The following is a 57,671-nucleotide window of genomic DNA, read 5'->3' as shown; positions in this document are numbered from 1 at the left end:
GGACAGGCCGCCGCAATTGAGGGCGATGAAGGCGCCCTCGCAATGGGGGCCGGCCTCGTGCATCGCGTTGGCAAACAGCTCCTTACCGACGCCGGTCTCGCCCTGCAGCAAAATGGGGATGGGCGCTTTGGCCAGGCGTTGCGCCTGCTGTACGGTTTTGAGAAACAGCGGGCTCTGGCCGATCAAGCGAGAAAAGCCAGCATGACGGGGCGTCTCCTGGGTGCGTTTGTCGTCCTTCTCCACGCGCGTAGTGCGCGGTCTGGGAAAGGGGATCACCGCGAAGTAACCGATCGTTTCTCCACGGTGGCGGACCGGCTCGATCCATTCTCGCGCTAACCGCGGCAGAATCAGTTCCACCCGTGGCGCCAGACGCCCCTCCCCGTTCAGGGAGAGGACGGGACTATAGGGGGTAAGGTCCAGCTTGATGCCGTGCGCCGCCAGCACACGCTCCGCGTGCCCATTGCCGCGCACCAGTCGCCCCTCCAGATCCATCAGCAACAGGCCGTCATTGCCAGGGGACGTGAAGCGCCCCAGGGTTTCGCCCAACAGCAGTTCGCGCTTGGACAGCAGCAGGTGAGCCAGTTGCCCTTCGATACGGTGGGCACCGGAGACGGCCAGCGCCAGACAGTAATCGTGCTGGGTGTTCTTGAGCCCGGAGATATTGACTGCGCCGAGCACCTTGTTTTCGAAGGGATCCCTGATGACGGCGGCGGAGCAGGTCCAGTTGCTGATGTTTGCACAGAAATGTTCGTAGGCGTGTACCTGCACCGGAGAGCCGATACGCAGCGCCGTACCTATGGCATTGGTCCCCGCAACACTCTCGGCCCAGTTGGCGCCGGGCACGAGCCGGAATTGATTGGCCAGTTCCAGCGTCTTCGGATCGCCGTGGCTGCGCAGGATCACGCCGGAAGGGGCCACCAGGTGCATGATGGTGCCGGATTGGGCCAAGAGATCGTGGGCATCACGCATGATGGTTTCCGAGGCACAGATCAGCTCCTGGTGAGCGGCCCGGATCTTCTCCAATTGCGCACTCTTGAGGTCGATGGCCTGTTTGGCCACCAGGGGGTTCACCTCTTTAGAGACACAACGTTGCCACGAGGCTTTGATCACCGAGCGGACGGTTTCGTCGGGAAGGGTGCCGATGCTCAGTAACCGTTCCCGCGCATCGGCGATGCGCCCGGGTTGCTCAACAGCCACCGATCTGCGTAATGGCGGGTTCTGCTTCATGATAGTCACCCCTTTAATTCTATTTATTATTAGAGAAGCTGTTCTTAGCTTGACCCCACCTTGACCTATTTACAATTGTTGGTTCAGGCCAAATCTGCGCCGATGATGCACTCCTTCTTTCTCATCCCAACGCTACTACCTGGAAGAGTTCGATTAGCGGTCGATAGGCGACCGATTTTCGAACGCAATACCATCCACTAAAGTTGGTTTTTTTAAAAAAACGAATGTTTTCTATTGTTTTTGTTGGCTTATTTTTTGTTGGCACAACCGCTGCTATGTATTCAAGCAGTTGTCCAGGCCGGTGGGTTTGGATGACCTCATGTGCCGCTCCTGATCGGGAACGGGCAAACAGCGTCAGCAATCCGCAATAAGAATAATTAGAGGATATAACTTTGAATCAATTAGCGAATCCAGTAGAAGTCCTCGGTATTGATGCCGGTGGCACTATGACTGATACCTTTTTTGTGCGGGCCGACGGGACGTTTGTCGTCGGCAAAGCGCAGAGTAACGCCAACGAATCCCAGGCGGTGCTGGAGTCCAGCAAGGACGCCCTGGCCCATTGGGATAGAACGGTGGAGGATGTTTTCCCCGAAATGGTGACCTGCGTCTTCTCGGGAACCGCCATGCTCAACCGCGTCGTGGGACGCAAGGGGCTGCGTACCGGGCTGATCGTCAGCAAGGGATTTGAAGATTTTCACCGTATGGGGCGCGCCGTCCAGAGCTATCTGGGTTACGCCTTCGAGGATCGCATTCACCTCAATACCCATCGCTATGACGATCCCCTGGTGAGCATCAAGGACACCCGCGGCGTCACCGAACGGATCGACTCCAAGGGCAATGTGGTGATTCCGCTGCGCCTCCACGAGGCCCGGGAGGCCGCGCGGGAACTGATCGAGCAGGGCTGCAAGACGATCGTCATTAGTCTACTGAGCTCCTACCTGAACGGGCATCACGAAAAGGCCGTCCGCGATGTCTGCAAGGAAGTCGCCCGGGAGATGGGGGTCGAGATCCCGGTGTTCGCCTCCGTGGACTACTACCCGATGCGCAAGGAAAGCCATCGCACCAACACCACCATCCTGGAGGCTTACGCGGCCGAACCATCCCGCGCCACCCTGGGGACCATCAGCAACAGCATGAAGGATGTCGGCGGCCAGTTCGACCTGCGGGTCATGGCCAGCCATGGCGGCACCATCAGCTGGAAAGCCAAAGAGCTGGCACGATCCTTAGTATCGGGACCGATCGGCGGCGTGATCGGGGCCAAATTTCTGGGTGAAAAACTTGGCTACGAGAATATCGCCTGTTCCGACATCGGCGGGACCAGCTTCGACATGGCGCTGATCACCAAGAACAATTTCGCCATCCATAAAGACGGGGATATGGCGCGCCTGGTGCTTTCTCTGCCGCTGGTGGCGATGGACTCCATCGGTGCCGGCGCCGGGAGCTTCGTGCGCATCGACCCCCATGCCAATGCCATCAAGCTAGGGCCGGACAGTGCGGGCTATAAGGTCGGTACCTGCTGGCCGGAAGGGGGGCTCGATACCGTCTCCGTGACCGACTGCCACATCATCCTCGGCTATCTGAATCCCGAGAACTTCCTCGGCGGGATCCTGAAACTGGATGTCGAGCGGGCGCGGCGCGAGATTAAGCGTCAGATCGCCGCCCCCTGGGGCTCTCGGTGGAGGACGCTGCCGCCGGGGTCATCGAGCTGCTGGATCTCTCCCTGCGCCAGCATCTGCGCGCCATGATCACCGGCAAGGGCTACAGCCCCTCCGACTTCGTCTGCTTCTCTTACGGCGGCGGCGGTCCCGTGCATGCCTATGGCTATACCAAGGGGCTGGGCTTCAAGGAGACCATCGTGCCCGCTTGGGCGGCCGGCTTCTCCGCCTTCGGCTGTGCGACCGCCGATTTCGAGTATCGCTACGACAAAAGTGTCGATATCGGTATCAACGAGAAGTCCACCACCGAGGATATCACCGCGGCAACTACCACCCTGCAGTCAGCCTGGAACGAACTGCGCATCAAGGTTCTGGAAGAATTCCGGATCAACGGTTTCAAGGACGAGGAGGTCACTCTGACCCCCGGTTACTCCATGCAATACCTGGGGCAGTTGAACGATCTGGAAATCGATTCGCCGGTGGCGGAACTGTCCGGTGCCGAGGACTGGGACGACCTGGTGCAGTCGTTCAACGATACCTACGCGCGGGTTTACGCCGACGCCGCGCGATCGCCGGAATTGGGTTACGGGATCACCGGCGCCATCATGCGTGGCTCCGTGGAAACCAAGAAACCGAATATTCCGGAGGAGCCGGAAGCCGGCCCTACTCCACCTCCTGAATCACGCTTGGGTACCCGGCCCTTCTATTACGAAAAAGAGTGGGTCGACGCCGCTATTTATCATATGGAAAAGCTCAAGCCCGGTAACGAAATAAAAGGTCCTGCGGTCATCGAATCCGATGCCACTACTTACGTTATACCGCCGGGATTCCAGACTTTCCTGGATGTGAACCGTCTGTTCCATCTGATCGAATGCTAACTACCCAATTATAAATATAACAAGTAGAGGACCTCTCATGACTATTCAAGAAACCTATGTCCAGGCGGGAAAACTGCTGGATAGCGGACTAACGCTCAATGATTATCGCAATCTGATTCTGCAACGCACGGAAAAAACCGGGTACTACAACGGCTTGGAACGGCTGGAATTTAAAGAGTCGGACCCCATCGGTTATGAACGGATCTTTTCCAAGCTCCGTGCGGGGTTGGTCAATTCCCGTGAAGTGGCCAAGAAGATTGCGGCATCGCCCATCGTCGAGCAGGAGGGGGAGCTGTGCTTTACCCTCTATAACGTGGCGGGGGACTGTATCGCCACCTCCACGGGAATCATTATTCATGTGGGGACCATGGGCGCCGCCATCAAATACATGATTCAGAATAACTGGGAATCTAACCCCGGAATTAACCCAGGTGACATGTTCACCAACAACGATTGCCAGATCGGCAACGTTCACCCTTGCGATATCGCCACCATCGTACCGATTTTCCATGAAGGTCAGTTGATCGGCTGGGTTGGCGGCGTGACCCACGTCATCGATGTGGGCGCGGTGGGCCCGGGCTCCATGTCCAACGGCCAGGTCCAGCGCTTCGGTGACGGAGTGCAGATCACCTGTCGTAAGACTGGCATCAATGACACACCGCTGCGGGATTGGCTCCACGAGAGCCAGCGCAATGTGCGCACCCCCAAGTATTGGATCCTGGACGAGAAGACCCGTATCGCCGGCTGCCATATGATCCGCGATCTGGTCGAGGAGACGGTCCGTGAAGAGGGTCTCGCCGCCTATACAAAATTTGCCACGGAAGTGATCGAGGATGGCCGGCGCGGGCTCATCAGCCGGATCAAGGCAATGACCATTCCCGGCAAGATCCGCACCGTCGCCTTTGTGGACGTGCCCTATATGCACGAAGATGTGGTCGTTCCGCCCTTCGCCAAGATCGATACAATCATGCATGCCCCTTGCGAAATCACGGTAAAACCCGACGCCACCTGGCGCCTCGATTTCGAGGGCTGCAGCCGCTGGGGCTGGCACACCTACAATGCCAACCCGGTGGCCTTCACCAGCGGCATCTGGGTCATGATGACCCAGTCCCTGGTGCCCACCGAGCGGATCAATGACGGTGCCCGTTACGCCACCGAATTCCGGATGCCCAAAGGCACCTGGACCAATCCGGATGACCGCCGTACCGCCCACGCCGATGCCTGGCACTTCCTGGTCTCTTCCTGGAGTTCCCTGTGGCGCGGCGTGAGCCGGACCTATTTCGGCCGCGGCTATCTGGAGGAGGTCAACGCGGGCAACTCCAACCCCTGCAACTGGCTCCAGGGTGGCGGTATCAACCAGGAAGGCGAGATCCATGCCGTCAACAGCTTCGAAACCGCGGCCTGCGGCACGGGCGCCTGCGCCGTCAAGGATGGCCTGAATCACGCCGCGGCAATCTGGAATCCCGAAGGGGACATGGGCGATATCGAGATTTGGGAACTGGCCGAACCCCTGCTCTATATGGGACGGACCATCAAGACCAATACCGGCGGTTACGGTAAATACCGCGGCGGTCTCGGATTCGAAACCCTGCGCATGGTCTGGGGTTCCGCCGATTGGACCATGTTCTTTATGGGCAACGGCTATATGAACAGCGACTGGGGGCTGATGGGCGGTTATCCGGCCGCGACCGGTTACCGCTTCGAAGCCCATAACACCGGTCTTTTGGATCGCATCAAGGCGGGCAAGTCGCTGCCCCTGGGTAAAGATCGTGACCCCGGCGCCTGCGAATTCGAGAAACACCTCGACGCCGGTGCGCGGGTTAAGCGCGATAAGCAGTGCATCACCACCGAAACGATCTTCGAAAATGGCGATCTCTACCTCAACTACCTGCGTGGCGGTCCGGGCTTCGGTGATCCCTTGGATCGCGATCCGGCGGCGGTCGCCGAAGACCTCAACCAGAACTTCGTGCTGCCGGAATTTGCCCAAAAGGTTTACGGCGTAGTGATCTCCCAGAACAAAGCCGGCGACTGGATAGTAGATGAAAAGAAAACGGCGGCACGCCGGCAGGCGATCCGCCAGGAGCGGATCGCCCGGGGCCAACTGACCCATCAATGGATGGAGCAGGAGCGTCAGAAAATTCTGGATAAGAAGGCATCGGTCCAGGTCCAGCAGATGTTCGCCTCCAGCTTTTATCTGTCAGAGAAGTTCCTCGCCGAATTCAAAACGTTTTGGGATCTGCCGGCCAGCTGGGAATTGAAAGAGGAAGAACTCGATATACCCATGTTTGGCGCCAAACACCATATGGATCTGAGCGAATTACCCGATGTTCACCCCGTGATCATGACCGAACAGTGATTGTCTACGAAGGGGATGCCTGAGCGTCCTCTTCAATGGCATCTCACAATTCAAAAAATAAAAGAGAGACTGATTATGTCAACTTATACCAAAAAACAAGTGTCCGATTTGGTCAAAGGGGATTTGGACTGGGATACTCTGCACCGCATGTTATCTTTGCCCAAGGACAAAGAGCGCTATGCCAATTACGTTGCCGTGTTGCAGGAGCAGGTATCCTGGAATGATAAGATCATCATGCCCTTTGGTCCTCACCTGTTTCTGGCAGAAACCCAGCAAGATAAAAAACTTGTCACCAAATGCTCCTGTGGTCATGAGTATGGCGATTACCAAAAAAACTGGAAGCTCAATGCGCTGATCTACGTGCGTGACAGCAAAGAGAAGATGCAGGAAGTTTATCCCACGCTGATGGCCCCAGACACCAATTGGCAGGTCTATCGTGAATACTATTGCCCAAGTTGTGGAGTGATGCACGATATCGAGGCCCCCACGCCCTGGTATCCGGTCATTCACGACTTCCAGCCGGATCTGAAAGCCTTGTTTGATTGGCTGGATCTGCCCGCCCCCGTGAACGCTTAATCGGCGTCCGCCCTAAGTGATACCCCGGCCGGACTCCGGCCGGAGTATTCCCAAGATTCCTCCCGTTGCAAGCCTGTTTAATAAACTAAAATGCATTATGAGGTGTGACATGTTGGATAAAAATAAAAATACCCACAGCGCCGAACAACCGTTCTTCGCATTACAAAAAATCTATATTAAAAGTTCATCCTTCGAAGCGCCGAATGCGGCGAAGGTTTTCAAGCAGAACTGGAAACCTGAGATCAGCCTGGATTTGAATGTCAGCCACGAATCGATCGGTGATAGCATCTATGAAGTGGTGCTGTCCATATCGGTCACCGCAAAAAACGACGGTATTCTCGCCTTCTTGGTCGAGGTCGACCAGGCCGCACTGTTTGTGATCAAAGGTTTCCCCGAGCAAAAACTGGATGAAGCCCTCAACTCCGCCTGCCCTCTGGTCATGTTTCCTTATATTCGTGAAACCCTCGACACCCTCATGCTGAAGGGGTGTTTCCCGCCGCTGATGCTGGCCCCCGTCAACTTCGATGCGCTCTATACGGAAAAAAATAGAGCCTGTGCTTAGAACGGGAACCAGGTTCGCGGGCTGAGGCCGATACTGAATTCGCCATACGCTTACAGCAATCATGCAGGGTCAGCCGTTCAGCGCACATGAAACCCGCCTGTTCTAGATGTGGCGAATTTCACAGCTGGGTCGCCGGCGGCTGGTCGCGATCGGCGAAGGTTGGGAAAGTGACTCAGAGCCAAATCCTGGTGGTGGTCAGTGGTGATACGCCACTCCCACTGCCGGCTGACGTCCGCGATATTCATCTGCGTTTCGATGACAATATCCGCAAGCGTTGTTCCGTTCAGCCCTCGATGATCTGTTGAGCTGAGGAGACTGATTTATGAATCTACCGCCTGAACGGCTTCCAATTTATAGAGAGAATACAAACTCGACAGTCAATTATAGTTGACGACTTGCGATTTGGTTCAACCGGGGCGAGTTCCCCGCATTAGTCTTCCTGCTTCAATCGATCCGGCTTTTCGGATTACGGCCAGTGTGAAATGTATGTGATGGCAATACTGCCATGAGTACACGGATGTTCATGACCACGCGTTTTTAACGTTATTAACGCTGGTTCACAGGAAGGTTGACACGCTGGATCGCCAACAGTTGGAAGCATTTGCCTGCGTCATAGAACATAAGAGCTCTGAGCGTGCTGCATCGGCCCTTAATATTACCGGCGGCGCTATTTCGCAACGGATCAAGTCGCTGGAAAACTCTCTTTCAACCATTTTAATTATTCGAGAACGGCCCATTCACCCCACGTCGGCAGGCCAGGCTTTACTACAGCACGCCTCGGCCTTGCGTTCGCTTGAACATGATGTTCTTAAGTTGCTCTCGCACAAAAGCAGTATGAGCTCAAAAGTTGCCATTGGCGTACATCCCGACTCACTCAATACATGGTTCGCGCCGTTACTGATCGAACTGATGCGCGCTGAGCAGGTTTGCGTAGAAATCATCTCGGATGATCGATGCTCTAGTTTGAATATCCTCAAACGCGGTGACGTGCAAGGATGTGTATCGGTCGTTGCCGATGCGCTTGATGGCTTTGAAGTTCATCCACTGGCCATAGCGCATGCCTTCGTGAGCTGCTCGGGGTCTCGATCGCGCGATTTCCTTGTCACTATGTGCCGTCATTACCCATGGTTCAGGATGCTGTACTGGCCAGCCTCGGCTACACACTGATGCCTGCGGACATCGCTGCGCCGTTTCTGGAGGACGGACAACTGGTCAATCTGATGCCGCAAAGCAGTTCTACATGCTTACTACGCACAACTCGTCAGGGAATAATCACGACTCAGATTGCGCTTCGTGCCCTTCCCCGTCGGCTGCTGGCACTTGACTGCAATGAAACCAGTATCAAGGAAACGCGCGCGCAGCTCTCCAGCGCGGGGGTCAACGACGCACAGGTTCGTCAATGCAATCGCTATGACGACGCCCTGACCGAACCAGGGCAATACGACTTCAGCTATGCGCGGATGGTATTCCAGCATTTATCCGACCCATTGAGTGCGTTGCGCAACATCCACCGGAGTCTCGCTATCGGTGGACGACTCTGTATTTGCGACATCGACGACCGCTGGTTCGGCGCAGCGCCTCAACCTCCCGAGCTGCAATCTTTCCTGGCCCGTGTTGCACGGGCTCAGGCCGCTCGCGGCGGTGATCGCCATGTGGGCAGCAAGCTGGCAAATTACCTTGAGGAAACCGGCTACAGTGACATCCGCTGCAGCATGTTACTGGTGTCCACGTCGCTGATTGGTGCAACGGCATTTTGTGACCTGGTCTTTGGTTACAAGATGGAAGTGATCCCGCAAGCCGAACTCGAACAGGCTCAGCGTGAAATGGCTGCGATCAAGGAAAGTATCGAGAGCCCAGGCGGCTGGGCGGGGATCGGGGTATTGTTCGTTTCTGGAGAAAAACAGTAACTGAATGGAATCACGGGAGCATTGTATGCCTGACAAAGCCAAACCGAACTCCGCTGTACGCCAGCAAATCGCCGCCACGGCGCGGATTGCATCGAGCGCTATCCTGGAAGGCAATATCTCTATCGGAGCGGGTACCGTTGTAGGTCATGGCGCGGTCCTCGTTGCAGAAGGGGGTACGCTGATGATCGGAGAGAACTGCATCATCATGGAAAATGCGGTAATTCGCAGTACGGCCCATGATGATTGCCATATCGGTAACCATGTGATGGTAGGGCCACACAGTCATTTGAGCGGCTGCAGGATCGACGATGAAGTGTTTGTCGCGACCGGCGCCTCGGTCTTTAACGGTGCTTGCATCGGCAAAGGCGCGGAGGTTCGCATCAATGCTGTGGTGCATATCAGAACCAGGGTAGAAGCCGGCGCGACACTGCCGATTGGCTGGGTCGCCGTGGGCGATCCGGCGCAATACTTTTCCCCTGACCAGCACGAGCAGATCTGGAACGTACAGAAAGAACTGGATTTCCCCCGCTACGTTTTTGGCGTCGACCGCAACAGTGATGGTGTTGTCAGGCAAATGATGGAACGTTACGCACGCTTCCTGCGCAAGCAGCAGGGGGACGATGAATGACGAGTCTGAGCGCAGCAGCGGACTAACAATTATCGATGGCCATAGTCACATTGCTTCGACGCACTTCACTCCCATGAGTTTCCTTGAAGGCGTGGCAGACAATATCGAGGTGAGACTTCGGCCGGCCGACGCCTTAATCGTGTTACTGAACTGACTGCGCTTACAGCGCTCTCAACTGGCCCCCAGCTGTTGTCTAATCCTGGCCGTAGCATCAAAGCTGAAGTTGCTGCAACTCAGTACCCCTTTGACCGTAGACCTCACCAAAACCAATACGGCAAAAACTTGGGTGTCGGCTCATTGGCCAACTCCAGGTGGTAAGTAACCGAGTTAAAGAAAAACATGTCCAATATAAGGAAGGCGACAGCACCAAAAGAGAAAATCACAAATTCACGATGTGGATGCACGCTGAAACGTGTCACCATCCAGGGCCTAACGGCAACAAGGGCAATCAACCCCATGGACGCACCGAGATAGTTCGGCTGAAGTGGAGTCGCCGCATACAGACCATGAATAAACGCGAGCAGTAACACTCCCAGGCCAACCACTGGCAGGTTTAAGCAAAACCTCAGCAGTTTGTCTCGGGTACTTGCAAAGAGAGCGCTGCGATCCACGAAGATGTAGGCAGCCAACAAGGAAATAGCGGGTGTAATTGAAAGTATGTAACGCGCCTTCTTGGAGCTTGGAATCGTGAACAGTACGATCACCACAAGGAGCCAGCCCGAGAGATACAAGAGCATGTTCGTGGCCGGATCAGGTGAGCGTTCAAAAAAGCACTTCCCCTTCTTGACGATAACGTTCAAAGCGATAAGAGCTGTTACGCCATAGGTCAGCAAGCCGGCAGAGAAATAGAAGTAATAACGGGACGAGTGATCACTGCCAAACCGCCCCAACCCTTGCATGATCAATACCTCTTGTAGAAACGCGTCTCCACCTTGTACGTAGGCAGCCCATGTCAGCACCGCAATGCCTGTGGCCAGGACCAAGCCCGCCAGCAAGCAAAACACAACCAGCATGCGCCATTGCTTGCTCAAAAAATAATAAGCGGCGACCACACTGGCAGGGCCGATCAGACCAATAGGGCCACGAAATGCAAAGCCCAGCGCAAGGCCCGCGAGCACAAGCAGCAAGCGAAAACGCTGTTTGTATACCTCTCCCGTGTAGGCCAGATAAAAACACACCACTGTAAAAAGCGCGGGGTATATATCCAGTGCCAAGGAGTTCACGCCGTCCAGAAATGACCAGGTGAACAGGGCAAACACAACACCATATGCGCCCCATTTTTTCTCATGCAATGCACCGAGCTTGTAAACAAACACCAGCATCAAGGCCGCGGCAACACAGAAAGGAAGGCCCATTGAAAGAATCGATACACGACCAAACGGCAAAGAAACCAGATAAACAAGGAGCGTATTGATCACCGTGTAATCGGGATATGGCCGCAGATCATCCGCAATTGGAAACAGCGTCACCCCATGCGCGAGCATATATTGAGCAAAATCGACAAAGCGCGTTGTGTAATTGAGCACAGCAGGCTTGTATTGCAACACTGCGAATATGAGAAATGTCAATATAAAAATAAATGAGCATGGCTTTTTTACAGCCATTTCCTTTAGCACTTTCATGTGGACCTGCTATCCCAAAAAACTCGCAGGCTAGCATTTTGCTTTTTGCGCCATCCAGACAAAAACAGTGAAAAGTTGTTAAACAACATGCGACCTATTGACTCAACTAATCAACTAGCATGCGAGTTCTGAACATCAGCTGAACACACTCTAAAAATATGCAAACAGCCCGACACCGGTATTGACTCTCTCACCAATAAACTCTATGGATTCGCCAATTTCGAACTATCGAGCACGGACTAGCACGTACATCGGCGTCATGTTGCATCCAGGGAAATCCCCCGCCGTCGGGTGATATTCGTCATTGCCCGTGTTGTAACCCACCGCACGGTCTATGGCAGCGCCGACCACCGTGGGCTCCAGATCATCAAGATAGAACGGGCCCTCCAGGCCAATGCATCACCAGTTCACAATCATCGGCAACCCGGGACGGAAATCGTGTGCCTGGCCGCTGGCGCCATGATCGATTTCCAGTAAGAGCAGGTGTTCATCACCCTGAACAATTTCAAATCCTTTCAGCTGGTTTGCGCAGGTGGCAGCGGTCGAAAACGCGTGGTGGTCGGGCATGATAACGCGCAACGATGTCATCTCGCGAAAGCCGTTGGGATGTTCAAACGGCTGCGCTCGCTCAGCAGGCGCCTCATCTGGCCTCTTGGCAAACGAAAGAAAAAACCACATCGGTATTAATTCCCTTTAATCCCAGGCGTTGATTGCCCAACCATGCGGCCACAGGTTAACAACCTCACTCGCCCGGCCTAGGATCAACTCATGTCCAGTTCGAGCAATTGACTGGCCATGTGCAGGAAGTTGGCAAGCGTCGGTGTCGTATCGTCGCGGCGGTAAACCAGGCCTGTTTCCAGATGCGGCGCATTATCTTCCAAAGCGAGATAGCGCACCCCCGAGCGAGCGAGATGGCGCAATGACGCCGGCACCAGCGCGATGCCCATGCCTGCCGATACCAAGCTAATGATCGTCTGCATCTGAATAGCGTGCTGGGCAATATGCAGGCTACCGCCGCACGCGGCGTAGTAGCCGGTGACCAGGTCATAGAACGCCGGTGCCGCACGCCTGGGAAAGACCACCAGCGGGCAAGATATCATCGCGTCCGAAGATAACCGGCCCTCCACATCGACCAGGCGCCCGTCCGCCATCCACGCTTGCGGCACAGCGGCAATCAGTGGCTCGACGACCAAAGACCGGTAGGCCAATTGATCGGGGATCGTGGCCCACGGGTTGGCAATGACAATGCCTGCGTGCCCCTTGCCCTCGAGCAGCGCAGCGATCTGAAGATCACTGGTAGCCTCCATCAACGAAAGTTCCACCGCCGGGTACAGGCTGCGGAACCGTTGGACCAGCACGGGAAGAATGCTGTAGTCAGCGGTACTGACAAACGACAGCTCCAACCCGCCGGCATCGCCGCGAAGGATGGCTTGCGCTGTATGACCCAGCGCATCGATAGCCCCCAGCGCGGCCCGCACCTGAGGTAGCCATTGCTCGGCGAACGGGGTCAGCGCCACGCTGCGCTTGGTCCGTACAAACAGCGAGGCGCCGACTTCGCGCTCCAGCGCCATGATCGACTGGCTCAACGGCGGCTGGGTCATGCACAGGCGTTGCGCTGCCAGGCTGAAATGCAACGTCTGGGCGACAGCGACAAAATGCCTGAGCTGGCGAACATCCATTCCTTATACCTCCAGAGACTTAATAAGCATTAAATAATATATTTCACAGCCATCCAACCGATCTTTAGCCTGAGTCCATACCGTCAGCCCAGGAGGACTCAATGCCCGCTTATCGTTCGAGAACCACTACCCATGGCCGCAACATGGCCGGTGCCCGCAGCCTGTGGCGCGCCACAGGCATGACCGATGACGACTTCGGCAAACCCATCATTGCCATCGCCAACAGCTTTACGCAGTTTGTTCCAGGCCACGTACACCTCAAGGACCTCGGCCAACTGGTTGCCGGCGAAGTGGCGGCGGCCGGTGGCGTGGCGAAGGAGTTCAACACCATCGCCGTCGACGACGGTATCGCCATGGGCCATGACGGCATGCTCTATTCACTGCCCTCGCGGGAACTGATCGCCGATGCCGTTGAATACATGGTCAACGCGCATTGCGCCGATGCGCTGGTGTGCATCTCCAACTGCGACAAAATCACCCCCGGCATGTTGATGGCTGCCACGCGCCTAAACATTCCGACCGTGTTCGTTTCTGGCGGGGCGATGGAGGCGGGGAAAGCGGTAATCAACGGCACGCGCCAGTCTCTGGACTTGATCGACGCGATGGTGATCGCCGCCGATGACGCCTATAGCGACGAGGAAGTCGCCGCGGTCGAACGCGCCGCCTGCCCCACCTGCGGCTCATGCTCCGGCATGTTCACCGCCAACTCAATGAACTGCCTGACGGAAGCGCTTGGCCTGGCATTGCCCGGCAATGGCACGGTGCTGGCGACTCATGTTGAGCGTGAGGGCTTGTTTCGCCAGAGCGGGCGGCTGATCGTCGAGTTAGCCAAACGTTGGTATGAACAGGACGACGCACGTGCGTTGCCGCGCAACATTGCCAACCGCGCGGCGTTTGCAAACGCCATGAGCCTGGACATCGCCATGGGCGGCTCGACCAACACGGTCCTTCACCTGTTGGCAGCTGCGCGCGAAGGCGGCGTGGCGTTCAACATGGCCGACATTGACCGGCTGTCTCGCCAAGTCCCGTGGCTGTGCAAAGTCGCGCCCGCCTGCAGCGATGTACACATCGAGAACGTGCATCGCGCCGGTGGCATCATGGCGATCCTTGGCGAGTTGGACCGCGCAGGCTTGATCGACACAAGCCTTCCGACAATCCACGCGCCCACCTTGAAAGATGCGCTGGATCGCTGGGACATCGCCCGTAGCCCAGACCAGCAAGTACAGACATTTTTCCGCGCCGCGCCGGGCAATGCCCTCACCCAGCGAGCCTTCAGTCAGTCAGCGCGCTGGGATGACCTGGACACAGACCGGTCAACGGGCGCGATCCGATGCGCTGAACAGGCTTTCAGCAAGGACGGCGGCCTCGCGGTGCTGTTTGGCAACCTGGCGCCGGAGGGCTGTATCGTCAAAACAGCCAGCGTCGCCCCCTCCATGTTGGTGTTCGAAGGCAAAGCCGTGGTTTTCGAAAGTCAGGAGGCGGCGGTGGCTGGCATCCTTGGCGACCAGGTGGTGCCTGGCGATGTGGTGGTCATCCGCTACGAAGGCCCCAAGGGCGGCCCTGGTATGCAGGAAATGCTCTACCCCACCAGCTATCTCAAATCCAAAGCGCTGGCCAAGTCCTGCGCGCTTTTGACCGACGGGCGATTTTCGGGCGGCAGCTCGGGCCTGTCCATCGGCCATGTCTCACCGGAAGCGGCGGAAGGTGGACTGATAGGCCTGGTGGAAACAGGGGACGTGATCAAGATCGATATTCCCAACCGTTCCGTTGAACTGAGGGTCGATGAGGCAACGTTGAACCAGCGTTACCACTCGATGGATGCCAAGGAAGGGCAAGCCTGGCAGCCCGCCGCACGGGCGCGAAAAGTGTCGGCGGCACTTCAGGCCTACGCGGCACTGACATCGAACGCGGCTCGCGGTGCGGTCAGGGATGTGACGCAGGTTCAGCATCGAGCTGGCGGCAGGCGAGCATCCCCCCCTGCCCCACCGCGAATCGCAACACTACCGCCAACCGTTTTTCTCGACAGGGACTGAAACAACCGACGGTTCGACCGGGGGACGAATAAGCGTACAGGTGTACGCTTTCTGGCGGGCGCCTATCGTTAGTCAGCGAGATGTCCGTATCCGGCTGCACGGGTGAAGTCGGCCAAATGCCAGATCTCACCGTTCGCCCCCCACGTTCCGTCGACAACCTCCTCGATCTGTATCGAGCTCAGCAACCGGCGCTGATCCCCCGCCGCCAGGTTCGATTGTAGGGCGCCATGCAGTTCACTCACGTAGCGCTGGCGCATCGGTGCATCAAGGACGCCGGCGGGCACCTTGACGATGACCATGCACGGGACAACCTGGGCATGAGGAGCAACGCCTCCGCACAGCCATTGATCGGCCTGCACTTCCTCAATCAACACCCAGCACAACATACGTTGCTGAGGGGCATCGCCCATGTGTTCATTAATCATCGCCACGTCGCTCACGCTTCGAAGCAACTGGTGGCGCTGTGGCAGGTTGAAAGCGCCGGTAGGCACCTTGATCAGGATGTTTGGCATGGCGAAACCTCGCGGTTAACTGGAGGCGCCATTGGGCCAGTTATCCCTTCCCTCGATAAGTGACCGATTCGTCTTCTTTCGGGCATAATCGGACAATGTACGATTTCACTGTCCTCGTCTTTCCCGGGGCGTTCGCCTCGAGCGTCGCAGCCACCCTGGACATCCTCGACACCGCCGCAATACTTGCGCAGCGGCGCGGCCTTGCCGTGCCGCGCTGGCGCGTGTGTGGGCCGCAGCCAGGGTTGATTACGCTGGGCCAAGGCATGCTGCTGCAGGTTGACGCGCTGACCACAGATGTCGAGGACAACTCCTGCTGGGTCATTCCGGGCCTTGGCATCAGCGACTTCGACGTGCTGCGGCAGCGGCTTGAGGAAGACGTGGTCCTTCGGGCCCTGCCAGCACTGAAGGCACATGTGAATCAAGGCAAGGAGATTGCCGCCTCATGCTCGGCGGTCTTTCTCCTGCATGCCGCCGGGTTGCTCACGGGGCGACGGGTGACGACTTCCTGGTGGCTCGCCCCTTGGCTGTCGAGCATGGCGCCTGACTGCATTGTCGACCCCAACGTCATGGTGCTCCGCGATCCGCCGCTGACGACCGCCGGTGCAGCCTTCGCACAAACCGACTTGATGCTGCACCTGCTGCGCAGACGTCTGTCGCCGGAACTCGCCGACGCGGTGGGCAAGGCTCTGCTGCTCGATGGCCGGCAATTGCAGTCCCCCTTCATCAATCCGGCAATCATGGCCCAGGGCAATACGCTGGTCGCCAACCTCACCGCCTACATCGAAGCACGCCTGCCCCATCCGCCCAGTGTGCCAAGCCTTGCGGCATACGTCGGCATGTCTGAGCGAACGCTGTCGCGGCACCTTCGAAAAGCAACCGGTCTTTCAACTCGCAATCTGATCCAACGCGTGCAATTGAACAGAGCCCGCGTGCTGCTGGAAACCAGCAGGTACTCCGTTGAATCTATCGCCGTGCAGGTGGGATACCAAGATGCCACGGCCCTGCGGCGACTCATGCGCCGCCTGTTGAACACCTCGCCAAAACAACTGCGCCAGTGAGTTCTAACCGCTGGCAGCCCTTGAGTGCCGCACTCATCCGCTGCACGGCGCCTCACTCAATCCGGTCAGCCACGCACCCGAACCGCTGACGCATGCCCGCGCTGGCCGCGGGTCCGGCCTGCACGCTGCACTGGTCCAGGGGCACAAGACGGCCATCGGCGACATCCGCCATCATCGGCAGCACCGGCCGCCCCGTCTCCCGCTCGACAATCTGCACGCTTTCCCCTTCTGGCGCGTAATGGCGATTGCCCCAGGCCACGAAGGCCATGAGCACCACGCGGAAATCTTCGCCCTTGGCCGTCGGCACGTACTGGTAACGCAGCGGGCGCTGACTGTAAGGCTGACGCTCGAGCAGGCCCGCCTCCACCAGCGAGTTCAAGCGTCTGGTGAGCATGTTCGGGGCGATATCCAGGCTGCGGGAAAACTCCTCGAAGCGTCGCAGGCCATGCAGGGCGTCGCGCATGATCAAAATGCTCCACCACTCGCCAACCCGTTCCAGGCTACGGGCGATCGGGCATTCGGCATGAATGAGGGTCTTGCGTTGCATGACAGTTCCTTACGGGGTTCGAACATTTGGTGGCCAGGCATGTTACTTTCATAATGATAGTGACGTCCATATGTCGCTACCCCTCCCTTAAGCACAAAGAACTGGATCATCATGAACAAACGCATCGTCGTTACAGGCATGGGCGCGCTGACCCCACTTGGCTGCGGAGTCGAGCAAATATGGCAACGCCTGCTGGCAGGGCAGTCGGGGATCCGCCGGTTGCCACCGGAGCTGATCGGCGATCTGTCGATCAGCATCGGTGGCCAGGTTCCCGACCGCATCCAAGACCCGGAGGCCGGCTTCGATCCGGATCTACTGCTGGCCCCCAAAGAACAGCGCAAGATGGACCGCTTCATTCTGTTCGCCCTGGCAGCGGCCCATGAAGCGTTGACACAGGCCGGCTGGGCGCCGCAAACCCCAGAGGCGCAGGAGCGCACCGCCACCATCATCGCTTCGGGCGTGGGCGGGTTTCCGGCGATTGCCGAAGCCGTGCGGACGACTGATAGCAAGGGGCCACGGCGCCTGTCACCCTTCACCATCCCGTCATTTCTCAGCAATATGGCCGCCGGGCATGTCTCCATCCGCCATGGTCTCAAGGGGCCACTGGGGGCTCCGGTGACCGCATGTGCGGCGGGCGTCCAGGCCATCGGCGACGCTGCACGGATGATTCGCGCGGGGGAAATCGACGTAGCGCTCTGCGGCGGGACGGAGGCGGCCATTCACCGGGTCAGCCTGGCTGGCTTCGCTGCCGCACGCGCCCTCTCGAGCGATTACAACGACACCCCGGAGCGCGCCTCGCGCCCCTTCGATCAGGCCCGCGATGGTTTCGTCATGGGTGAAGGCGCCGGCCTGCTGGTCATCGAAGAGTTGCAACATGCCTTGGCACGCGGCGCCACACCCATCGCCGAGCTGGTGGGCTATGGCACCAGCGCCGACGCGTACCACATGACCGCCGGGCCCGAAGATGGCGACGGCGCCCGCCGCGCCATGCAACAGGCATTGCGCCAAGCCGGCGTGGACGCATCCCAGGTTCAGCACCTGAATGCCCACGCCACCTCGACCCCGGTGGGCGACAAAGGCGAACTCGCGGCAATCAAAGCCCTGTTCGGCACAGACAGCGGCCTTGCGATCAGTTCGACCAAGTCCGCCACTGGCCACCTGCTGGGCGCTGCGGGGGGGATCGAGGCGATCTTCACCGTACTTGCGCTGCGCGATCAGGTAGTTCCGGCGACACTCAATCTGCAAACTCCGGATGCCGCTGCCGAAGGCCTGAACCTGATTCGCGGCCAGGCCCAGCACCTGCCCATGGAATATGCGCTGTCCAATGGCTTCGGTTTCGGCGGGGTCAACGCCAGCGTGCTGTTCCGACGCTGGATCTAAAACCGGATATTGCGTCCGGCTTCAGTGTGGTTGGGGTCTCGGCACCGAGAGGTCGAGACCTCAACATCGGGTGCCGCCAAGCTCCCCGCTGAGCGCTGGATGGCTATGCCGCAATGGTGAACGAAGCTCAGCTCGTGCGAAACTTCACCGACTCACGAATCACGAACGGTGTTGAAATGGTGCGTTTGCTTGCTGTCTCGGGAAGTCTGCGTCAGGCCTCTTCCAACTCAATTTTGCTACGCGCAGTTGAGCATCTATGCCCCGAAGAGGTACAGGTCGCACATTACGAAGGCATCGCTGAATTGCCTCACTTCAACCCGGACCTGCTCGAGAATCCCCCCGAGTCAGTCTTGGCGTTGCGCGCAATTATCGGGCAGGCGGATGGGCTGTTGGTTTCGTGCCCCGAGTACGCTCGAGGTATTCCCGGCGCATTCAAGAACATGCTCGATTGGCTGGTGAGCAGTGAAGAGTTTCCGGGCAAGCCTGTCGCGCTGTTCAACGCATCGCCCAGAGCCAGCCACGCGCAAGCGGCATTGCGGCTGGTCCTGGAAACGATGTCGGCGAGCATCATCGAGCAAGCGTCAATCACGGTTAACCTCCTGTCCAGCCAGTCGAGCGCCGAGGGCATTGCCGCCGACCCGGTGATGGGCCCGTTGATCAGTACTGCGCTCGACGCGTTTAAACGGCGTCTCGAAACTCAAGAGCCTTGATGCTCCAACATCGCTTGTCGAGTGGTTGCCCGCACGCGTTGATTGCCAACGCTGGCCGCCAGTGCATTCACTGGCTGGCTCTGGCGTGAACCCACGCGTTTATCGTTTCAAGGGCGCCTGGAGCGTAGGCAAGACGACCTTCCATGAGGAACCTCATCGTGGTGAACCAGGACCACTCGCTGGTGAGTTGCGTGTTGTAAGCCGCCGCCTTGAGCAGCCCATGGGTTGCATCCGGTATGACTTCAATCCGGTTGGCGGGATGGTTGCCGCCGAGCGCCTTTCGGTAGAGGGCTGCGCTGGCTTCGGGATCGACATTCAGATCGTCCGCGCCCCACAGCGCAAGCAGCGGAATGTCGAGTTTTTCCAAGGCACCGGTTGCGTCTTCGTGAAGATTGCGCCGCACAAACGCCCAGCGTTCTGCGCTCATGCCGTCCAGAAGGGCAACCGGCGGCACCTGCGCAGAGGCAAACAAACGCTCATCGGCGGCGGCGATCCGAGCCATCGTTGCGTCGATGTCGGGCTCGGACATCCCCGTGCGTTGCAACCGCGTCCGCGTGTAATAGTCACCTTGTCTTTGCCAGGATACCGCGCCCCCGACAAGCACCAGAAAGTCCGCATCCCCCGACGCCAGGCGGGGCAGTACCCAGCCGGCTTGTGAAAACCCAAGCGCACCGACAAGGATTGCTGGCAACTTACTGCGCAGGGCAGACAACGCGCTGCGCACGTCCACGTAGCGGTCCGTCATCGACTGGCTGAGCCAATTCCCCGGCGAATCCCCAACGCCCGGTTTATCCCACGAAACAACCGCAATGCCGGCATCGAGAAGCGCGTTGATGAGTGGATCGTAACCCTGCTGCGACGTGCGATCCTGGGGGCCATCCCCGTGAACCAGAACCACTGCCGCTGTTGCCGCACGGTCGGGCAGCCAGAGCGTGCCGGCCAGGCGCAGCCCATTTGCGTCGAAAGCAAACGGTTCGCTGGCTCTGCGATCCAGACCATAAGTGTCAAGCCGCGCGAGAACAAGCAACGCGATAGCCACGATGAGACAAACGACGGCAATCAACTTTACGCGGTAACGTTTCATCCAGATTTCTTTATGCATAGTCACTCCTTTTTTCCCTTCAAGAGTTCCGGCTGACAGGCCCGAATCTCAGTGCCAATCCCTGACGCAGTGCATGCATTTCGCAACGCCCCCGTAGCGCCCTAGCGGCGCTGCTGGCTTCTCGGACGATTAACTGAACTGGCTCGCAAGCATTTCCCTGACGGCCCCGACCAAGGGCGATTCGCCAGGACGAGGGGGCAACAGGCTGAACTCAACATCCGGCAATCCCGGTAAATGGTGCGCCGACTGGCAGACCTGCGCGCCCATCGGTACTGCGGACGCATTCAGACAAGCGACGCCCAAACCTGCCAATAACGCTGATTGCAGCCCCGCGACGCCGGACGCCGAATGCGCAACCACATAAGGCACCTCGTGAGCCTCCAAGGTCTCTCTGGCGAGGCGCTGCAGGCTGCACCCCTGCGGCAGTACCAAAAGTGGCAACGGGGTGTTTTCCTCCCGCTCAGCCTCGAACCCCGCGACCGACACCCAACGCAACGCCTCCCGTCGCACCGGCAAGCCCTCGGGCAGGCTACGCCCGTCGAGAATTCGCATGGAAAGGCCGATATCGAAGTCGCCTGAATCTGCCCCGCTCTCGATTTGCATGCTCTTGCGTACCGACACATGCAGGCGAAGGTGCGGATAGCGCACTCGCAGTTTCTTCAACAGGTCGGCGATCGAGCTGGGCAGAAAGTAGTCGGTGATAGCCAGCCGCAACTCGCCGACAAAGGTCACGCCACGCACGCTTTCAAGGGCACGCTCACTCAAGGCGAGCATGTCGCGTGTGTGGACCAATAAGCGTTCGCCAGCCGGTGTCGGCCTGACGCCTTTTTTACCCCGCTCCAGCAACGTAACCCCGGTGAAGGCCTCGAGCTTGCGCAATTGCTCGCTTAACGCCGACTGCGACCGACACAACTTAGGCGCCGCCTGCGCGAGGCTGCCTGACTCCATCGCAACCGCGAAGGCTCGCAAAAGTTCGAGATCAAAGGGGCGCATGCTCATCCTGCCGTTTTTCCGAAGGATACGATCATATCTTCCGGCTTTTCAGCACTCAAGCCACTCCTTACTCTGAGCCAGACATTTACTTCCGACGAGGACTCCAACATGCCCGGCATCACACTCAAAATCTCTGGCCAACCTGACCTTGCGCGAGTCCAGGGGATCGTTTCCCAGCTCACCGCGCTAACCTGCGACGTGCTGGAGAAACGCCCGGAGCAGACGCTGGTGATGGTGCATTTCGTGCCTCATGAGCAATGGTTCATCAACAGTTGCTCGCTGGCCGAACTGGGTTACAACTCGTTCCGGCTGGAGGTCACCATCACCGATGAGACAAACACCAAAGCGCAGAAGGCGCGCTTTCAGCGTGAGGCTTTCGCGCTATTGGCCGAGGAAATCGGCAACCTGCATCCACACTCCAACATCCACCTCATCGATTGCAGGGCCAGTGCGTATGGGTATGGCGGCGTGAGCCAGGAATACAAACATCACCATCCCTGAAGTACTGCACGTGAACGGCGGGCTGTACATCGCCGGATGAGCCTTGCGCGCCTCGTTTTTTGCCCGTTGAGCGGTCAAGCGAGAAATGAGCGCGCGCCCTTCAGGGGCGCGGGTTCATGGGGCCAGCGGCCGCACTTACGCGCTGGCAACCTGCAAGGAGCTACGTACCTTGCCTGGGCTGCTGCCGGTGATGCGCCGAAACCAATGACCAAAGGAATCCCCCGACGCAAATCCCAGGTGCTGCGCCAGGGTCTCGTTGGAGTGTTCGCCTGCCAGGCCTCGGTATGCCTTCGCGATCCGCACTGCGACGTTGTCAGCTCGCCCTTTGATGCGTGCCGACGCAGAGGACTTCGAGCAACACCTGCTCCAAGATGTCAAAGAAACATCTGATGTGCGCCTGTTTCAACGCCTGAGGCCGGGTTACCAGATAGACCTCCATCTCTGGAAGTTCCAGCTCCGGGAACAACTCCGTCAGGCCCTTCGCCAGAATACGCGGCAGTACAGCCACGCCCATGCCTTGCCGCACCGACTCCAGTTGGACGGCGAACGAGTTCACGCTGATTTGCGCACGGTCCAGGCCCGCAGCCTTTGCGGCACGCATTTGAGGCAACATATCCAGCGGAGGAAGCAAGGCGATGTTGACCGCCGTAGCCAGGGTCACCCCGGGAGATCGCTTCAGGTACCCGGCCTCAGCGAAGACGCCATAGGCGAGCTTGCCGATGGGTCGATAAATCAACGATGGCTCGCCCAGGTGCGCTGTGCGGATGGCGATATCCGCCACCCCGCGGACGATCTTGTGAAAGTCGGTGGCGACCAGTAACTCCACGGAACAGCGCGGATGCAGGACCGTAAACCGGCTCGCGGCGTCCAACACACAAGAAGAAAACCCCTCGCCGGCACTGACCAGCACGCTGCCACATAGCGCTGCGTGTTCCCCGGACAACTCCGCCGCCGTCTGACGCCTCAAGCCCGCCTCTGCTGCCACCGCGACGTCCACCAGGGCTTGGCCCCGCGAGGTCAACCAGCAACCTTCAACGCCGCGTTCAACGAGCGGCTCACCCAGGGCCGCTTCCAGCTGGGTCAGGCGACGGGACACGGTAGACGCCGCGATCCCCAGCAACTGGCCAGCTTGAAGAAAACTGCCACGCCGCGAGACCGCCAACAGCAGACGAAGATCGTCCCAATTTGCCTGCAACGCCATACCTCCCATCCTCCAGGGTTTGCATATATGCAAAGCCATTATGCAGTAGTCGCTGTTTTTCAGGCGCAGCCTCAACGGTATATCTACCGGCCTTCGAAACGACTGGAATGAAATGTATGACTATGGACCCCATGCGCAACGCATTCGTCACTGGCGCAACCGGCTTGCTGGGCAACAACCTGGTGCGGGAACTGGTCGCACACGGCTACGCCGTCAAAGCCCTGGTCCGCTCACGGGCCAAGGGTGAGCAGCAGTTCAACGACCTGCCGAGCGTGGAACTGGTCGTTGGCGATATGGCCGACATCGACGCGTTCGCAACATCGTTGCAAGGCTGCGATACGGTGTTTCATACCGCGGCGTTCTTTCGCGATAACTACAAGGGCGGCAGCCACTGGGAAGCGCTCGAAAAGATCAATGTCGCCGGTACGCAAGCCCTGCTTCACCAGGCCTACCGCGCGGGGGTCCGCCGCTTCGTGCATACCTCGTCGATTGCCGTGCTCGACGGAGCCCCCGGCACCTCTATCGACGAGACATGCCTGCGGGCCGAAGCCGATGCGGATGACTACTACCGCAGCAAGATCCTCGCCGAGCGTGTCGTCTTGACGTTCCTTGAAACCCATCCCCAAATGCATGCCTGCATGGTGCTGCCCGGCTGGATGTGGGGCCCGGGCGATATGGGCCCGACCTCCTCCGGACAATTGGTCAAGGACGTGATCAACGGCAAGTTACCCGGGCTGATCCCCGGCACTTTCTCCGTGGTCGATGCCCGCGATGTGGCATGTGCCCAGATCGCCGCCGCCAAACATGGGCGGCGAGGAGAGCGCTACCTCGCGGCCGGTCGCAACTTGACCATGCGCCAGTTGGTACCTGTGCTGGGGCGTATCGCGGGCGTCAAAACCCCTGTTCGGCAACTGCCAGTACCCGCGCTGTACCTGTTGGCGGCGGTGCAGGAGGTTTACGCGCGCGTTACCGGCAAGCCTATTTTGCTGAGCATGGCGACGTTGCGCCTATTGATACGAGAGGAGCACCGTACCTGTTTTAACCACCACAAGAGCGAACAGGAGCTTGGCCTGAGTTTTCGAGTGCTGGAGCAGACCGTTTCTGACACTGTGGCGTGGTATCGGAAACATGGCGTGGTTAAGCCAAACAAGGACGAAAACACACGATGAGCAAAACCATCATCCTGATGCGTCACGGCCAGCCCAAGATGGCCGCGCGCGAAAGAATCTCAATGTTCGAGATGAAAGACTGGATCGAGCAATACAACCGATCCGAAATCATCCGCCATCCGGCTCCGGACGCCAGCCAGCAACTCGCCGCAGCCGCCACCCTGGTTGTTTCAAGCAGCGCGCCTCGTGCGCTGACCTCGGTCGAGATGCTCGGGCTGAAGCCTGCTGTCGTCGACGCGCTTTTCTGCGAAGCGCAACTGCCTTATGGCCGTTGGCGATTGCCCCGGCTATCGCCGTTTACCTGGGCATTTATCTTCCGGGTCTTATGGCTGTGCGGTTACTCACGCAATATCGAATCCGCTGGCGCCGCAAGGTTGCGCGCCAACACGGCCGCTCAACGACTGCAGTCCCTCGCCGGTGAAGGGCCGGTTCTGCTGCTCGGTCATGGCGTGATGAATCGAATGATCGCCAAACACCTGCTCGCAGACGGTTGGACCCGCCAACAGCACAATGGCAGCCAATATTGGAGCGCGACGGTGTATCAATACGCTGGTGTATAGACGGTGATCGGCTGAGCGTCGCCAAGATCCACGCGTTCAGCCTGTAGCTGTCGACGCCTACCGCCGCGCCACAAACTCCGCCACCGCCGCCTCCAGCCACCCGGCCGCGCGCATTTTCAAGGCCGTGCTACCGCACTTCGGACAGCTCGCGAACCAGTCGCCGGGCATCAGCGCGTCACTGCGCGGCGCAATGGTTTTCTTCCACTTGCAGTCTTCACACACAAAGGTGAAGGGTCTGGGTTTTATCGGCATGAATGGATTCTCCTGGATGGCGATACTGCGGATTATTCTGTGACCGGGAGCAGCGCTTGCAGCAATTCCAGCTTGCGCTGCAGCTGCGCGACGTGTTCTCGCTCGGCGCGCAACGCCGACCGCAGCTCGCGGTTTTCCACTTCCCAGATCTGCGCCAAACGCAGATCCTTCTGATAATGGGCAACCATTTTCCAAAGCTCGCTCAACTTCAAACAATGCTGTACCAGCACCAGCAGGATGATCCCCATCACCGCCAATGCCCCCGTCGAAACCACTTCCGACATACTCATGTTCACATCCTTCCATCCCTTCGAGATATTCCGAAGACAGCGACACGATATGTAGTGATTTACGACAGGTCTAGAATGTAGACTTATACAGGTAAAGTATTCACGCACATGGAGCAGGTATGAAACGCAAGCAATCCATCGAACAAGTGCGCTGGGACCTGGCACTTCGCTATCGTTTGATCGAGACCGTCGCCTGGTGGGAAGGCCGCCTGACCACGGGGCACTTGATCCAGAGCTTCGGCATCAGCCGCCAGCAAGCCTCCAAGGACATCAATACCTACATCAATGAACATGCGCCCCGAAACTTGACATATGACAAGCAACGCAAGGGCTATGTACCGAGCAAACACTTCAAGCCGCTGTTCATCGATGACAGCGCCAGTGCCTACCTGCACCTGCTTTACCAGAACAATGAACGGGCGCCGCACATCGAAGGCCTGGCCCTGGCTTATGCCCATACCAAGGTGCTCGAAGTGCCGGACCGGCCGATCCGGCCGGAGATCCTGCGCCCCTTGCTCGCGGCATGCCGCGACGGTCTGCGCCTGGAGACCGAGTACGTATCGCTCAATACCCCGAACGTGGAAATCCGCCTGATTGCCCCCCACACCCTGGTGTACACCGGGATGCGCTGGCATGTGCGCGCTTACTGCGAGAAGAATCGGCAGTACCGCGACTTTGTGCTGAGCCGCCTGCGCGGTGAGCCGGACCTGCTCGACGCGTCGCAGAACACACGAGAACTGGACGAAGACTGGAATACCGAAGTGCCGATCATCTTCGCCCCCGATGGCCGCTTGAACGCGGCGCAGCAGGCCATCATCGAAACCGACTTCGGCATGGCCGACGGGCAACTGGTGGTGTCCAGTCGCAAGGCACTGGTGAAGTACGTCTTGCGCCGCTATCAGGTCGACCCGCGCAACCAGGCGACCAACCCCGAGGCCCAGCAGATCGTGGTCACCAATCTCAAAGAGTTGAGACCGTGGTTGATGCATGATTGAGGCGCATGTCCTGCCAGAGGCGCAGCGCACGCAGGCAATTGTCGATCTCGGCCACGAGTAAGCGCTGTGCCAGTTCATGCTGGCCGTTGAGCAGAGCAATATTGCGCAGCGTATTGCCCTGGTGATTCTTCGCGCCCAGATCAAGACCGAACGTCATGGCGCGGTCGATGAAGTACCGCGCGGCCTTCAAGTGGCCATTGAGCAGCAGCCAATGCAGTGGCGTGTTCCCCAGCCCATCGCGGTCATTGAGGCTGGCACCCAGGCGGTAGCGGGCTTGCAGGGTTTTGACATTGCCGTATCGCGCAGGCAGGTGGATGTATTTGTCGTGGGGCATGAAGCTGCCCAGGCCGGCCCAGCCGCGAATCTGCGGGTTGCCCTGGGCGCCGAGTGACTCCAGCGTGTCGATCAGGCCGCTGCGGTTCAGCCGGTAAGCCATGTCCAGCGGCGTGTCGCCCGCCAGGTCACGCTGATTCAAGCCGGGCGGATCGAGAGGCGGCGCCTCATCGAACAGCACGCAGAGGTGCCAGTCGCTGAGGCCAAGCTCGGCGCGATCATCGATGCGCTCAAACAGAGTGATCGGCCGCCCCGCACACAACGTCGTGAGCGTCACGCCTCGAGCGAACATGCGCCGAAGAAACGCTCGAAGAGCGGCGTAGGCAAATGCTTGTCGTCCAACAGACCGAAGTGCTTGCCCACGTTGCGTCCCAGGGCCATCAGTGTGTTTGCGCTGTTTTTCGTGCCGGCGTACCCGGCGCTCAAGATCGACTCGACACGCGCGTCACCGGTCGACTCTCGCTGATACGCCCGCCCCGTGATCATGACGTCTACCAGACACACGCTGACGCGCTCATCGCCCAAGGTGAAAGGCTCCAGTGCCTCGCTCGCCAAGACGGCACGCAAGCCGTCCTCGCCACCGGCGACAATCCGCTCCAGCGCTTCGAGTGAGCGGTCGAAGAGGTCGAACTCCTGCATCGAAAACGCAAAACAGTAGTCCTGAGCGGTAGCCCGCGAGATCGGACGCGCGTGGTGCGGATGAGTCGACAACCAGTCAACGAACGAGGCTTTATCGCTTTTTCCACCCTGGCGACGGAACAGCAGATAGTCGTTGATGACCTGACTGAAAGGGTTCCCCGTCGGCACCCAGCCCGTGCTGTCACGTTCGGGTTCCGGCAGGTCAACCACCGGCACGGCTGACTTAGGCGTCCACCCAAAGCACCGCAGGTCATAGCCAAGCACAAACAGGCTGGCCTCGAACGCATGGCACCGCGCAGGCAGCGCGCCTTGCTCGGCGAACCAGCCGGTGCGCTCAAGCACGGCGCGGATAATCCAGCCCAACCGCACTTGCCAGCGGGCCCATGTCTCATAGCTGATCGAAGAGAACTGAGGCGCGGCCAGGCCGTTCAAAAATGCTCCGGGGTTGCGGATCTGGCTGCCACGAGCGGCTCCGGACGGGAAAGCCAGCAAGGGTTTGCCGCTCCCCGTCCATTGCTGGCGAAACAGTGAATACAGCATGCCTATCGCTGCGCCGACGCGGCTGTCATAGATGGGGGAGCCCGACGAATCAAACAACGCATGAATCTTGGTCAGGCCCGCATCGAAACGCTCGACGCTGATCGCATCGAGATCATCCAGGTCATTTTTGCCGTCGAGCGACATCAACCCGGCCATCTTTTGCAGATAGCTCGACAGCTTGCCGTTTGCGGCCAGCCGGTGCAAAAACGGAATGGCGCCCCGCACACCGCCCCAACGAAGAATCTGCAGGCAGGCCTGAAGCGCTTGCTGGTCATTCCCCTGATTGACCGCACTCGTCAGCCATTCGTGAAGTTGCCCGAGAGAGCGTTGGGTTTCAGCCCAGGTGCGTGAATCCACCGAGCATTGGTGAGCATCCTGCCAGCTTGCCTTCCAGCAATAGTGCCCCAGCACCTGCTCGATGCCCTGGACATCAGCCGTCAAACCGCCAGGCACGAATTTGCTCGACTTGAAGCGCAGCTTGAAGGTCAGCGTCGGCAAGTTCGCTGCAAGCCATGCGATGAAGGACTCAATTTCAGGTTGCGCCAGGAACTGTTCGCGCTGCATGCAGACCACCTTGCCAGTAATATCGAATGGCCACACCCTAAGCAAAATCAGCGACCCCGTCCACGATGTTTGTCCGTACAGGTAAACAAATGGAGCAGGTTCTCAGGCCCAGGCTAGACACTTCTCGACCATCGCCAGGGTTCGGCCGAAACAGATATATGAGCTGTTCAGACACCCCGCTTCTGTTTACACGCGGCCCATCGACTTATGCATCGGCGTGCCTTTGCAACGCATGTGCGAGATCGATATGCCCGGCATCCGCAAGGATCATCAGCGGCGGTCATGCCTCGACTACGCCTAGGGCTATATGAACTATCGAATGTTGCAGATCATCTAAAATCTTCGATCTAAATCATTCTCAACAATAACAAACAATAAGTTAGCCAACTAAGCATTTAAAACAACTGTGCGAAAAGACATACACCTGACTTCATATCGTTTTAACGACCAAGCCTGGCATTCTTTTATTTTCACATATATTTTACATCCCCCTACATATGCTAATGTCATTACGATATCAGCGCTGTTCAACCAGGTTTAAGGAGTGTGTATGACCGGTGTACTGGCCTCCGTTAACAGCCGCACACAACTGGTCGGGCAGAACAGGCTCGAACTGTTGCTGTTCCGTTTCAACAACCACCAACTGTACGGGATCAACGTATTCAAAGTTCGTGAAGTTATCCGCTGCCCGAAGTTATCTTCGATACCAAAGTCGAATAGCAACATTTGTGGCGTGGCCAATATCCGAGGTGTCTGCATCCCTATTCTTGACCTGGCCATGGCAACGGGACTGCCCGGAGTCGAGGATCAGGAAAGCGCTTTTATAATACTTACGGAGTACAACAATCGCGTTCAGGGTTTCCTCGTCTACGCGGTCGAACACATCGTCAATCTGAACTGGGAAGACATCCATCCGCCGCCCAAGGGCAGTGGTGAGAACAATTACCTGACGGCCGTCACCCGCACGGACGACCGCCTGGTCGAGATCATCGATGTTGAAAAGGTGCTGACAGAAATATCGCCATCGTCCGAGGAAATATCCAGCGGCGTAATCGATCACGAAGTCACCCAGCAGGCGCGACACCTGCGGGTGTTGACCGTGGACGACTCGATGGTCGCGCGCAAACAGGTGACCCGCTGCCTGGAAACCGTGGGCGTCGAGGTAGTGGCCTTGAACGATGGCCGACAAGCGCTGGACTACCTGCGCGCCATGCTCGACGAAGGGCGCAAGCCGGATGAGGAGTTTCTGATGATGATCTCCGACATCGAGATGCCGGAGATGGACGGCTACACCTTGACCGCCGAGATCCGCAACGACCCGCGCATGGCCAACCTGCACATTGTGCTGCACACCTCGCTCTCGGGGGGCTTCAACCAGGCCATGGTCAAGAAAGTCGGGGCCGACGACTTCCTGGCCAAGTTCCGCCCCGATGACCTGGCCGGCCGCGTCGTCTCACGTATCAAAGCCGTCAACACGAACTGACGCTCCACGACAACAACACTCAAGCCAAGGAGGCTGCAAGGAAACGAATAAGAACAAAATCAACAGAGGGCAAATCATGTTGAAATGTAATGAGCTCTATCATCTGGCGCCAGACAGCGGCGAGGCCAGGCCCTTCTGGCAAGGCCGCGCACGCGACGCGCAGGCGGATATCCAATGCGCCATGGGCTGCGGCGCGCAACTACCCGAGACACCCCAGTCAGCAGAGCCGCCCTCTGCGCCCGCAGCGGCGACGATCACTCCCACCTGCATGAACGACGAGCTCGTTGCCGCCCAGGAAATCTGTGCCCGCGCCAAGACCGCCGTGGTCGAGATGTTCAGCCATGTCCGCATGGGCCGCGCCCTGGAGTTGGAGAATATCAGCGTACTGGTCGACGACATTTCCGCGTCGATCGCCCGCCATCCCAATGCCTTCATCAGCCTGGCACGCCTGAAAAGCCTCGACGATTACACCTACATGCATTCGGTCGCCGTGTGTGCACTGATGATTGCCCTGGGCAACCAGTTGAACCTGCCTGCCGTGTTGATTCGCCGGGTCGGGATGGCCGGCCTGCTGCATGACATCGGCAAAATGGCCATACCGGGTGCGATCCTCAACAAGCCCGGGCGCTTGAGCGGTGACGAATTACAACTGATACGCACGCACCCGCTGGAAGGTGAGAAAACCCTGCTGGCGACTTCGCAGATGTGCGACATGGTCGTGGATGTCTGCCTGCATCATCATGAGCGGGTGGACGGCAGCGGCTACCCCCATCAGTTGGTCGGCGACCAGATCAGTCTTTTTGCGCGAATGGCCGCCGTTTGCGATGTCTACGATGCAATCACCTCGGATCGTTCCTACAACCAAGGCTGGGACCCCGCGGTCGCCATCCAGCAAATGTCGACATGGGACGGGCATTTCGACGATGAGGTGTTCCGCGCGTTTTTGAAGTCCGTGGGTATTTATCCGGTGGGGTCTATCGTTCAGTTGAAAAGTGGCAGTATCGGCGTGGTGATCGAACAACACCCCGACTCTTTATTGACGCCAAAGATTAAGTTGTTCTTCGTGCCGGTGTTGAATATTTATATCACCCCCAAAATAATCGACCTGAGTGATCCCGAACAAACCGATCGCATCATTGCGCGCGTGCCGTCACAGCGTTATGGCTTTAAAAACACCGAACGTCTCTGGCTCGACGATGAGGCGTCCGAGCAGAACTAAGCGACGCCCCAGCTGTACTGCATTTATATGCTCAAGCAGCCCATGATCAAGCAGTAATCCTTGCGAACAAAAAAAACTGAAATGCCGCCATCCAATTATGTCGGCAACTACTAGCGTGGGCAGGAAATACCATGAAATTCAACTCATTACAGACTCGGATTTGCTTCACCGCCGGACTCTGCCTGTTAATCTCTTGCGTAAGCCTGGTGTTATATGGGTTGTACTCCTCAACCGCCAATCAAGCCTACGTGGGCACCGAAGTTTCAACATTGATCGAAAGCGGCACCATCCGCGAAGTACAAAACCTGGCGGAGTCCCGTGCCAATGCGATCAGGGCGAAACTGCAAAATGCCTTGGACTCGGCACGCACGCTGGCCAATACGCTGGGCGCGAGTAAAAGTGCGCAAAGCCCGCTGGCACTGGGCCGCGATCAAATCAATACAATGTTGCTCAGCGTGCTCAAGGACAACCCCGACTTCAACGGCACGTATTCGTGCTGGGAGCCGGATGCGGTGGATGGCCAGGACCAAGCGTTTCGTAACAACGAAGGCGGCAACAACCCGTTGACCGGCCGCTTCACGCCCTATTGGACACGCGGCTCGGACGGCCATATCGCCGTGCAACCGCTGGTCGAATACGACTCCGATGCACGCCACCCCAATGGCGTGCTCAAGGGCGGCTGGTACAGCGGCCCCCGGGATACCCTGAAAGAAAGCGTGCTCGACCCCCTTCCCTACGTGGTGCAAGGCAAAAATGTGTGGCTGACCACGCTCTCGGTGCCGATCACCGCCAATGGCAAGTTTTACGGCGTGGTCGGCGCAGACTTCGACATCTCGTTTATCCAGAAACTCAGCGAGCAAATGTCCGCCGACCTCTACGGCGGCAAAGGTTCGGTGTCGATCCTGAGCAACCAGGGCTTGGTGGTCGCAGACAGTAAACGGCCGGAACTGATCGGCCAGTCATTGAAGGCATTGCTACCCGACACCTGGGACAAGGTGCTGGCCAATGTGCAAAAAGGCCAGGGCGACAGTCGCCTCAACCAGGACTCCCAGGAAATCGAAGTACAGATGCCGATCATCCTGGGCCGCACCGAAAAACCCTGGGCCATCTTGATCCACCTGCCCAAGGCGGTGGTCATGAGCCAGGCGATTGCCCTGGAGAAGGAACTGCAATCCCGTGGCGTCAGCAGCAGTATCTGGCAGGTCTCGGTCGGCCTGGGTATCTCGGTACTGGCATTGCTGGCGCTGTGGTTCGCCACCGCAAAAATCGTCGGGCCGATTCGTGAAGCCGCCGCCTTGGCTGCCAACATCAGCCTGGGGGATTTCTCGCGTCGCCTGGTGCAAAAATCCGACGATGAAGTCGGCCAGTTGTCCTTGGCCTTGAACGAGATGTCCGAAAGCCTGCAGCGTCAGGTCCGTGTGGCTGAACGTATCTCCGAAGGCGATCTGGACCTGGAAGTGCGTTTGTCTTCCCCCAACGACACGTTGGGCAAGTCCCTGGAAAAAATGGTCGGCAACTTGAACACCTTGATTTCCCAAGTACAGGCCAGCGCCACGCAAATCACCGGCAGCTCCGCACAGGTCACCGAGTTGAGCCAGTCGTTGTCCGACGGTGCGTCCAACTCGGCGTCATCCATCACTGAAATCAGTGCCGTCATGACGCAAATGGCCGCGCAGACCACCGACAACGCCGCCAACGCGAAAAAGGCCGACGAACAATCCCAGGCCTCACGCGCCGACGCCGGGGAAAGTGACAAGCTGATGAGCGAACTGATCGCCGCCATGACCGAAATCGACAACTCGGGCAAAGACATCACCGCGATCATCACCACCATCGACAACATCGCCGCCCAGACCAACCTGCTGGCCTTGAACGCGGCGATCGAGGCGGCACGCGCCGGTGAATTGGGCCGTGGTTTTGCCGTCGTCGCCGATGAAGTCAGGAGCCTCGCCGCCCGCAGTGCCGAAGCGGCCCAGCAAACCGCGGCGCTGATCGCCGACTCGTCGACCAAGACACAGCGCGGCATGGTCATCGCCGGTCGCACGGCCGACTCGTTGCGAAACATCGTCACCGGCACCAGCACCGTTTCCAGCCTGGTGTCGCTGATCTACCAAGCCTCGAGTGAACAGGCGTCCGGCTTGCAGCAAGCCAGTATCGGCCTGGAGCAGATCGACGAAGTCACCCAGCAGAATCAGGCCAACTCCCAACAATGCGCGGTGGCTGCCCGCGACCTGTCGGAACGGGCCAGCTCCATGCAACAAGGGTTGAGCCGGTTTAAAGTCAAAGCGACATAACCCCCATCCGCAGTGAAGCCGGGGCGGAAATAAACCACCGCCCCGGTCCCCCTGCACAAACCTCGTACCCATTCATGAAATATTAAGAATCGCCCCCCTATACTCACCGATTGCGAGCCGTTCCCTCGAACGGCCCCCTGCCCCGGTAACCAGCCCCCATGACGCGTCCCGTTCCTCTGCTGCTCCTGCTTGCTGGCCTGTTGTTCTTCTTCGCCCTTGGTAACCATGAACTGCAAGGCTCCACCGAAGCCCGCGTCGGCGGGATCGCCATGGCCATGCACCTGGACAACGACTGGGTGGTGCCACGGCTGTTCCGTGAGCCGTTCCTGGAAAAACCGCCCCTGAGCCTGTGGCTCGACGCCGGCGCGATCCGCCTGTTTGGCGGCACGCCCGGGGCCGTGCGCCTGGCCTCGGCGTTCGCCGGGTTGTTCAGCGTGATGCTGCTTTACGGGATGCTGCGCACGTTCGGGCGGCCAAAGACACTGGCGTTCTGCGCGGCGCTGATCCTGGCGACCATGGCCAGTTACTGGAGCAATGTGCGCGGCGTCGGTGAAGATGCATTGCTCAGCCTGGGTGTGACCACCGCGCTGCTGGCGTTCTACCAGGCCATGCGGCCGGCGGCCGAGCGCCAGGGCTCAACCGCCTGGGCGTGGGCCCTGTTCACCGCCGGGATGGTGATCGCCACCCTGAGCAAAGGCGTGCTGGGCCTGGCGATGCCGGGCATCGTGATCTTTGTGTACCTGGCCTGCACCAGTTGGATGGACAAACGCCTGCGCATCGGCGACTGGCTGCGGCCGGCACTGTTTACCCTGCTGGCCTTGGTGCCACTGCTGATCTGGCTGGGGTTTCTGTTCCAACGCGGCGGGCTGCAGGCGGTGGGCGAAGTGCTGTGGACCAACAGCGTCGGGCGGTTCAGCGGCTCGTTTGTCGAAGCCGGGCACTACGAACCCTTCTACTACTACATCGCCAAACTGCCCGAAGCCTTTTTGCCGTGGAATATCCTGGTGTACCTGGGGTTGTGGCACTTCCGTAAAAGCCTGGTGCGCAACCGCTACCGTCTGTTTTTCTGCGTCTGGCTGGTGGCGCAATTCACCCTGCTGACCCTGGCTTCCAGCAAGCGCACCGTATACCTGATGGCGCTGACGCCAGCCGCCGCCGTACTGGCTGCGGAATATGCGCAGGTGCTGCTGCACTGGCTGAAAGATCACAAACCGGCGCTGTATAAGCGGCATAAAATCGTGATTGGCGGCGTGTTCACCGTGCTCATCGCCTGCTACCTGAGCGCTGCTTTCTGGTTCGCGCCAAAAGCCGACAAAAAACAGTCCTTCGTGCCCGTGATGAGCCAGATCCAGGCGCTACAGGCCGAAGGCAAAAAGGTCGCGTTGTTTCGGCCCAACGAGCGCATCGACGGCGCCAGCGTGTTCTATCTGCAGGCCTACTTGCCGATTCTGCAAACCGAGCCCGAACTGCACAGTTACCTGGACGCCGCCCCCGGCAACGTCGCGCTGCTGGATAACACGGAGCAACTGACCGGCAAGGTCACGGTGATCAAGGAGATGGCAATCAATCGCCAGCCTTACTACTTCATCGGGCAGTAAGGCCGGCGCGGGGATCAGTGCTTGGTGAGCTTGTCCAGGTAACCCATGGCGAACGCCGAGACCACAAAGGTCATGTGGATGATCACGTACCACATCAAATGCTGCGGATCGACGTTCTTGGCATCCATGAAGATGCGCAGCAGGTGGATGGAGGAAATCGCCACGATGGAGGCGGCCACTTTCATCTTCAGCGAGGAAGAGTCCATGGTGCCCAGCCAGTTGAGCTTTTCCTTGTTTTCATCGATGTCCAGCTGCGAGACGAAGTTCTCGTAGCCGGAGATCATCACCATCACCAGCAGGCCGCCGACCAGTGCCATGTCGATCAACGACAACAGCAGCAGAATCACTTCCGATTCGAGCATGCTGAAGATATTGGGAACGACGTGAATGATTTCCTGGAAGAATTTCAATGCCAGGATCAACAAGCCCAGGGACAACCCCAGGTAGATCGGCGCCAGCAACCAGCGCGAGGCGTACATCGTATTTTCGATAAAGCGTTCCATTGAATCTCACACAGCGTGGTTAGAAATGACGGTGAGTATACCAGCCGCTACCCAACACCTGTGACCGCGAGAAAACTGACCTGAGTGGCATCTGTAAGAGCGTTTTTCTGCTAGTGTCGAGGCCATCAACTCGGCTCAAAGACGTCGGACAGGAAAACTCAAGATGATGGATGTGCGTTCCCCTTGGGCCAGCATCGGCCTGTGTGCAGCATTGCTGCTGGCCGGTGGCTGTTCTCCCAGCGACGAGCAAAAGCAGACCACCCTTGAAGAGAAAACCAAGCAGTTCGAACAGTCGCTCGACAGTATCCAGGACCCCAAACTGCGCGACGCCATCACCGACCTCGGCGGTTCGCTGTTGTTGCTGGAACGGGCGCGGGTCAAGCTCGCCAGCAAGCCCATCGAAGCCGAATACGGCGAAGACAGCCTGGCCCTGCTCAAGCACTACCCCACGCCCCAGGCCCTGGTCGACACCTACATCAACGGCCTGTTCGTGCTGCGCAAGACCTCCCACTCGGACTACCTGACCGATCTGCAGCCGGTGTTCCCGTTCAACTTCAACACGCCCGACCAGTTCCCGTTCCCCCATGGCCTGGAATGGCAGTCGGTGACCTTGAGCAACAGCAAAGTCATCCCCTTCCAGCCGGAATGGTCGGAAACCGATCCCGGCATCCAGTTGAGCCCCAGCAGTTCCAACCTGACCAACCCCGATGACCTGACGGTGACCTACCCGTTCATCGACGGCATCGAGACCGACAACAAGAGCCAGCCGCAGCCCGTCAGCCTCAAAGGTACGGTCGAGGTGGTCGCGCCGGGCAAGGTGCTGACGTTCGACCTGTCGAAAAAAGACCTCGGCCACCCACGCACCGAGGGCAATATCACCCTCAACCTGCTGAGCCTGGAAAAAAACTACGCCGAGATCGAACTGACCAACCACGAACCGCTGGCGGCGGAGGTCGGCGACGAATCACCGGACCCGTTGCTGGTGCAGGCCCGCGACAGTACCGGGCAGTTCCTCACGCGCTCGGGCTCGATCAACGAAAATGCCGCGCAGGTGGCGTTCTACGAGAAACAACTGGCGCAGATGCAAAAGCAGAAAGCCTGGTCGGACGCGTTTGAGAAACAACTGACGGACGAGCAGAAAGCCTTCGAACACCAGCAAAGCAGCCATTACGCCAAGGTCTACTTCAATGGCCTGATCGACACGCTGCAGGTCGACGTGCTGGACTTTTCCAAGGCCACGCTGACCCGCAAGGACCTCGACCTGCCCGTATTGCGCTTCGACAAAAACAGCCTGCAGAAAACCGTGCAAGCCTTGCCGATGGCGGTAACGGTGTATGACGACAGCACCGCCAGTTGGCTGAAAACCGCGACGATGACCGAGGACCAGCTGAAAAACAGCGTGACCATCAGCCAGTCCGTCGAAGATGCCAGCGCCGCGCATATCGTGTTTGACCACCCCTACACCTTCAACGACGAATTGGCGGGCACCGAACGCAACAGCGACGAAGCCCCGGTGACGTTTTTCACAGCCAATGAAAAAGGCGAGCGCGGCGAGCCCATCGAGTTGCCGAGCGAAGCCTTCGAGCTGAACCCTGCACGCGGCACGCTCACCTACGACCTCAACCTGTTCCCGGAGAACCCGGCGTTTGTGGTGGGCTCGATTCCGCTGTTCCTGACCAGCATCGACCAAGCCACGATCGACGTGGCCAAGCTGCCCAAGGGCCTGTCGCTCAAGGACAACGCGCTGATCGTCGACCAGGCGCAGTTCCCGTCCGACAGCTGGCGCTTCTATGCCAAGGACGCCAGCGGCAACTACCTCAAGGAAATCCTCGGGGTCAGCCACCACGCCGAGGAATACGGCACGGCGTTGTTTGATGTGCACTACTTCTACGGCCAGCCGACCCAGTTGGAAAGCTACCAGCGTACCAACCTGAGCACCGTGCAATACGGCTTCGAGGTCAAGCTGGACAAGCCCGAAAGCAAATAACCGGGCCTACAGGGCCAGGCATTCCTGCCCGTTATTGAGCTGGCGCAGGTGGGCCTGCAGATGCAGGCACCAGATCTGCGGCTCCTGCGCCAGCTCGTAGCCTTGCTGGGTCAGGTTTTCGACGATCGATTGCAGGAAGGTTTCGGCCACGAACGGCCCGGGAAACGGTCCCTGGGATTTGATGGTCGAAGGCTGCTCGCCGGTCATTCCAGCGGCAAACAACAACGTCCACATCCCGTTATCCCCCGCGAGAGGGCGAATGGAGCATTCGATGCGAGTGCCCAGGCCCAGACACTGGCGGGTCAGGCAAAGGTTGCGCGGCATGGCGGCGACCCTCGGTAGATCGGCGTTCAGCCTCAAGCACGGCGAGACTGTTTCTATCCTGCGACTCCGGTGGATATCCCTAGTGCTCAGAATAGAAGAAAAACGCGATAAACCAAGGTTGTAGAGACCAACGGGCGTTGGCCCCCAACCTGGAGTCAATTTAGTGGCGGGCTAACCGATCAGCTCGGTTTGGCTTCCGCCTGCGCGTGCAGCGCCAGTTCCTTTTCAGCTTCCTTCAAGTCTTCCTCGCTGATCATCTCGGCAATCGCGCGCAAACGCTCGACCACACGCGCATTCACCGTGCCTTCGGGGAATTGCCCTTCTGCGTCCGGCTCACCGGCCGGCTCGCCGACCAGCAGGCTCAACGCCTCATCCGCCTGGCGCACCGCATAGATATGGAATTGCCCGGCGCGCACGGCCTGCAACACCTTCTCATCGAGCATCAGCGTGGCGACGTTGGCCTGCGGAATGATCGCGCCTTGTTCTCCGGTCAGCCCACGCGCTTCGCAGAGGCGGAAGAAACCTTCGATCTTCTCGTTGACCCCGCCCACCGCCTGCACTTCACCAAACTGGTTGATCGAACCGGTGATGGCAAAACACTGTTTGAGCGGGGTTTTCGACAAGGCCGAAATCAAGGTACAGGCCTCGCCCAGGGACGCGCTGTCGCCGTCCACATAACCGTAGGACTGTTCCAGCGCGATACTCGCCGAGATCGCCAGCGGGAATTCCTGGGCATAACGGCTGCCCAGGTAACCGGTGAGGATCATCACGCCCTTGGAGTGAATCGGCTGGCCGAGGTTGACCTCACGCTCAATGTCGACGATGCCGCTGCCGCCCGGGTACACCGTGGCGGAAATCCGCGCCGGCACGCCGAACGCCGAATCGCCGACTTCCAGCACCGTCAGCCCGTTGCACTTGCCGACCGCCGCACCGGCGGTGTCGATCAGGATCACCCCGGCGAGCATGTCGTCGAGAATCCGCGCCGACACCCGCCCGGTGCGCGTGGCCTTGGCCTTCAGCGCACGTTCGATATGGCCGGCGTCGGTCATTTCGTCGCCCGCCAGGTGGCGAATGAAATCCGCCTCGCTGACCAGTTGGAACAAGTCGCCAATGCGCGCCGACAACCGCCCCTGGTGTTCGGCCAGGCGTGCGCTATAAGTGGCCAAGCGCGCCACCGCGTCCGAGGTCAGCGGCGCCATGCCCTCTTCCGAGGTGCGGGTTTTCAGCAACTGCGCGAACTGCTCGAGGCTTTCGTCGACCATCGGGATGTCTTCGTCGAAATCCACCAGCACGCGGAACATTTCCTGGAAGTCCGGATCGGCGTCCTGCAACGCGTAGTACAACTGGCGGGAACCGATGATGATCACCTTGACCTGCAACGCGATCATCTGCGGGTTGAGCGTCACCGTGGCCAGGCGGCCCAGCTCGCCCAGCGGCGACTCCATCTTCAGCTTGCGCGACTGCAGGGAACGCTTGAGGGCGTCCCACACAAACGGCTCGCTGAGCATCTTCTCGGCTTCGAGGATCAGGAACCCGCCGTTGGCCCGGTGCAAGGCGCCCGGACGCAACTGACGATAGGTGGTGTAGAGCGCGCCCTGATCGGTGCTGTATTCGATCCGGCCGAACAGGTTGTCGTAGGTCGGGTGCGGTTCAAACACCACCGGGGCGCCGCCGTTGACCGGATGGCCGACTACCAGGCTCGGGCAGTACTGTTCTTCGAGCAGCTTGCGGGCCTGGGCGTCGGTCTTGGCGTCGTCCACCAATTGCTCGACCACGGTTTTCAGCAAGTACACCTGCATGGCTTGCAGGTAACCGCATACGGCGGCGTTTTCTGCGTACTTTTCCGACAACGGTGACAGCAATGGCTGTAGGGCCAGGGTGATGGTTTCTTCGTTGAACTGACGCAGTTGGTTGTTCGACTCACGCTTCCACTGCGGCAGGCTGGCCAGCTCTTCGTTGAGGCGTTCTTCCAGTTCGGAAATATCGGTGTGGAAGCGCTCGCGATCGACTTCCGGCAACTGCGAGAACTCGGCCTCGTCCAGTGCCTTGCCGTCGAGCATCGGGGTGAACGCGATGTTGGAACTGTCGCGGTACAGCGCCACGTCCTTTTCCAGGGCCAGGCGTTCGATCACGTCCAATGCCTTGTCGTAACGCTGGTTGAACGCGCGGTCGATAGCGCTTTTGCGTTGTTGATACGTCGGGTGTTCGAACACTGCCGGGAAGGTCGCCACCAGATTGTCGATCAAGCCGTTGATGTCGCTGATGAACGCCGCGGCGCCGCCTGCCGGCAGTTCCAAGGCGCGGGGTTCGCGGGGCTCATCGAAATTATTCACATAGACCCAGTCCGACGGGGTCTGCAGGCGTTTGCCTTCGGCCTTCAGGTAGCGTTTGACGAACGAAAAGCGGCCGGTGCCCGGCTCGCCCATGACAAACACGTTGTAACCGGGGCGTGGCATGGCCACACCGAACTGCAAGGCTTCAACCGCACGTTCCTGGCCAAGCACACCGCGAAAGGGCTCCAAATCATTGGTGGTCGAGAAGCTGAACTGTTCAGCGGAGAAAGGGCGAGTCAGCGCTTCGGGCGCTAGACGCAAGCTGGCAGCAACAGGATCAGGCATCGGGCTTCCTTACATCAGGCGGGGCAGATGGCGGCATTCTGGCTCTCTGTTACGCGCTCTGGCAAGGCGCGCCTGAGGTAAAGCATAGACACGGGCTGCGTCCTACAAAAAAATCGAGATATCTCTGATTGTTTTATTAAAAATCACGGAACCCCTGGAACCTGCCTAAACTCCAAACTGCGCGGGCTGGACTAATAACCGGCCCCTAAGGCGCGTTACTGCGCCTGAACCCTTGTCCATTGGTTTGCACACAAAGAGAACAAAGCTATGAAACGGATCCTTCTCGGTACTCTCTTCACCGTCGTTTCCCTCAACGCAATGGCTGAATCACCCGGCGGCCCAAACTGCGGTTGGGGCAACATGCTGTTCGAAGGCCAGCGCGGCACGCCGGCGCACTTCCTGGCGTCCACCACCAACGGCACCTCGGGCAACGCTACCTTCGGCATGACCTCGGGCACCAACGGTTGCAGCACCAACAGCGCCCTGACCTACGGCGGCAAATCGTGGATTGCCATGAATGGCATGATGAACGAGCTGTCCGAAGACATGGCCAAAGGCAATGGCGAAGCGCTGACCACCTATGCCGTGGTACTGGGCGTTGCACCGGAAGATCGCGAGCACTTTTCTGCCGTGACCCACGAGCACTTCCAGCAAATCTTCAGCAAGGCCGACGTGACCGCTGAGGATGTCCACAACAACACCCTGGCTGTACTGAAAAGTGATGCCCGCCTGGCGAAATACGCAACCCAGGCTTAAGCTCGAGCCGCCCGCGCCCTCCAAGGCGCGGGTCTTATTTTTGGACCCGCCTCCCCGCTTGGGTCTCACTTTTTCCGACTTAAGTTGCCCCTATGCTCAAACGCCTTGCCTGGATGGCACTCTTCGCCTGCGCCCCGTTGTATGCGGCGCCGCATCTTGATGATCAACGTTTGCAGCAATTGGCCAACGATCCGTTCTGGTTGTCCTTGGGCCATTACGAAGCCGGCAAAGTCAGTGGCTGGCGCAGCTATGTCAGCGACAAAAAATTCTTCCTCGCCGCCGATGGTGCCCATCACCCGGATGCCGAACTCAAGGCCACCGTCGACGCGCTCTACGCGCCGGCCAGCCTGGGTGAAAAACATGCGCAATGCGTTTACCCCGCACGTACCCGCTGGCTCAAGGACCGGTTGCAACTGACCGACCTGCCCACCGTGGGCTGCAACGAATTCAAGCAATGGTTCAAGGACGTCGCGCCCCATAGCGCGGTGATGATCTTCCCGGCGGCCTACCTCAACAGCCCTTCATCGATGTTCGGCCACACCCTGCTGCGCATCGACCAGGCCGACGTGCAGAGCAACAACACCGCGCTGCTCAGCTATGCGATCAACTTCGGCGCGTACATCGAAGGCTCGGACAACAGCATCCTCTACGCCTGGAAAGGCCTGATGGGCGGCTACCCCGGCCTGTTCGCCCTGGTGCCCTACCAGGAAAAACTCTCCGAATACCGCAGCCTGGAGAACCGCGACCTGTGGGAATACCGCCTGAACCTGACCCAGGTCGAGACCGAGCGCATGGTCGAGCACGTGTGGGAACTCAAGCAGATCCAGTTCGACTACTTCTTCTTCGACGAAAACTGCTCCTACCGCCTGTTGGAGTTGCTGCAAGTGGCCCGCCCCGGCCTGCGCCTGACCGAGCAATTCCCGCTCACTGCGATCCCCACCGACACGGTCAAGGCCGTGAAAGATGCCGGCCTGGTCGAGAAGATCGACTATCGCCCGTCCCGTGAGCGCGAGTTGCTGGAACGCGCCAAACCGCTGGACAGCGACGAGCAGCAATGGGTGCTGAAAGTCAGCGACGACCAGAAACAATTGCAGGCGCCTGCGTTTAAAGCGTTGCCGCGCGAGCGCCAGGCGCTGATCATCGACGCCGCCTACCGCCTCGGCCGCTACCGCGCCAATGGCCTGGAGCGCGACACCGAACGCTCCCAACGCAGCTTCGAACTGCTGCGTGCGATCAACCAGAACCCCGCGCCCGACCTAAAGATCACGCCCCCAGGCCTGCCGGAAACCGGCCATGAATCACGCACCTGGCAAGCCGGCATCGGCACGCGTGGCGACAAAGCCTTCGGCGAATACGGCCTGCGCATGGCCTACCACGACCTCAACGACAACTCCGAAGGCTTCCCCCTCGGCGCGCAGATCGAGATCCTGCAAATGAAACTGCGCCAGTACGAAGGCAACCACTGGCAACTGCAGCAACTGGACCTGGCCACCATCCGCTCCCTGACTCCGCGCAACGCGTTGCTGCAACCCTGGTCATGGCAAGTCACCGGTGGCCTGGAACGCGTGCCGGGCAAACACGACGATGAAACCCTGGTCGCCCACGTCAATGGCGGCGCCGGCGGCACCTGGCAACTGCGCGACGACATGCTCGGTTTCGCCCTCGGCACCGTGCGCGTGGAACACAACAACGACTTCAGCGAAGCCATCTCCCCCGCCGCCGGTTTCAACACCGGCGTACTGTGGAAAAACCCGCTGGGCAACCTGAGCCTGGAAGCCAAGGGAGATTTCTTCACCAATGGCGAAGTACGGCGCAGCATCAGCCTGAACCAGCAGTGGGAATTGTCGCGCAACCTCGGCCTGCGCCTGAGCGCCCAACGCGAGTACAGCCACTTGTCGACGCCGGTGAATGAGGTAATGCTTGAGATGAAGTGGTATCACTACTGACCAACGCCCAACCAGAATCAGGAGTTCACTCAACATGGCCGTTACCTGCACCACCCTTGAAGAAGTCCGAAGCAACATCGACCGCCTCGACCAGCAAATCGTCAGCCTGTTGGCCGAACGCGGCCACTACGTTTCCCAGGCGGCACGCTTCAAAAAAGACACCGACGGCGTCAAGGCACCACAGCGCGTCGAACAGGTGATCAGCAAAGTGCGCGACCTATCCCACACGGTCGGCGCCAACCCAGACGTCACAGAACAGGTTTACCGCGCGATGATTGCGGCGTTTATCCAGCAAGAATTGGCTGAGCATGCTGCGCTGGCCAGCCATCAGACGACATAGCACCCAACACCTTTCTCACCCCCCTTTCACATCCCCCCGACGAATCCCCTTCTAAACTTCCCCTATCAGCCGTGAAACGGCCAGGGAGCAAGTAATGTGGCGGTATGCAGTAATGCTGTGTGCGGTGCTGGGGTTGTCGGGTTGCCAATCGACCCATCAGGAGTTGCTGGCCAAGGGTTATCCACCGGCGTTTGCCGACGGCTTCGATGACGGCTGCAGCAGTGGTCGCCAGGCCGCGGGGGTGATTACCGGGGAGTTTCGCAAGAATGTGCCGCGTTATCTGAAAGACCGCGTATACGCCGAAGGCTGGGAAGATGGCTTTCGCCAGTGCAAGGCCATGCGCGAAAACGAAGAGTTGCGCGACTACAAAGACCATCACTGGGACGAGCGCGAGCGCGCCTGGCAGCAGGAGAAGGATCGCGACGCAGCCAAGGCTTATCGCTCGCAATAGGTCGCTTTCAGACATTCGTCGAAACTTAAGTGCGGCGAACATGGCCCAAACGCTATAGAGGGAGCCTGTCATGAGCCGAGCTTTTGTGAATGAAGACAGCGCCGCCGCCCAGGCCGACCCACCGGTCGAGCGTCAGGTCAGCGAGCAACCCAATCGCCTCACCGCGCGCGGGTTGGCGCAGTTACAGGCCAAGGTCGCGCAGTTGCAGCAGGAATACAGCGTCGAATCCGCCAAGGGCGAACAGGCCGACAAACAGCGCCAGGCCGACCTTGAGCGGGATTTGCGTTACTTCAACCAGCGGCTACAGAGTGCCCAGGTGGTGGCGCCGGCCGTGTCCACCGACAAGGTGCAGATCGGCAGTTGGGTGACCTTTGCCAATGAGCAGGACGAGCAACAGCGCATTCAGCTGGTCGGTGAAGACCAGGCCGATGCCGCTGCGGGCCTGATCAACTGGGGTTCGCCCCTGGGTCGGGCGCTGCTCGGCGCCCGGGTGGGCGACGAGGTGCTGTGGCAGCGCCCCGTCGGCGATCAGTTGATCGAAGTGCTGCGCATCGAGGCCGAGACCTAGACGATGCCTTGGGCCAGCATCGCGTCGGCGACTTTGACGAAGCCGGCGATATTCGCGCCTTTCACGTAGTTGATCCGGCCGTTTTCCTCACCGTAATGCACGCACGCGTGGTGAATCGACTGCATGATGTTGTGCAGTTTGCTGTCCACCTCACCGGCGGTCCACAGCAGGCGCATGGCGTTCTGCGACATTTCCAGGCCACTCACCGCCACGCCGCCGGCGTTGGACGCCTTGCCCGGGGCGAACAGAATGCCTGCGTCGATAAAGATATCCACAGCCTCCAGGGTGGTCGGCATGTTGGCGCCTTCGGCCACGCAGAGGCAGCCGTTGCGCAACAGGGCGCGCGCAGCGTCGGCGTCGAGTTCGTTCTGGGTGGCGCATGGCAGCGCGATGTCGCACACCAGTTCCCACGGGGTTTTACCGGCGCGGAACTCCAGGCCGTAACGGGCCGCCAGTTCGCTGATGCGACCGCGCTGGACGTTTTTCAGCTCCAGCAGCGCCGACCATTGCTCCTCCGTCAACCCGTTTTCGGCGTACAGGGTGCCTTCCGAGTCGGACAACGAAATCACCTTGCCGCCCAGGTCCATGACCTTGCGCGCCGCGTATTGCGCCACGTTGCCGGAGCCGGAGACCGCCACGCGCTTGCCCTCGACCCGCAGGCCATCGCGCTTGAGCATTTCTTCAGCGAAGTACACGCAACCGAAACCGGTGGCTTCGGGGCGGATCAAGCTGCCGCCGTAGGTCATGCCCTTGCCGGTCAGCACGGAAGTGAACTGGTTGCTCAGGCGCTTGTACTGGCCGAACAGGAAGCCGATCTCGCGGGCACCCACGCCGATATCGCCGGCCGGGACGTCCACGTCCGCGCCGATATGGCGGTACAACTCGCTCATGAACGCCTGGCAGAAGCGCATCACTTCGGCGTCGCTCTTGCCCTTGGGGTCGAAGTCCGAGCCGCCTTTGCCGCCGCCCATGGGCAACGAGGTCAGGGAGTTTTTGAAGGTCTGTTCGAAGGCGAGGAATTTCAATACGCCCAGGTTGACCGACGGGTGAAAGCGCAGGCCGCCCTTGTACGGGCCGATGGCACTGTTCATCTGGATACGGAAACCGCGGTTGACCTGAACCTTGCCGTGATCATCGACCCACGACACCCGGAAAGTAATCGCACGTTCCGGCTCGCAGATACGCTCAAGAATGCCCGAGGTCAGGTAGTGAGGATTGGCTTCAAGAAACGGCCACAGGCTGCGTAGGACTTCTTCTACGGCCTGGTGGAATTCCGGCTGGTCGGGGTCGCGTTTCTTCAGGCGGGCAAGAAAGGATTCAACGGATTCGATCATGAAAAGTCTCGGCAAATTTATTGTCGTTAAGGGCGATTGAGCCGGACTTTATCAATTCATGTTGCACCGCGACAGGGCAAAATGTCGCCTTTGTGAATTTAAATGGTGCATTGGATATAAATAAACCTGAAAAACAGGCATTTATCGCACCTAAAAGGGGATTTCAAAACGGCGCCATGCACCAACTGAAAAACCGCTATCGGGGGCAAGCCCCCTCCCACATTTGATCGATGTTCGTCAGGAAGTCATGGGCAAAAAAAACGGAGCCCGAAGGCTCCGCTTTTTCCAAACCGCCCCGAATCAGGCCAGTTTCTTGTGCCGTACACGGTGCGGCTGGGCAGCGGCTTCGCCCAGGCGTTTCTTGCGATCCGCTTCGTACTCGGTGTAGTTACCTTCGAAGAACACCGCCTGCGAGTCATCTTCATACGCGAGGATGTGGGTCGCGACGCGGTCGAGGAACCACCGATCGTGAGAGATCACAATGGCGGCGCCCGGGAAGTCCAGCAGGGCTTCTTCCAGGGAACGCAGGGTTTCAACGTCGAGGTCGTTGGACGGTTCGTCGAGCAGCAGGACGTTGCCGCCCTCTTTCAGGGTCAGGGCCAGGTGCAAGCGACCACGCTCACCACCGGACAGGTCCTTGACGAACTTCTGCTGGTCGCCACCCTTGAAGTTGAAACGGCCGACGTAGGTGCGCGACGGGATTTCATAGTTGCCGATACGGATCTGGTCGGAACCGTCGGAAATCTGCTGAAACACAGTTTTGCTGCCGTCGAGGTCTTCGCGGCTTTGGTCCACGCAGGCCAGTTGCACGGTTTCACCGACTTCGATGGTGCCCGAGTCTGGGGTTTCCTTGCCCATCAGCATGCGGAACAGTGTGGATTTACCCGCACCGTTACCGCCGATAACGCCGACGATCGCGCCTTTTGGCATGGAGAACGACAGGTTGTCGATCAACACGCGGTCGCCATAGCCTTTGGACACATTCTTGAATTCGATGACCTTGTCACCCAGGCGCGGACCGGCCGGGATGTAGATCTCGTTGGTTTCGCTGCGCTTCTGGAATTCCTGCGACTGCATTTCTTCAAAGCGTTGCAGACGTGCCTTGGATTTGGACTGGCGGGCCTTGGCGCCTTTGCGCACCCACTCCAGTTCTTCCTTCATGGCTTTTTCGTGGGCCGATTGCTGCTTGGATTCGGCGGCCAGACGGTCGGACTTGGCTTCGAGCCAACCGGAGTAGTTGCCCTCGTAAGGGATGCCGGCGCCACGGTCGAGTTCGAGAATCCAGCCGGCGACGTTGTCCAGGAAGTACCGGTCGTGCGTGATCGCAACCACGGTGCCCGGGAAGTCGTGAAGGAAATGTTCCAGCCAGGCGACGGAATCAGCGTCCAAGTGGTTGGTCGGTTCGTCGAGCAGCAGCATGTCGGGAGCCGACAGCAGCAGGCGGCACAGGGCCACACGGCGCTTCTCACCACCGGACAGGTGTTCAACCTTGGCGTCCCACGCCGGCAGGCGCAGCGCATCGGCGGCGACTTCCAGCTGGCGATCGAGGTTGTGACCGTCGCCAGCCTGCAGGATGGCTTCGAGCTTGGCCTGTTCGGCGGCCAGCTTGTCGAAGTCGGCATCCGGTTCGGCGTAGGCGGCGTAGACTTCGTCCAGGCGGGCCTGGGCGTCCTTGATCACGCTGACGGCTTCTTCGACCACTTCGCGCACGGTCTTGGCCGGGTCCAGGATCGGTTCTTGCGGCAGGTAGCCGATGTTCAGATCGGGCATCGGGCGGGCTTCGCCTTCGAACTCGGTGTCGACGCCGGCCATGATTTTCAACAGGGTGGATTTACCCGAACCGTTGAGGCCGAGCACGCCGATCTTGGCGCCGGGGAAAAAAGACAGCGAAATGTTTTTCAGGATTTCCCGCTTCGGCGGAACAACTTTGCCCAGCCGATGCATGGTGAAGACGTATTGAGCCATGGTGAACCTAGCGTCAGTGACTGATGAATTGAGCGGGCGAAGCCCGTGCCAGACCATGCGCCGCGCGGGCCGTTGACCTTGATCAATGCCTGCGAGCGGAAAAAGCCTGATTGTCTGGGGCTGGAACGCCCCCGCGTAACCGGCAAAGCTACCTGAATGCGCCAGGGCAGTCCAGCCAGGCAGGACTGGCACTTTGCCACAAGTCAAGGCATGCTAGCCGCCCTCCGGGCGTCCGGCTTATAGTGCATGTCGCGCGCCAGTCCAGCCAAACCGCAGGATCACAGTTTGTCCAACGTCACGCCGCCTACTCCCCTGCGCGCCGCTCACATAGCGCCGGGAGCGCCCCTGCACGGCACCCTCAAAGGCGCATTGGCGACGCTTGTCCTCATGTTGCTCGCGTTATTGTTCTGGCAACTGCTCGACCAACTGCAGCAGAACCAGAAAAATCAGCAGCAATACACCATCGACTACAGCGCCGACCTGGCAGAGCAGATCAGCCTGAACATGGCCCTGAGCGCACAGATCGCGCTGAATCTGTTGCCGATGGTCGAGCCGCCGCGCAACGACGAACAGCAACAGGCGTTGATGCTCAGCTTGCAACGCTCTCTGCCGGAACTGCGCAGCTTCGCGCTGCTCGCCCCCAGCGGCGCGATGATCCGCGACACGGCCAAAGACAGCCAGGACAGCGACTTCCTCGAGGAACTGGTCAAGCGCAGCCATTCCCAGCCCTACTACCTGAGCAACGACAACAACGGCACCATCATCTATCTGCTGCTGCATCAGCCCAGTGGCGATTCGAAAATGTACTGGGCGCTGCGCCTGGCACCGAACTACCTGGCCAACCTTACCCGCCAGGATGGCCAGGGCCAGCGGCCGATGTGGGCCGTCGAGAATCGCCTGAACCACCACGTGGTCAGCCGTGACAGCGGCATGCCAACACAATTGGCCGCCGCCCTGACCCCGGACGAGTTGAAAAAAAGCGTGCTGGTCACGCCACTGAGCAAAAGCGACTGGCAACTGCGCGGCCTCTTCGACCGTAACGCCGTGCTGGAACAATTGCTGCCGGCGTTTATCGGCAAGTGCCTGCTGGGCCTGGCCTTCTCGTTGGTGCCGGTGATCGTGCTGTTGAATATGCGCCGCCGCCAGCGCCAGGTGAACGAAGGTCGGCGGCGTTATCAGGATATTTTCGAAGGCACCGGCGTGGCCCTGTGCGTGCTTGACCTGTCGGGGCTCAACGCGTTCTTCGACAAGGCCAAGATCCGCACGCGCGAGCAATTGCACGGGTGGCTGCAGGGCAACCCCGAAGCGCGTCGCCAGTTGCTCAAGGAACTGCGCGTCACCGAGGTCAACCAGGTGGCGGTGCGCCTGTTGAACGTCAGCTCGTGCGAGCAAGCCTGGGAACGCCTGATCGATGACTGCCCACGCAACGCCACGGCCATCGGCTATCAGGTGCTCGAGGCGGTGCTGACCCAACAGAACCAGTTGGAACTGGAAATCCAGCTCAACGATGTGCTCGGCAACAACCAATACCTGTGGCTGGTGATGCGCCTGCCGGAACAGCGCGACGACTTCAAGGCGGTGATCCTCAGCATCAGCGACATCACCAGCCGCAAGCTGATCGAACTGTCGCTGGTGGAGCGCGAAAGTTTCTGGTCGGACGTGGTGCGAACCGTGCCCGATCACCTGTATGTGCAGGATGTGATCAGCCAGCGGATGATTTTCAGCAACCACCACCTGGGCCACACCCTCGGCTATAACAAGGCCGAATTGCAGCAAATGGGCGAGTACTTCTGGGAAATCCTGCTGCACCCCGAGGACGCCGAGCATTACCACGACTTGCGCCAGCAGCAGCGCCAGGCCGGTTATTCGAACCAACTGCAATGCCAGTTGCGCTTTCGCCACCGCAACAATCAATGGCGCCGCTTCGATATCCGCGAGCAAGCCCTGGCCGGGGACAAGACCGCGCAGGTCACGCGCATCATCGGCGTGGCCAAGGACATTACCGATCAGATCGAGGCCAGCGAATCCCTGCGTGACAGCGAACAGCGCTACCGCATGCTGGCCGAAAGCATCAGCGACGTGATCTGCTCCACCGACAGCCGCCTCGCCCTCAACTACATCAGCCCCTCGGTCAACGCCGTGCTGGGGTATGACGTGGACTGGGTGTTCAAGAATGGCTGGCAGTCGATCATCGCCAACCCGCAGCAATTGGCCGGCATCTACAGCCTGGTCGAGCAAGTCAGCCGGGCCTTGGGCGACGCCGAGGCGCTGGCCAAGCTGCGCGATGACATCCACACCCAACTGTACCTGTTCGACTGCCTGCGCGCCGACGGGCGTAAAGTTCCGATCGAGCTGCGCCTGGTGCTGGTGTGGGACGAACACGGCGCCTTCGAGGGCATCCTCGGCGTCGGCCGCGATATCAGCCAGCAGCGCCGCGCCGAGAAAGACCTGCGCATGGCCGCCACGGTATTCGAGCACTCCACGTCGGCGATCCTGATCACCGACCCGGCCGGCTATATCGTGCAGGCCAACGAGGCGTTCAGCCGCGTCAGTGGCTACGCCGTGGCGGACGTGCTCGACCAGTTGCCGAACATGCTCACCGTCGACGAGCAGCAGGAAGCCCACCTGCGCTATGTGCTCAAGCAGTTGCACCAGCACAGCACCTGGGAAGGCGAAGTGTGGCTCAAGCGCCGCAACGGCGAGCATTACCCGGCCTGGGTCGGCATTACCGCCGTGTTCGACGATGAAGGCGACCTGGCCAGCTACGTCTGCTTCTTCAGCGATATCAGCGAGCGCAAGGCCAGCGAACAGCGCATCCACCGCCTGGCCTATTACGACGCCCTGACCCACCTGCCCAACCGCACGCTGTTCCAGGACCGCCTGCACACCGCGCTGCAGTCGGCCGAACGACAGAAGTCGTGGGTGGTGCTGATGTTCCTCGACCTTGACCGCTTCAAACCGATCAACGACTCCCTGGGCCACGCCGCCGGCGACCGCATGCTCAAGGAGATGGCTACCCGCCTGCTCGGTTGCGTGGCCGAAGACGACACCGTGGCGCGCATGGGCGGTGACGAGTTCACCCTGCTCCTGCAGCCGCGGATCAGCCGCGAAATGGCGCTGAACCGCGCGATTCACGTGGCCGAGCAAATCCTCGCCAGCCTGGTCAGACCGTTCGTGCTGGAAGGCCGCGAGTTTTTCGTCACAGCAAGTATCGGCATCGCCCTCAGCCCGCAGGACGGCAACGAGCTGAGCCAGTTGATGAAAAACGCCGACACTGCGATGTATCACGCCAAGGAGCGTGGCAAGAACAACTTCCAGTTCTACCAGGCCGACATGAACGCCAGCGCCCTGGAGCGCCTGGAGTTGGAAAGCGACCTGCGCCACGCCCTCGACCAGAACGAATTCGTGCTCTATTACCAGCCGCAATTCAGCGGCGACGGCAAACGCCTGACCGGCGCCGAAGCCTTGCTGCGCTGGCGCCACCCGCGCCGTGGCCTGGTGCCGCCAGGGGACTTCATTCCGGTGCTGGAAGAGTTGGGCCTGGTGGTGGATGTGGGCGACTGGGTGATCAGCGAAGCCTGCCGCCAGCTCAAGAGCTGGCACCAGAACAAGGTGCGGGTGCCGAAAGTCTCGGTGAACATCTCGGCGCGGCAATTCTCCGATGGTCAGTTGGGTGAGCGTATCGCCAGCATCCTTGAGGACACCGGCCTGCCGCCGGCGTGCCTGGAGCTGGAGCTGACCGAAAGTATCCTGATGCGCGAAGTCAACGAAGCCATGCAGATCCTCGCCAGCCTGAAAAATCTCGGCCTGAGCATTGCGGTGGACGACTTCGGCACCGGCTATTCGTCGCTCAACTACCTCAAGCAATTCCCCATCGACGTGCTCAAGATCGACCGTACCTTCGTCGACGGCCTGCCGTCCGGCGAGCAGGATGCGCAAATCGCCCGCGCGATCATCGCCATGGCCCACAGCCTCAACCTGGCGGTGATCGCCGAGGGCGTGGAGACCCATGAGCAACTGGACTTCCTGCGCGAGCATGGCTGCGATGAGGTGCAAGGTTATCTGTTCGGGCGGCCGATGCCGCCGAATCGGTTCGCGGCGCAGTTCAGCAATGATGCGCTGTTCATGTTCGACTGAGAGTTTGTGGTGAAGCCGCTGGCCCCATCGGGAGCAAGTCGAATCGTCGCACCGCCCCTCCCACACTTCGATTTGCGAATACATTCAAATGTGGGAGGGCGCTTGCTCCCGATGGCGGCGGCACAGTCCCCCCCCGCCAGATGAACACCACTTGTCCGCGACATGACGTCCTTTCATATGCCATCTAAAACCCATTAGGTTAGAATGCCTTCCTTTTCTGCCCCCGATCCTTGAGGACCGCCATGTTCAGCCGTGATTTGACCATTGCCAAGTACGACGCCGATCTCTTCGCCGCCATGGAGCAAGAAGCCGTGCGCCAGGAAGAGCACATTGAGCTGATCGCTTCGGAAAACTACACCAGCCCTGCGGTAATGGAGGCTCAAGGTTCGGTTCTGACCAACAAGTACGCCGAAGGCTACCCAGGCAAGCGCTACTACGGCGGCTGCGAATACGTCGACGTGGTCGAGCAACTGGCCATCGACCGCGCCAAGCAACTGTTCGGCGCCGATTACGCCAACGTCCAGCCACACGCCGGCTCCCAAGCCAACAGCGCCGTGTACCTGGCCCTGCTGCAAGGCGGCGACACCATCCTGGGCATGAGCCTGGCCCACGGCGGTCACCTGACCCACGGCGCCAGCGTTTCGTCCTCCGGCAAGCTGTACAACGCCGTTCAATACGGTATCGATGCCAACGGCCTGATCGACTACGACGAAGTCGAGCGCCTGGCGGTCGAGCACAAGCCAAAAATGATCGTGGCCGGTTTCTCTGCCTACTCGCAGATCCTCGACTTCCCACGTTTCCGCGCCATCGCCGACAAAGTGGGCGCGTACCTGTTCGTCGACATGGCCCATGTGGCCGGTCTGGTCGCCGCTGGCGTCTACCCGAACCCGGTGCCGTTCGCTGACGTGGTCACCACCACCACCCACAAGACCCTGCGCGGTCCGCGTGGCGGCCTGATCCTGGCGCGCGCCAACGCCGAGATCGAGAAGAAGCTCAACTCTGCGGTATTCCCAGGCTCCCAAGGCGGCCCGCTGGAACACGTGATCGCCGCCAAAGCGGTCTGCTTCAAAGAAGCCCTGCAGCCTGAGTTCAAGACTTACCAGCAACAAGTGGTGAAAAACGCCAAGGCCATGGCCGAAGTGTTTATCGCACGCGGTTTTGACGTGGTCTCCGGCGGGACTGAAAACCACCTGTTCCTGCTGTCGCTGATCAAGCAGGACATCTCCGGTAAAGATGCTGACGCTGCCCTGGGCAAAGCCTTCATCACCGTGAACAAAAACTCCGTGCCGAACGACCCACGTTCGCCGTTCGTCACCTCGGGCCTGCGTTTCGGCACCCCGGCCGTGACCACTCGTGGCTTCAAGGAAGCAGAGTGCAAGGAACTGGCCGGCTGGATCTGCGACATCCTGGCTGACCTGAACAACGACGCCGTGATCGACGCGGTCCGTGAGAAGGTCAAGGCCATCTGCAAAAAGCTGCCGGTGTACGGCGCTTGATTGCAGTTGCTTGAATAAGAAGCCCGGCTCTTGAGCCGGGCTTTTTTATGCAGATCAGGATTTGGAATACCGGCCAATGTGGGAGGGGGCTTGCCCCCGATGGCGGTGGGTCAGTCGACACATGTATGGCTGACACACAGCTATCGGGGGCAAGCCCCCTCCCACATTTTTGATCGTATTTCCAAGTCAGGCTTGATAGACCTTCGCAAAACCCTCGCGAATCTTGTCTTCCGGCAACTCATCGGCAATAAACACGATCACACTCTCCCGCGTTTCGCCCTCGGCCCATTCGGTATCCCAATCGAAACCGTAGAGCTTCAGCACGCCCTGGAACACCATGCGCCGATCTTCCCCGGCGATGTTCAGCACGCCCTTGTAGCGCAGCAGTTGCTTGCCGTGGTCTTCCAACAACCCGTTCATGAACTCGCTGAGGCGGTCGATATCCAGCGGCTGTTCGGTGCGCAGCACCAGGCTGGAGATGCGGTCGATGGACGGCGCGGTGCTGACCGGGCGCAGGTTCATGCCGGCGTTGAGGTTGAAGCCGCGCACGTCGAGCAGCTCCGCCAGGTCGATGGCGCCGTGGTCGACCACGCGAATCGGCGCGCGGCGGTTGATGCGGGTCAGGCGCTGGCTGAGGGCATCGAAGCTGGCGTCGTCCACCAGGTCGCGCTTGCTCACCAGCAGGCGGTCGGCAAACCCGATCTGTGCCTGGGCGATGGTTTGGGTCAGGTGGTGCTCGGCGTGGGCCGCGTCCACCAGGGTGATGATGCCGTCGAGGATGTAGCGCTCGCGCAGCTCTTCATCGATGAAAAAGGTCTGGGCCACGGGGGCCGGGTCGGCCAGGCCGGTGCATTCGATCACCAGGCGGTCGAAGGCGATTTCGCCGCTGTCGAGACGCTCCAGCAACAGATACAGGGCTTTGGTCAGGTCGGTGTGGATGGTGCAGCACACACAGCCGTTGGACAGGGTCATGACTTGCACGGGCTCGTTGCCCAATAGCTGGGTGTCGATACCGGCGTCGCTGAATTCGTTTTCGATCACGGCGATTTTCAAGCCGTGCTCGGCTTTGAGCAGGTGACGCAGCAACGTGGTCTTGCCGGCGCCGAGGAAGCCACTGAGGACCGTGACGGGAATGGGAGAGGACAAAGACAGTTCTCCTGAAAATGGGGAGGTAAAAACAACTGTAGGAGCGCGCTTGCTCGCGAATAACGTCAACGATAACCCGTGCTATCTGGATGCACGTGGTGTCCTTGCGTTGTTCGCGAGCGAGCTCGCTCCTACAGGTAAAGCGGTTTTACCAACTTAACAGCACTTGGGCCCACCCTTGCCGCCGTAACGGGCTTCCTGGCGTTCCCGGAAGAACGTCTTGTAGTCCATCATCGGCTTGTCCGGGTGTTTGGTTTGCATATGCTCGACGTAAGTGTCGTAGTCGGGCATGCCGACCATCAGGCGCGCGGCCTGACCGAGGTATTTACCGAGGCGACTGATGTCATTGAACATGGCTGCAATCCTCGATCATGCGTCCGGTACGGCCTGGAACGGGGCTTCTTTATCCGTGCGCTCTTTGTTGCCCCAGGCGGCGACGCCGACTTTGAGCGCATAGAACAGGATACTGAAGACCACGAACAGGAACAGCGCCGTCAGCGTTGCGTTGGTGTAGGCGTTCCAGATCACATGCTGCATCTGGTCGATGCTCTTGGCCGGGGCGAGGATCTGGCCGTTGGCCAGCGCATCGCTGTACTTCTTCGCCAGCGACAGGAAGCCGATCGCCGGGTTGGCGTCGAACAGCTTGATGAAGCCCGCCGTGGTGGTGCAGATCAGCAGCCAGACGGCCGGCAGCATGGTCACCCAGATGTAGCGTTGGCGCTTCATTTTGATCAGCACGACGGTCGCCAGCATCAGCGCGATACCTGCCAGCATCTGGTTGGAGATACCGAACAGCGGCCACAAGGTGTTGATGCCGCCCAGCGGGTCGATCACGCCTTGATACAACAGGTAACCCCACATCGCCACACAACCGGCGGTCGCGATCAGGTTGGCCGTCCAGGACTCGGTGCGCTTGAGCGCCGGCACGAAGGAGCCCAGCAGGTCCTGCAGCATGAAGCGCCCGGCACGGGTACCTGCGTCGACGGCCGTCAGGATGAACAGCGCTTCGAACAGAATCGCAAAGTGGTACCAGAACGCCATGGTGTTTTCACCCGGCAGCACACTGTGCAGGATCTGCGCGATACCCACCGCGAGCGTCGGCGCACCGCCGGCACGAGCCAGCACGGTGGTTTCGCCGATGTCATGGGCAACGGCCGACAGCGCCTCAGGCGTAATCGCAAAGCCCCAGCTGCTGACGGTTTGAGCGACGGTGACCACGTCCGAGCCGACGATCGCCGCCGGGCTGTTCATGGCGAAGTACACACCCGGCTCGATCACCGAAGCGGCAACCATCGCCATGATGGCCACGAACGACTCCATCAACATGCCGCCATACCCGATGTACCGGGCGTGGCCTTCACTGGCCAGCAACTTCGGCGTGGTGCCCGAAGAGATCAGCGCGTGGAAGCCCGAGACCGCACCGCAGGCAATGGTGATGAACAGGAACGGGAACAGACCGCCCTTCCACACCGGGCCGGTGCCATCGATGAACTGGGTCAGCGCCGGCATTTTCAGGTCGGGCATGGTCACCAGGATACCGATGGCCAAGGCGACGATAGTGCCGATTTTGAGGAAGGTGGACAGGTAGTCACGCGGGGCCAGGATCAGCCACACCGGCAGTACCGCCGCGACGAAACCGTAGCCGATCAACATCCAGGTGATCTGGATGCCGGTGAAACTGAAGACCTTGGCCCAGACCGGGTCGGCGGCAATCTGCCCGCCCAGCCAGATCGAACCGAGCAACAACAGCACGCCGACGATCGAAATCTCACCGATGCGGCCCGGGCGGATGTAGCGCATGTAGATGCCCATGAACATCGCGATCGGGATGGTCGCCATCACCGTGAAGATGCCCCACGGGCTCTCGGCCAGGGCCTTGACCACGATCAGCGCCAGCACCGCGAGGATGATGATCATGATCAGGAAGCAGCCGAACAGCGCGATGGTCCCGGGAATGCGACCCATCTCTTCGCGGACCATATCCCCCAGGGAACGGCCGTTACGACGGGTAGACAGGAACAGCACCATGAAGTCCTGCACCGCACCGGCCAGTACCACGCCGGCGATCAGCCACAGGGTTCCGGGCAGATAACCCATTTGCGCCGCCAGCACCGGGCCGACCAAGGGGCCTGCACCGGCAATCGCCGCAAAGTGGTGACCGAAAAGGATGTGTTTGTTGGTCGGTACGAAGTCCAGACCGTCGTTATTGACCACTGCGGGGGTGGCCCGTCGTGGATCGAGTTGCATCACGTTATTGGCGATGAACAGACTGTAGTAGCGATAGGCGACCAGATAGATCGCCACTGCTGCGACGACGATCCACAAGGCATTGATCGCCTCGCCGCGGCGCAGGGCCACTACGCCCAGGGCGCACGCACCTACTATGGCCAGTACCAGCCAGGGTAAGTGGCGTAGCAGGCTATTATTATTTTTCATTTTTTGTATTCCAGCCAGGGTGGACAGAAAGGACAACCAGCTCGAGTTTAGCGCTACTGGCCTTAAAGGCCAGCCCCCTACATTGGTCTAGAGCCTTCCCATGGCAAAAAAAGCAGAAATAACGCCTCAATAATGGCGTAGGGCTACAATCCCTTCATCCACAGAGGGTTTCACCATGACCGAACATGCGTCTGACCGCCGTCGTTTTCGCCGGATTGCCTTTGATGCCAAGACTGAACTCCGGCAGAACGGTCGGAAATGGTCGGTGCAACTGGTGGACTTATCGCTGAAGGGCTTGTTGGTGCAGAAACCGACGCCCTGGCACAGCGTCGGCACCGAGTCGTTCGATGTGGATATCCACCTGGACGCCAATACCGATGTGCAGATGCAGGTCAGGCTGACCCATGACCAGAACGGTCACCTGGGGTTTGAATGCGAGCACATCAGTCTGGAATCGATCAGCCATTTGCGACGCTTGATCGAGTTGAACCTGGGGGATCAGGCAGAACTGGAGCGGCAGTTGGGCGCTTTGCTGGAGCACTGACCACCGGTGGGAGGGGTTTGCGCCCTCCCACAGGTGTACTGCGGTGTTGCGGGCTAC

51 protein-coding genes and 1 pseudogene (2 of these 52 only partly in view) are annotated in these 57,671 nt (G+C 59.4%); 30 read left to right on the top strand and 22 right to left on the bottom strand.

Annotated features, from left to right (window positions below; translation table 11 throughout):
* Window positions 1-1,227: the 5' portion of a sigma-54-dependent Fis family transcriptional regulator gene (locus tag C5F70_RS28915; protein WP_017847356.1), read on the bottom strand. 741 nt of this gene lie to the left of the window's left edge; the window shows 1,227 of its 1,968 coding nt (coding positions 1-1,227); its start codon is at window positions 1,225-1,227; its stop codon lies beyond the left edge, outside the window.
* A 446-nt stretch (window positions 1,228-1,673) separates the two neighbouring features.
* Here C5F70_RS28915 and C5F70_RS31310 point away from each other — a divergent pair.
* The 9 genes and pseudogenes from C5F70_RS31310 to C5F70_RS28880 all read left to right on the top strand — a co-directional run.
* A pseudogene (locus tag C5F70_RS31310) lies at window positions 1,674-3,085 on the top strand (hydantoinase/oxoprolinase family protein); the annotation flags it as partial.
* The gene (locus C5F70_RS31305; RefSeq protein WP_371920081.1) at window positions 3,083-3,760 is read left to right on the top strand and encodes a hypothetical protein; all 678 of its coding nucleotides are present in this window, start codon (window positions 3,083-3,085) and stop codon (window positions 3,758-3,760) included. The pseudogene C5F70_RS31310 and the gene C5F70_RS31305, both read left to right, overlap by 3 nt.
* A 37-nt stretch (window positions 3,761-3,797) precedes the next feature.
* Window positions 3,798-6,116, top strand: a complete 2,319-nt coding sequence (locus C5F70_RS28905) for a hydantoinase B/oxoprolinase family protein (RefSeq protein ID WP_104904425.1) — start codon at window positions 3,798-3,800, stop codon at window positions 6,114-6,116.
* 75 nt (window positions 6,117-6,191) lie between these two features.
* Window positions 6,192-6,692: an acetone carboxylase subunit gamma gene (locus C5F70_RS28900; RefSeq protein WP_017847353.1), complete on the top strand. Its 501-nt coding sequence runs from the start codon at window positions 6,192-6,194 to the stop codon at window positions 6,690-6,692.
* A gap of 109 nt (window positions 6,693-6,801) precedes the next feature.
* Window positions 6,802-7,254: a protein-export chaperone SecB gene (secB, locus tag C5F70_RS28895; protein ID WP_104904424.1), complete on the top strand. Its 453-nt coding sequence runs from the start codon at window positions 6,802-6,804 to the stop codon at window positions 7,252-7,254.
* A gap of 167 nt (window positions 7,255-7,421) precedes the next feature.
* Entirely contained in the window at window positions 7,422-7,559 is a 138-nt protein-coding gene (locus C5F70_RS30720) for a hypothetical protein (protein WP_158683897.1), read from the top strand.
* 286 nt (window positions 7,560-7,845) lie between these two features.
* Window positions 7,846-8,421: a LysR family transcriptional regulator gene (locus C5F70_RS28890; protein WP_158683896.1), complete on the top strand. Its 576-nt coding sequence runs from the start codon at window positions 7,846-7,848 to the stop codon at window positions 8,419-8,421.
* The gene (locus C5F70_RS28885; protein WP_104904422.1) at window positions 8,379-9,161 is read left to right on the top strand and encodes a class I SAM-dependent methyltransferase; all 783 of its coding nucleotides are present in this window, start codon (window positions 8,379-8,381) and stop codon (window positions 9,159-9,161) included. Before C5F70_RS28890 ends, C5F70_RS28885 begins: the two co-directional genes overlap by 43 nt.
* Window positions 9,162-9,186: 25 nt before the next feature.
* Window positions 9,187-9,789: a gamma carbonic anhydrase family protein gene (locus C5F70_RS28880; protein WP_104904421.1), complete on the top strand. Its 603-nt coding sequence runs from the start codon at window positions 9,187-9,189 to the stop codon at window positions 9,787-9,789.
* 257 nt (window positions 9,790-10,046) lie between these two features.
* Here the strand turns inward: C5F70_RS28880 and C5F70_RS28875 are convergent, their stop codons facing one another.
* The 3 genes from C5F70_RS28875 to C5F70_RS28865 all read right to left on the bottom strand — a co-directional run bounded on the left by C5F70_RS28875 (window position 10,047) and on the right by C5F70_RS28865 (window position 13,090).
* Window positions 10,047-11,411, bottom strand: a complete 1,365-nt coding sequence (locus C5F70_RS28875) for a hypothetical protein (RefSeq protein WP_104904420.1) — start codon at window positions 11,409-11,411, stop codon at window positions 10,047-10,049.
* A gap of 399 nt (window positions 11,412-11,810) precedes the next feature.
* Window positions 11,811-12,089: a hypothetical protein gene (locus C5F70_RS28870; protein ID WP_017847346.1), complete on the bottom strand. Its 279-nt coding sequence runs from the start codon at window positions 12,087-12,089 to the stop codon at window positions 11,811-11,813.
* Window positions 12,090-12,172: 83 nt separating this feature from the next.
* The gene (locus C5F70_RS28865; RefSeq protein ID WP_017847345.1) at window positions 12,173-13,090 is read right to left on the bottom strand and encodes a LysR family transcriptional regulator; all 918 of its coding nucleotides are present in this window, start codon (window positions 13,088-13,090) and stop codon (window positions 12,173-12,175) included.
* Between the two features lie 101 nt (window positions 13,091-13,191).
* Here C5F70_RS28865 and ilvD point away from each other — a divergent pair, with 101 nt between their 5' ends.
* Window positions 13,192-15,123, top strand: a complete 1,932-nt coding sequence (gene ilvD, locus C5F70_RS28860; protein ID WP_104904419.1) for a dihydroxy-acid dehydratase — start codon at window positions 13,192-13,194, stop codon at window positions 15,121-15,123.
* A 68-nt stretch (window positions 15,124-15,191) separates the two neighbouring features.
* Here the strand turns inward: ilvD and C5F70_RS28855 are convergent, their stop codons facing one another.
* On the bottom strand, window positions 15,192-15,635 hold the full coding sequence (locus C5F70_RS28855) for a tautomerase family protein (protein WP_017847343.1): 444 nt from the start codon (window positions 15,633-15,635) through the stop codon (window positions 15,192-15,194).
* Window positions 15,636-15,730: 95 nt separating this feature from the next.
* Between C5F70_RS28855 and C5F70_RS28850 the strand changes: the two genes are divergently transcribed.
* On the top strand, window positions 15,731-16,693 hold the full coding sequence (locus tag C5F70_RS28850) for a GlxA family transcriptional regulator (RefSeq protein WP_104904418.1): 963 nt from the start codon (window positions 15,731-15,733) through the stop codon (window positions 16,691-16,693).
* A 52-nt stretch (window positions 16,694-16,745) separates the two neighbouring features.
* Here C5F70_RS28850 and C5F70_RS28845 read toward each other — a convergent pair whose 3' ends face one another.
* Entirely contained in the window at window positions 16,746-17,240 is a 495-nt protein-coding gene (locus C5F70_RS28845) for a helix-turn-helix domain-containing protein (protein WP_104904417.1), read from the bottom strand.
* Between the two features lie 111 nt (window positions 17,241-17,351).
* Between C5F70_RS28845 and fabF the strand changes: the two genes are divergently transcribed.
* Window positions 17,352-18,620, top strand: a complete 1,269-nt coding sequence (gene fabF, locus C5F70_RS28840; RefSeq protein WP_046382015.1) for a beta-ketoacyl-ACP synthase II — start codon at window positions 17,352-17,354, stop codon at window positions 18,618-18,620.
* A gap of 113 nt (window positions 18,621-18,733) precedes the next feature.
* Complete coding sequence (locus tag C5F70_RS28835; RefSeq protein ID WP_104904416.1) at window positions 18,734-19,330, top strand: NADPH-dependent FMN reductase; 597 nt, start codon at window positions 18,734-18,736, stop codon at window positions 19,328-19,330.
* A gap of 67 nt (window positions 19,331-19,397) precedes the next feature.
* Here C5F70_RS28835 and C5F70_RS28830 read toward each other — a convergent pair whose 3' ends face one another.
* Window positions 19,398-20,432 (bottom strand): S9 family peptidase, encoded by a 1,035-nt coding sequence (locus tag C5F70_RS28830; RefSeq protein ID WP_104904415.1) that lies wholly within the window; start codon window positions 20,430-20,432, stop codon window positions 19,398-19,400.
* Between the two features lie 129 nt (window positions 20,433-20,561).
* Window positions 20,562-21,425 carry a LysR family transcriptional regulator gene (locus tag C5F70_RS28825; RefSeq protein WP_104904414.1) on the bottom strand — a complete coding sequence of 288 codons (864 nt, stop codon included), beginning with the start codon at window positions 21,423-21,425 and terminating at the stop codon, window positions 20,562-20,564.
* Between the two features lie 108 nt (window positions 21,426-21,533).
* On the opposite strand from C5F70_RS28825, the gene C5F70_RS28820 reads away from it, so the two are divergent.
* The gene (locus C5F70_RS28820; protein WP_017847336.1) at window positions 21,534-21,926 is read left to right on the top strand and encodes a 4-oxalocrotonate tautomerase; all 393 of its coding nucleotides are present in this window, start codon (window positions 21,534-21,536) and stop codon (window positions 21,924-21,926) included.
* Between the two features lie 313 nt (window positions 21,927-22,239).
* On the opposite strand, the gene C5F70_RS28810 is transcribed toward C5F70_RS28820, so the two are convergent.
* Entirely contained in the window at window positions 22,240-23,127 is an 888-nt protein-coding gene (locus C5F70_RS28810; protein ID WP_104904413.1) for a LysR family transcriptional regulator, read from the bottom strand.
* A gap of 131 nt (window positions 23,128-23,258) precedes the next feature.
* Between C5F70_RS28810 and C5F70_RS28805 the strand changes: the two genes are divergently transcribed.
* Together C5F70_RS28805 and C5F70_RS28800 are read left to right on the top strand one after the other, a co-directional pair.
* Window positions 23,259-24,296, top strand: coding sequence for an SDR family oxidoreductase (locus C5F70_RS28805; protein ID WP_046385166.1), 1,038 nt, complete (start codon window positions 23,259-23,261; stop codon window positions 24,294-24,296).
* Window positions 24,293-24,856: a histidine phosphatase family protein gene (locus tag C5F70_RS28800; RefSeq protein WP_104904412.1), complete on the top strand. Its 564-nt coding sequence runs from the start codon at window positions 24,293-24,295 to the stop codon at window positions 24,854-24,856. Before C5F70_RS28805 ends, C5F70_RS28800 begins: the two co-directional genes overlap by 4 nt.
* 57 nt (window positions 24,857-24,913) lie before the next feature.
* Here C5F70_RS28800 and C5F70_RS28795 read toward each other — a convergent pair whose 3' ends face one another.
* Window positions 24,914-25,108, bottom strand: coding sequence for a hypothetical protein (locus tag C5F70_RS28795; protein WP_017847332.1), 195 nt, complete (start codon window positions 25,106-25,108; stop codon window positions 24,914-24,916).
* A 32-nt stretch (window positions 25,109-25,140) separates the two neighbouring features.
* Window positions 25,141-25,398, bottom strand: coding sequence for a hypothetical protein (locus C5F70_RS28790; RefSeq protein WP_104904411.1), 258 nt, complete (start codon window positions 25,396-25,398; stop codon window positions 25,141-25,143).
* A gap of 119 nt (window positions 25,399-25,517) precedes the next feature.
* Between C5F70_RS28790 and C5F70_RS28785 the strand changes: the two genes are divergently transcribed.
* Complete coding sequence (locus tag C5F70_RS28785) at window positions 25,518-26,393, top strand: WYL domain-containing protein (RefSeq protein ID WP_104904410.1); 876 nt, start codon at window positions 25,518-25,520, stop codon at window positions 26,391-26,393.
* On the opposite strand, the gene C5F70_RS28780 is transcribed toward C5F70_RS28785, so the two are convergent.
* Together C5F70_RS28780 and C5F70_RS28775 are read right to left on the bottom strand one after the other, a co-directional pair.
* A complete protein-coding gene (locus C5F70_RS28780; protein WP_256588309.1) occupies window positions 26,359-27,018 on the bottom strand; it encodes an ankyrin repeat domain-containing protein in 660 nt (219 codons plus the stop codon). The two genes, C5F70_RS28785 and C5F70_RS28780, sit on opposite strands and share 35 nt — an antisense overlap.
* Window positions 27,000-28,469 carry a hypothetical protein gene (locus C5F70_RS28775; protein WP_104904408.1) on the bottom strand — a complete coding sequence of 490 codons (1,470 nt, stop codon included), beginning with the start codon at window positions 28,467-28,469 and terminating at the stop codon, window positions 27,000-27,002. Before C5F70_RS28775 ends, C5F70_RS28780 begins: the two co-directional genes overlap by 19 nt.
* 550 nt (window positions 28,470-29,019) lie before the next feature.
* Between C5F70_RS28775 and C5F70_RS28770 the strand changes: the two genes are divergently transcribed.
* The 4 genes from C5F70_RS28770 (at window position 29,020) to C5F70_RS28755 (ending at window position 35,063) form a co-directional block, all read left to right on the top strand.
* Entirely contained in the window at window positions 29,020-29,952 is a 933-nt protein-coding gene (locus C5F70_RS28770) for a chemotaxis protein CheV (RefSeq protein WP_017847327.1), read from the top strand.
* Window positions 29,900-31,171 carry an HD-GYP domain-containing protein gene (locus C5F70_RS28765; protein ID WP_305888790.1) on the top strand — a complete coding sequence of 424 codons (1,272 nt, stop codon included), beginning with the start codon at window positions 29,900-29,902 and terminating at the stop codon, window positions 31,169-31,171. Before C5F70_RS28770 ends, C5F70_RS28765 begins: the two co-directional genes overlap by 53 nt.
* 131 nt (window positions 31,172-31,302) lie before the next feature.
* Window positions 31,303-33,465 (top strand): methyl-accepting chemotaxis protein, encoded by a 2,163-nt coding sequence (locus C5F70_RS28760; protein ID WP_104904406.1) that lies wholly within the window; start codon window positions 31,303-31,305, stop codon window positions 33,463-33,465.
* 158 nt (window positions 33,466-33,623) lie between these two features.
* Window positions 33,624-35,063, top strand: a complete 1,440-nt coding sequence (locus tag C5F70_RS28755) for a glycosyltransferase family 39 protein (RefSeq protein WP_104904405.1) — start codon at window positions 33,624-33,626, stop codon at window positions 35,061-35,063.
* 14 nt (window positions 35,064-35,077) lie between these two features.
* Here the strand turns inward: C5F70_RS28755 and C5F70_RS28750 are convergent, their stop codons facing one another.
* The gene (locus C5F70_RS28750) at window positions 35,078-35,566 is read right to left on the bottom strand and encodes a TIGR00645 family protein (RefSeq protein WP_017847323.1); all 489 of its coding nucleotides are present in this window, start codon (window positions 35,564-35,566) and stop codon (window positions 35,078-35,080) included.
* A 163-nt stretch (window positions 35,567-35,729) separates the two neighbouring features.
* Here C5F70_RS28750 and C5F70_RS28745 point away from each other — a divergent pair, with 163 nt between their 5' ends.
* Window positions 35,730-37,553, top strand: a complete 1,824-nt coding sequence (locus C5F70_RS28745) for a hypothetical protein (protein ID WP_102616967.1) — start codon at window positions 35,730-35,732, stop codon at window positions 37,551-37,553.
* 6 nt (window positions 37,554-37,559) lie between these two features.
* Here the strand turns inward: C5F70_RS28745 and C5F70_RS28740 are convergent, their stop codons facing one another.
* Window positions 37,560-37,877: a hypothetical protein gene (locus tag C5F70_RS28740; RefSeq protein WP_017847321.1), complete on the bottom strand. Its 318-nt coding sequence runs from the start codon at window positions 37,875-37,877 to the stop codon at window positions 37,560-37,562.
* Window positions 37,878-38,056: 179 nt separating this feature from the next.
* Entirely contained in the window at window positions 38,057-40,495 is a 2,439-nt protein-coding gene (locus C5F70_RS28735) for a Lon protease family protein (protein ID WP_017847320.1), read from the bottom strand.
* Between the two features lie 267 nt (window positions 40,496-40,762).
* Here C5F70_RS28735 and C5F70_RS28730 point away from each other — a divergent pair, with 267 nt between their 5' ends.
* From C5F70_RS28730 to C5F70_RS28710, 5 genes are all read left to right on the top strand, one after another.
* Window positions 40,763-41,251 carry a DUF3015 domain-containing protein gene (locus tag C5F70_RS28730; protein ID WP_017847319.1) on the top strand — a complete coding sequence of 163 codons (489 nt, stop codon included), beginning with the start codon at window positions 40,763-40,765 and terminating at the stop codon, window positions 41,249-41,251.
* Window positions 41,252-41,343: 92 nt separating this feature from the next.
* Window positions 41,344-43,197 carry a DUF4105 domain-containing protein gene (locus C5F70_RS28725; protein ID WP_104904404.1) on the top strand — a complete coding sequence of 618 codons (1,854 nt, stop codon included), beginning with the start codon at window positions 41,344-41,346 and terminating at the stop codon, window positions 43,195-43,197.
* A gap of 34 nt (window positions 43,198-43,231) precedes the next feature.
* Window positions 43,232-43,537, top strand: a complete 306-nt coding sequence (locus tag C5F70_RS28720) for a chorismate mutase (RefSeq protein ID WP_046487702.1) — start codon at window positions 43,232-43,234, stop codon at window positions 43,535-43,537.
* A gap of 94 nt (window positions 43,538-43,631) precedes the next feature.
* Complete coding sequence (locus tag C5F70_RS28715; protein WP_046381987.1) at window positions 43,632-43,988, top strand: hypothetical protein; 357 nt, start codon at window positions 43,632-43,634, stop codon at window positions 43,986-43,988.
* Window positions 43,989-44,058: 70 nt separating this feature from the next.
* On the top strand, window positions 44,059-44,556 hold the full coding sequence (locus C5F70_RS28710; protein ID WP_104904403.1) for a GreA/GreB family elongation factor: 498 nt from the start codon (window positions 44,059-44,061) through the stop codon (window positions 44,554-44,556).
* Here the strand turns inward: C5F70_RS28710 and gdhA are convergent.
* Together gdhA and ettA are read right to left on the bottom strand one after the other, a co-directional pair.
* Window positions 44,553-45,890, bottom strand: a complete 1,338-nt coding sequence (gdhA, locus tag C5F70_RS28705) for an NADP-specific glutamate dehydrogenase (protein WP_104904402.1) — start codon at window positions 45,888-45,890, stop codon at window positions 44,553-44,555. The genes C5F70_RS28710 and gdhA overlap by 4 nt on opposite strands.
* A 300-nt stretch (window positions 45,891-46,190) precedes the next feature.
* The gene (ettA, locus tag C5F70_RS28700; protein ID WP_017848266.1) at window positions 46,191-47,855 is read right to left on the bottom strand and encodes an energy-dependent translational throttle protein EttA; all 1,665 of its coding nucleotides are present in this window, start codon (window positions 47,853-47,855) and stop codon (window positions 46,191-46,193) included.
* Window positions 47,856-48,140: 285 nt separating this feature from the next.
* Between ettA and C5F70_RS28695 the strand changes: the two genes are divergently transcribed.
* Together C5F70_RS28695 and glyA are read left to right on the top strand one after the other, a co-directional pair.
* Window positions 48,141-51,992 (top strand): bifunctional diguanylate cyclase/phosphodiesterase, encoded by a 3,852-nt coding sequence (locus tag C5F70_RS28695; protein ID WP_026140186.1) that lies wholly within the window; start codon window positions 48,141-48,143, stop codon window positions 51,990-51,992.
* Between the two features lie 242 nt (window positions 51,993-52,234).
* The gene (gene glyA, locus C5F70_RS28690; protein ID WP_017848268.1) at window positions 52,235-53,488 is read left to right on the top strand and encodes a serine hydroxymethyltransferase; all 1,254 of its coding nucleotides are present in this window, start codon (window positions 52,235-52,237) and stop codon (window positions 53,486-53,488) included.
* A gap of 186 nt (window positions 53,489-53,674) precedes the next feature.
* On the opposite strand, the gene yjiA is transcribed toward glyA, so the two are convergent.
* The 3 genes from yjiA to C5F70_RS28675 all read right to left on the bottom strand — a co-directional run bounded on the left by yjiA (window position 53,675) and on the right by C5F70_RS28675 (window position 57,070).
* Window positions 53,675-54,634 carry a GTPase gene (gene yjiA, locus C5F70_RS28685; protein WP_104904401.1) on the bottom strand — a complete coding sequence of 320 codons (960 nt, stop codon included), beginning with the start codon at window positions 54,632-54,634 and terminating at the stop codon, window positions 53,675-53,677.
* A 156-nt stretch (window positions 54,635-54,790) separates the two neighbouring features.
* Window positions 54,791-54,988 (bottom strand): YbdD/YjiX family protein, encoded by a 198-nt coding sequence (locus C5F70_RS28680; RefSeq protein ID WP_017737420.1) that lies wholly within the window; start codon window positions 54,986-54,988, stop codon window positions 54,791-54,793.
* Between the two features lie 15 nt (window positions 54,989-55,003).
* A complete protein-coding gene (locus tag C5F70_RS28675; protein ID WP_017848270.1) occupies window positions 55,004-57,070 on the bottom strand; it encodes a carbon starvation CstA family protein in 2,067 nt (688 codons plus the stop codon).
* A 175-nt stretch (window positions 57,071-57,245) separates the two neighbouring features.
* Here C5F70_RS28675 and C5F70_RS28670 point away from each other — a divergent pair, with 175 nt between their 5' ends.
* On the top strand, window positions 57,246-57,614 hold the full coding sequence (locus tag C5F70_RS28670) for a PilZ domain-containing protein (protein ID WP_104904400.1): 369 nt from the start codon (window positions 57,246-57,248) through the stop codon (window positions 57,612-57,614).
* Between the two features lie 53 nt (window positions 57,615-57,667).
* Here C5F70_RS28670 and radA read toward each other — a convergent pair whose 3' ends face one another.
* Window positions 57,668-57,671: the final stretch of a DNA repair protein RadA gene (radA, locus tag C5F70_RS28665; protein WP_017848272.1), read on the bottom strand. It continues 1,364 nt past the right edge of the window; 4 of the gene's 1,368 nt are visible here — the last part of the coding sequence; its start codon lies off the right edge, out of view — the gene reads right to left on this strand; it ends in the stop codon at window positions 57,668-57,670.

Source organism: Pseudomonas sp. LH1G9 (assembly GCF_002949975.1).
GTDB classification, from domain to species: Bacteria; Pseudomonadota; Gammaproteobacteria; order Pseudomonadales; family Pseudomonadaceae; genus Aquipseudomonas; species Aquipseudomonas veronii.
The sequence above is the reverse complement of the archived record's forward strand: the minus strand, read 5'-3'. Positions and strand labels throughout refer to the sequence as shown.

Bases quoted from the DNA above. Each gene is read 5' to 3' on its own strand.
- C5F70_RS28775 (WP_104904408.1), bottom strand. From the start codon at position 28,469: ATGCAGCGCGAACAGTTCCTGGCGCAACCTGAAATTGAGTCCTTCATC.
- C5F70_RS28680 (WP_017737420.1), bottom strand. From the start codon at position 54,988: ATGTTCAATGACATCAGTCGCCTCGGTAAATACCTCGGTCAGGCCGCG.
- fabF (WP_046382015.1), top strand. From the start codon at position 17,352: ATGAACAAACGCATCGTCGTTACAGGCATGGGCGCGCTGACCCCACTT.
- C5F70_RS28720 (WP_046487702.1), top strand. From the start codon at position 43,232: ATGGCCGTTACCTGCACCACCCTTGAAGAAGTCCGAAGCAACATCGAC.
- ettA (WP_017848266.1), bottom strand. From the start codon at position 47,855: ATGGCTCAATACGTCTTCACCATGCATCGGCTGGGCAAAGTTGTTCCG.
- C5F70_RS28820 (WP_017847336.1), top strand. From the start codon at position 21,534: ATGCCCGGCATCACACTCAAAATCTCTGGCCAACCTGACCTTGCGCGA.
- C5F70_RS28880 (WP_104904421.1), top strand. From the start codon at position 9,187: ATGCCTGACAAAGCCAAACCGAACTCCGCTGTACGCCAGCAAATCGCC.
- C5F70_RS28675 (WP_017848270.1), bottom strand. From the start codon at position 57,070: ATGAAAAATAATAATAGCCTGCTACGCCACTTACCCTGGCTGGTACTG.
- C5F70_RS28845 (WP_104904417.1), bottom strand. From the start codon at position 17,240: ATGCAACGCAAGACCCTCATTCATGCCGAATGCCCGATCGCCCGTAGC.
- C5F70_RS28855 (WP_017847343.1), bottom strand. From the start codon at position 15,635: ATGCCAAACATCCTGATCAAGGTGCCTACCGGCGCTTTCAACCTGCCA.
- C5F70_RS28725 (WP_104904404.1), top strand. From the start codon at position 41,344: ATGCTCAAACGCCTTGCCTGGATGGCACTCTTCGCCTGCGCCCCGTTG.
- C5F70_RS28770 (WP_017847327.1), top strand. From the start codon at position 29,020: ATGACCGGTGTACTGGCCTCCGTTAACAGCCGCACACAACTGGTCGGG.
- C5F70_RS28740 (WP_017847321.1), bottom strand. From the start codon at position 37,877: ATGCCGCGCAACCTTTGCCTGACCCGCCAGTGTCTGGGCCTGGGCACT.
- C5F70_RS28745 (WP_102616967.1), top strand. From the start codon at position 35,730: ATGATGGATGTGCGTTCCCCTTGGGCCAGCATCGGCCTGTGTGCAGCA.
- secB (WP_104904424.1), top strand. From the start codon at position 6,802: ATGTTGGATAAAAATAAAAATACCCACAGCGCCGAACAACCGTTCTTC.
- gdhA (WP_104904402.1), bottom strand. From the start codon at position 45,890: ATGATCGAATCCGTTGAATCCTTTCTTGCCCGCCTGAAGAAACGCGAC.
- C5F70_RS28730 (WP_017847319.1), top strand. From the start codon at position 40,763: ATGAAACGGATCCTTCTCGGTACTCTCTTCACCGTCGTTTCCCTCAAC.
- C5F70_RS28715 (WP_046381987.1), top strand. From the start codon at position 43,632: ATGTGGCGGTATGCAGTAATGCTGTGTGCGGTGCTGGGGTTGTCGGGT.
- C5F70_RS28850 (WP_104904418.1), top strand. From the start codon at position 15,731: ATGTACGATTTCACTGTCCTCGTCTTTCCCGGGGCGTTCGCCTCGAGC.
- C5F70_RS28800 (WP_104904412.1), top strand. From the start codon at position 24,293: ATGAGCAAAACCATCATCCTGATGCGTCACGGCCAGCCCAAGATGGCC.
- C5F70_RS28795 (WP_017847332.1), bottom strand. From the start codon at position 25,108: ATGCCGATAAAACCCAGACCCTTCACCTTTGTGTGTGAAGACTGCAAG.
- C5F70_RS28835 (WP_104904416.1), top strand. From the start codon at position 18,734: ATGGTGAACGAAGCTCAGCTCGTGCGAAACTTCACCGACTCACGAATC.
- C5F70_RS28870 (WP_017847346.1), bottom strand. From the start codon at position 12,089: ATGTGGTTTTTTCTTTCGTTTGCCAAGAGGCCAGATGAGGCGCCTGCT.
- C5F70_RS28785 (WP_104904410.1), top strand. From the start codon at position 25,518: ATGAAACGCAAGCAATCCATCGAACAAGTGCGCTGGGACCTGGCACTT.
- ilvD (WP_104904419.1), top strand. From the start codon at position 13,192: ATGCCCGCTTATCGTTCGAGAACCACTACCCATGGCCGCAACATGGCC.
- C5F70_RS28735 (WP_017847320.1), bottom strand. From the start codon at position 40,495: ATGCCTGATCCTGTTGCTGCCAGCTTGCGTCTAGCGCCCGAAGCGCTG.
- C5F70_RS28755 (WP_104904405.1), top strand. From the start codon at position 33,624: ATGACGCGTCCCGTTCCTCTGCTGCTCCTGCTTGCTGGCCTGTTGTTC.
- C5F70_RS28825 (WP_104904414.1), bottom strand. From the start codon at position 21,425: ATGCGCCCCTTTGATCTCGAACTTTTGCGAGCCTTCGCGGTTGCGATG.
- C5F70_RS28885 (WP_104904422.1), top strand. From the start codon at position 8,379: ATGGTTCAGGATGCTGTACTGGCCAGCCTCGGCTACACACTGATGCCT.
- C5F70_RS28710 (WP_104904403.1), top strand. From the start codon at position 44,059: ATGAGCCGAGCTTTTGTGAATGAAGACAGCGCCGCCGCCCAGGCCGAC.
- C5F70_RS28900 (WP_017847353.1), top strand. From the start codon at position 6,192: ATGTCAACTTATACCAAAAAACAAGTGTCCGATTTGGTCAAAGGGGAT.
- C5F70_RS28875 (WP_104904420.1), bottom strand. From the start codon at position 11,411: ATGAAAGTGCTAAAGGAAATGGCTGTAAAAAAGCCATGCTCATTTATT.
- C5F70_RS28905 (WP_104904425.1), top strand. From the start codon at position 3,798: ATGACTATTCAAGAAACCTATGTCCAGGCGGGAAAACTGCTGGATAGC.
- C5F70_RS28780 (WP_256588309.1), bottom strand. From the start codon at position 27,018: ATGTTCGCTCGAGGCGTGACGCTCACGACGTTGTGTGCGGGGCGGCCG.
- C5F70_RS28830 (WP_104904415.1), bottom strand. From the start codon at position 20,432: ATGCATAAAGAAATCTGGATGAAACGTTACCGCGTAAAGTTGATTGCC.
- C5F70_RS28670 (WP_104904400.1), top strand. From the start codon at position 57,246: ATGACCGAACATGCGTCTGACCGCCGTCGTTTTCGCCGGATTGCCTTT.
- C5F70_RS28810 (WP_104904413.1), bottom strand. From the start codon at position 23,127: ATGGCGTTGCAGGCAAATTGGGACGATCTTCGTCTGCTGTTGGCGGTC.
- C5F70_RS28790 (WP_104904411.1), bottom strand. From the start codon at position 25,398: ATGAGTATGTCGGAAGTGGTTTCGACGGGGGCATTGGCGGTGATGGGG.
- C5F70_RS28760 (WP_104904406.1), top strand. From the start codon at position 31,303: ATGAAATTCAACTCATTACAGACTCGGATTTGCTTCACCGCCGGACTC.
- C5F70_RS28865 (WP_017847345.1), bottom strand. From the start codon at position 13,090: ATGGATGTTCGCCAGCTCAGGCATTTTGTCGCTGTCGCCCAGACGTTG.
- C5F70_RS28765 (WP_305888790.1), top strand. From the start codon at position 29,900: ATGACCTGGCCGGCCGCGTCGTCTCACGTATCAAAGCCGTCAACACGA.
- C5F70_RS28805 (WP_046385166.1), top strand. From the start codon at position 23,259: ATGCGCAACGCATTCGTCACTGGCGCAACCGGCTTGCTGGGCAACAAC.
- glyA (WP_017848268.1), top strand. From the start codon at position 52,235: ATGTTCAGCCGTGATTTGACCATTGCCAAGTACGACGCCGATCTCTTC.
- C5F70_RS28750 (WP_017847323.1), bottom strand. From the start codon at position 35,566: ATGGAACGCTTTATCGAAAATACGATGTACGCCTCGCGCTGGTTGCTG.